Raw genomic sequence first — 55,332 nt, forward strand, 5'->3', positions numbered from 1 at the left:
AACCCCTTCCGCCTCCACGAGCGGGCCATAGCTCTCCAGCTCGGCGCGGTTCTTCACGATGAGGGAGCGTATCTTGTGACGGTCAGCCATCCCCAACCGGTCAGCAATCGTCAGGTCGAGCACCCGCGGCTCGCCGTCTTGGTCGTTCAACTGGTCCGGGGTCAGAGGCGGCAGTTCGGCGGGCTTGGTCGGCACCAGGGCACCAGCCAATTTCCGGCGGCCGGCGCCGGGCAAAGGTGTGGTATTGACGGAATCAGCCATGATCCGATCTCCACTCAGGTCGGGTTGTGGTCAGGCCGGGCGGGGAGCTTCCACCTTCCCCGTTCGGCCGCTTTTCGCTTGCTGTCAAATCGCATCATAGTTACGATTTTGGCGCAAGGAAAATCGCAACACGGTTCTGAAAATGCTTCCAGTCCAATGTAAGATGGCCCGTGTAGCGGTCGGTTGGGGGGTGCGTGATCTGGCACGCGAAGCTGGCGTTTCGACGGACACCATCGCTCGCTTGGAGCGGGGGGAGGAGTTGAAGGCCGCAACGATCGCCAGTATCCGGACAGCTTTCGAAACAGCCGGCGTCGAGTTCATCCCCGAAGGCCCTTACCAGGGCGACGGGGGAACAGGAGTCAGACTGAAGTAATGACTACCTTATCGACACTTCGAATCACCTAATCCCTGAAAACCTCACAGGAAACTCTGACCGGCATTTCCTGTCAATTAAAGGAGGAAAGTATCATGATTATAAGCCTTTCAGATGACTTAAATGCTGGATTATGCCCAGAAGCCCTACCAACGCTTAACTCAAACTTCGAGAAGGAAATTCACTATAAGAAGCATGGCTTCCGGCACCCATTCGCTAGATACTCTACTAGCATTGACAGTATTGTTCATCACCTGGGTTCAACAATTTCGTCATATGAAAAGGTTAAGCTCTCTCACACTCAAATAGACAAAGATGGAGAATGGGCTAATGAATTGATATCAAACCAAAAGCAACTTTTATACACCATCGCCGAACATTTCGACGCTATAGATGAAGTAATATTTTCTTTTTTTGAAAACAAACAAGATTACTTAAGAAACAAGCGAGTTAAGAGTTTTTTCAGTTTAATATCAAAATACAAAGATCGCGCACGCATTCCTGTAAACCGAATGAAACACAATGGAAGTAATATACGGGCTATTATATTTTACGGAAATGGCAACATAGTCCCCGGTTATTTCATAGAGGGAATAGTTGGCGAGGGTTTTATAGGACCTGACACCAACGTCCACAAAGACGGTAATTCAGCATACTCATTTGCGAGGGACTTAAGGCTGCATATATTTCATATTTATTACATATCGCGGCAGCTATCACATCTCATTGAACAGCTCAACAAGCCAGTGTCACCCAATAAGTTTAATGTTAAATGTTACTGGATTGAGGATTTCGCAAGAAGAATCAATAACATCCATGATGCATACTACTTTGATGAAGTGAAATTACCTAACCCATCAATAAAAATTGGCAAGTCTATTTCACGAACACGCATAGAGTTGACATACAGAAGCAGTCAGCCAAAGCCTGTTCATGTAGTAAGCATTATCGGTCAGCCGTGGAGATATAGAGTGCACTTTGGCGGTGATGGAGTAACAGATATATTCAAAGCACCATACAGTGGAAAAGAGTATAACACAGCGCGTATCGTCAATTTATTTAGTGAATAAGTCCACTTACTTGCTGAACGCCCCCACACCTCACAGGGGCGCGATCTATCGGGCATCCGCTGGCAGGGTGTCGGTTCAAGCGACACCCCCAGCGCAGAAGGAGGCGGAACACCGCCCCTCCCCGGCCGGCTGGAGAGCTGCGTCACCATCATCATGATGCAGGGGCAGCAGATCCAGGCCGGGCGGGGCGCCGGCCTTCCCTGCCCTGCGGGATGGGTGACCGACAGTGGCGCTGGGCGGCATCGGCCCAGAGTTGGTTGGGCGGAGCAGTGTGGTGGCGGACATGGCCGCTTGGCACGCGCACGCCATGCTGTATCATTGCACGCGTCACGGGTGTTCGAGGTGGACTTGTTCGGTAAACCTCCGTTATCGACCCCCATTTGTTTCCTTTAGTTTGGAGATAGAACAATGGATGATGAAAAAGTACGCAAGCACATAACCAAACTTGCGCACTCAATCGCTCTGCTCGGATTAGAAAAATCTAAGAGCGAAAGAGAATAATACATCAAAGAAATACACGAAATGCTTTTAAGAAATGCCAAAGGCAGTGGGATTCCTGACACTTCCGCTCAGAAATGGGCGGATCTTGTCACTGATATAGTTCGCTTCAATTGGAGCGGAACTAAGATATAGGAGTGAGGCGAGCTTTGGCGCAGCTGCTGCTCCTGCGCGGCGTTCATCGCCATGCAGGTGAGCAGCTCCAGGCCGGCGGGTGAGTGCCCCGATGGGATCGGGGTAGTCGGCGCTTGGTCGTCTGCCTCGTACAGGCTCTAGCCTTTGTCGACTACTCGGAATCGTCAGGGGCGGAACCGCAGCTCCGCCCCAGCCCGCCTGCCCAGCTCCTGCGCGCCTTCATTTTCGAGCAAGAGGACGGCCACCAAACTGACTCGGTCTTGACCGTCGGCAGCCAGCTATATCCTACTGTCGGCTATGCGCTATAAGCAGAAGTTCGCTGTGACGAAGACAAATGGCCGGTTTGGGCCCGTTGCACACCGACCGTACCTCCTCAAGTAAACGGATCGCTCAAAATCGAAAGGGTCGCGCATTCGGCTCTCATAACGGATCCAGATATCTCTTCGTTAACCGCCGGGGGCGACTGGACCCGAGAGTGATATCCAGGCGCGCCGATTGAGCCGGGGTCACCGAGCCTAGAGGTCGAGATCGGGGCCCTCGATGATGATCCGAAAGGCATCTCCATCGAACGGTGTTCGCGCCGTATGCTGCGCTACCCTTTCGTCGGTTAGCCCGGCGATCGCCCTGAACCGATGGTAGAAGTCGTGACGGCTGTCCGGCTCAAGCGTGGCAAGCGCCGCCCTGGCCTGCTTCGACAGGCGCTGCGGCAGCCATACGACGCTGCGCTCATTGACAACGAGGATCATCGAGCGGTGGGTGAAGCTGCTCGTGTCGCCAAGCTGCCCAGTCGACTTACCCTTATGGTGCTTTTGCAGCTTGAGCGCGAGAACAAGGCTTTTGCCCGACAAAGCAAGGCGATCAATTAACGCGTCGCGCCGGATCGACAGCCGGTAGCCGGTCTCTCCCCAGGAATGTTCGCCGACACCGCCTTCCGCACCCCAAGCTTCGGCACGATATGCCGGCACGCCGTCGCAAGACCAACTGCGCACGATGACATCGTCGGCCGCGATCGACTGCTCGGCACGCATCCATTCAGCGGGAAAAGGCCGATCAAGCGCCGTCGACGCGGCATAAGGGTCGTAGCGGTCGAGCTTGCGCTGGGTATTGGGTGTCTTGGACACCCATGCCTGAACGCTATGGTCCGCACGCCCGAAATGGCACGCGATCTCGTCCTCATCGTCGGGCAGCCAGCGGAAGAATGGCTCGTCCGACAGCAGGGTCATGACGGTCGACCGGGCATCGCCGGAATTGGCGATCACGCTGTGGATGGTCAGCGTCGTGTCGCGATCGAGCGACCACCGCGCCGATACCGGCAACCAGTCACTCGCCAGCGTGTCGCCGGCCAGCCCTAGCAGTGGCGAGAGCAGCGGCCGATCCTTGGCGAGTGATGCGGTCTCGCTGTCGGGCATCGCAAGCTCATGCGGCTTCGGAAGGTCGAGCGGGAACAGGTCGGTGAGATCGGCAAGCCAAAGCCCGTCGTCGCGGGAAACCAAATAGTCTTTGAGAAAGGCCATCCAGGCATCGCCATCCCAATGCTCGCCGACCACCGGTTGGGTGGCGATCAGGTCTCCGGCAACCAGCATCAGTGCGTGCCAGCCCAGATAACCGCCATATTGGTCGCTCTTGGGCATGTAGCCCGACGACCAGGAGCGATCGATACCATCACTACGCGCGTCCTCATACATTCCGCGGATGGTCGAATCCCATCCCCTCACTACCACGTTGATCCGGTCCTCGACCTGCCAGACCGGACAAGAGAAGACGTGACAGAGGCTTTCAACCTGATACTTGCGAAAATCATAGTCGAGTGAGAAGGCATGATCGGCGCGCGGCGACCCGTCGGGCCGCGGCAGATAACGGAACTCGGTATAGTCCGCCCGCGGCGCGTGAGGCCAGGGCGACCGGTTCACCGTCGCCAATCGCGCCGTCAGCGCGTCACGCCCGGCGGGGTCGAGGAGCGGCGCGATCGCGCGCAGCGCCATAAGCGCGAACTCGCGCATGACGACGTGCGGGAAGTTGGTCGAGAAGGCGACCCGCTCGAGATAGTCCCGGTGCCGGACCAGCGGCGACGCATCATCCTTGGCGATGCGGGCAAGCGCGATCAGCAACCAGAGCCGCGCGTGCAGGACATAGAATGGCAGCTTGGCATCGACGAACGGTAGCGCGCTGTCCGTTTCGGCCAGGATGACCAGATAGTCGATCACCTCGAACCGTCCCAACGCCGCGAAGCGCCGTACCGCATGGGCGGCGCGCCAGCGCATCGCGGCGCCCGAATGGCCAAGCCGCGACCAGATCAGCCCGGCGACCAATGCGTTTTCGTCGCTCGGCACAACGAACGACGGGGTCCACGGCCCGTCGCCAACTTCGGCCGGGAGCTTCGCGTCGGTCAGCGACAGGAAGCGCTCCAGTCCCTCCGCGATAGCGGCGGGGCTGGCGGCGCGCGCCAATTTGGCAGCGAGCGCAAGCCAGGCGTTCCCGCCCAGATTATCGGCATTGGCACGGAGCGCCGAGATCACCTGCTCGACGAGTAGCGCCAGGTCGGACCCGAAATATTTGACGAGGTCCCGCCAGCCCGCCAGCGCATCCCAACTCGAATTAGCAAGCTCGAGGGCATGCTTGGCGGCAAGGCGAAGGCCGAGCGCCGGCAGCGCGTCGCGCATGGCCGGGGACGCCGCAGCCCAGGCCAAGAGATGATCGTCGAGTGCGTGCAGCTTTTCAGCCAGCGTCGCTGCCGACGATCCGACAACCGCGCGAACAAAATCGAGCCGCGCCGCCGGGGTCGCAGGCTGCAATGCGAGTGTGCGCAGCGTCGATACGGCCCATCGCCGCCCCGCATGGTCGACCGCCTGTCCAAGAATCTCGCGATCGATCTGGTCGGGATCGGTCAGATCGACCGGATAGGGTGTGGGCGCGTCTGTGGCGGGCGCGGGCGGCAACGGGAGCGCGGCCGGCGGCCCCCGTCGTGCGAGCAAAGCCGCAATCCTCGTCCGCGAGGGTGACGCGATCGGCAGGTGCACTTCAGCGAGGCGATTGAGCCCCTCGATGGTCTGCTGCGGCGGCAACAGCTGATCGTTGCGATCGATTTCGACCAGAACAAGCTGGAAAAACCATTCAAGGCGTTCGGGCGCGAGCCGTTCAGCGATCGCAGCCGCCACGTCAGAGAAATGCCACGTCCAACTTTCAACTGGCGCCGACAACCCGCACAAGGCGGCGGCTGAATCGGACGACAGTTTCCCCGCCCTGACCAGTTCGGACAGCGCTGGGCCGAGCGAGAGACCGAGCTGGGCGGCACTCCGATCATCGAGCCGTCCCAGCGTGGCTAGCATCGCGCTACCAGCGATGGGGACCATCGCCTGGGCATATTCGATCCAGGGAAACCGATCGTCCTCGCCCTGGTTGAGTTCGAGGATGCGGGCCAGGCAGTGCGCGGCTTGGGGGCTCAGTTCGGGCCCAGGATAGTAGCCGGCGAGCTCGAGCAAATGGTTGGTGCGATCGAAATCGTCCGACCCGATTGCGTCAGCGAGATCGAGTGCGCGCCGGAAATAGACCGCGGCCTCATCGATGCCCACTCGCCACACCGCGCGGGCCAGATCGCCATAAGTCGAGACCCGGGTGCCAACATCGGTATCGAGCTGGATCTTGCGCTCGACCTGTGCGGCGAGCAGCAACGCGGCGTCGTGATGCGCGGGCACGCGCGACAGCCGCGCTACGACGTGGATGAGATCCGCCGTGTACAGGCCCGGCGCGGTCGCGACCCAATCCGCCATGCGGCGCGTCAACGCAGCATCGAGCGCGCCGAGGGCATCGGCGAGATAGAAGATCACTCTGAAACCGATCCGCGCAACGTACGCCTTGCCGTCGCGATAAGGATAGGTCGATGCTCGCTCAACGGTGGCAGTAAGCGCGTCGAACGCCGCCGCGACCGTATCGATTCGAGTCTGACCAGACGGCGGGCGAACGATGTCCGCCGACGCCTGTACAAAGGCGAGCAACGGGCGGATCCGCTCGCTCAGCGTCCGCGCATAGGCCGACCGCCTCGATTCATCGAGGCCGTCCCGTCGCTTCCGCCGAGGACGACCGCCCCCGGGGCTGGGTGGGGCAAGCTTCTGATTGAGAATACGCTCGAACGCGGCCGGGCCGCGCGCCTTGGCGCTTGCTGGCACGAGGGCCAGCAATTCAGTGGGGGCGATGTCGAGCAACGTTACCGGCTTACGGTTGAGCGCGGCCCGTACGCCCGCGCCGAGAACCGTGGCGTCGATCGTGCACTCGACCGAATAGTAACTCGAATAGTTGTGGATCGGCGCGGACGAATGCACCGCCACACCGATAATGGCGCCCGCGTCTCCTTCGAGACCGAGATCGATCGCTCGTGCGATCGCGAGGCTGGCCGCCATCGCCAGCGGTCCACTCTCCTCTTTCTCGGCTTCGTCGGCGCGCCCCAATTGCGCGATCAGCCGGCGCGCAACAGCGGGGTTGTCCCCCCAATAGCGGAGCGCTGCGGCATACAAAGCGCGTGAGGGCACGCGGCAATGTGCAAGGCGCCTTGAGAGGTCCATGGCCGGCGGATGCGGCGAGCGGCGATGACGCTCGAACAGGTCAAACAGGTCGTCAAACTTGCGAAACGCGAAGCCGCTGCCGCGCTGAGCGAGGAAATTGGCGACGCGGATGTCATTGCCAGATAGCATCTCTACATACGCGAAGCCGATATCGTCGTGGTCGCGTGACACCGCCCGGTCGTTGAACCGGTTGCCCGTCTTGGCTTTCAGCGCCCAGTTGTGCCAGTCGATCGATCGCCGCGCATGGCGGCGCGCCTCGTCGTGATCGCCGGCGAAGCTGCTTGCGATCCCTTGCGCCGCGTGTTTGCCGCCCGGCCAGCCAACCTGCGTGACCGCCAGGCGACGTTGCGCCTCGGCATCGCCGGCGACCGCGGCGAGATCGGGATATTCGTAGAGAAAGCGATCGGACCGCTCGTGCCCAGCTGCGACCAGCGACGCTTCCAGCAACAGCCGGAACAGATCGTCGCGCCGGCCGAGCTCGGCGCACAGCGAAATGGCGGCGGTGATCCGCGCGAGCCGGATATCGCGCGCGCTGACCAGCGACGAGCCATCGGGCACGCGTGAATCAAACGCCAAGCCGATCAGCTGATCGGCGTCGCGCAGCGAGGTGAGCAACGCGGGCAAGGCGCGTGCAGCGTAGCTCGAGCTCGATTGGCGTGCCTGGAGCCCGGCGATGATCCGACGCCGGTCGGCCGCGGCCCCTCCATAGGTCGACCGGATTAGCGTCTCGGTCGGCTCGTCGCGGAACATCAGGCCATGCGCCGTCCGTTCGAGGAGTGGCGCAAGATCGGAGGCGAAACTCTCGATCTGCGCTGCGTCGAGACCGTATGCGGCAGCAAGTTCATCGATCGGAACCGGCGGCACGAGCAACGCAATCCCGGTCAGGAGGAGGTCGATATCGGTGTTGGTTGCGCCGCGCGACCGCGCTTCCGCCCGCGCGCGCTCGAGGCGCTGGCGCAGCAGCGTATCGAGCAATGCTGCCGCTTCACCCGGCGTGTCGGGGAGGACGAGCGGATCGAACGGGCGTCCCGCAGCGATTAGATTGTCGAGGCAGCGCGGATTGCGGCCAGAACGCCCTATCAGCGCCGCTACCTCGACCGCCGTCGCGTCGGGCACGCGCCGGTGGATCAGGTCGCGCGCCTCGCCTTCGCTGAACTGCGGGATCGCGAAGGTCCGGCAAGAGGCATCGCCGGTCGCAATCGCGAGGCGCTCGGTCCGGCACGACGCAACCACCCGGACACCCTCGATCGGCTCAATCCCGATGCTGCGCAACAGCAGATGGGCAAAGGACGGCGCACCAGTTTCCTGTGCTGCAAGCCCAGCATGATCGACCGCATCGAGCACCAGCGAGACAAGCGCCCCGTCCTGCGTCTGCCGCGCGGTCGCCACGGCCTGGGCGAGCCGGCGACGAAAAGCCCTGAGCAGGCCCGTGACGTCGGTGACCGGCAAAAGGATGTCGCATAGCCCCTTCCCAGCCAGGAGATTGGCGAGATGAACGAGGGTGCGCTCGGGCAAGTGCCGTCCGTCGGACGGATTGCGCCACTGCCCGGCCCCGAACCCATCAAACAGAACGATCGGTCCCGCAGCGATCAGACGGTCAGCGAGGCCCTGCATCAGGACGGTCTTGCCCATGCCACCGGCCGCGTGCACGACTAGCGGGTCGCCAGGCAGCCGGGCAAGTTCGGCAACCTCTTCGAACACGGCGCGCGGTATCACATCGGCCACGTCCGGAAACGCATTGGGCGTCGGATACAACCGGTCTTCATGCTCGACATCAAGCTCGGCGAGCACCGCGACACGGTCGATGGTCTTGTCGGCGTCGCTCCCCGGGCCGGCCTTGATGCGGATGAGGTTCCGCAGCTTCAAGAGCCGCTTTTCGGCATCTGGATCGCTCGCCTCGCTCCACGCAGCGAGCGTGGCCGATACCGCGCGTTCGGCATCGACAAGGTTGCCTTGGCTGCCGACCAGATCGAACCGGCGGAGCAATCCGGCATGCGAATGGGAATAGTTTTTGAGAGCGGTGGCGAGTTGCGCGGCCTGACGTGCGACGTCGCCTTGCGTCTTCTCGCCCGATACGATCGCCGTTACCGCAGCCAGCAGGTTGACATGGATTGGCCGGTTGGTGGCGAACTCAAAGCGTACCACGCGGTCAACATGGTCATCGCCGTGCTTGGTCCGCAATTCTGCGTCCGTAACGGCAAACTTGGTGAGCGTTTTGGCCAAATCCGCAGCGCGTAACGCGCGGTCAGCGCTGGCAATCGAATATTTGAACTGGACAATTGCCACGTGCGAAGCGCGGGCGATGTCGCGCGCACCATGGTAGCGGACGAGATCGGCGATCTCCACCGCGCCGGTGCCGAGATCGCGCTCGTCAGCCTCATCGAAACCTTCGAGAGCGATCGCGACGAGGTCGGTGGCCGGATGCAGCAGCTCGAGCGCCGACCGCGCGGCCCAGGCCTCGTGATAAGCGTGCCCCGCTTTCGACGCGCGCACCTTGTCGATCGCGATCGAGGTTGTGTCGGTCTCGTTCTCGTCACTCATGGTCGCTCTAAACTCATGGTCGCTCTAATTCTTAGGCTCTTTCGGGCGGTGTTACACGTTAATTGCGTCGCTAGCCTCCCAATCAGATATGCCGTGCCTTCGGTGGCGGGAGAGGCGTACCGACCGCCACGTCTTGGTTGGCCCGCGAGTTAACGGGCGGAGGAACGGCAGCTTTCGGGACCGCCAATCGGCAGTCTGAGCGACTGTGATTAAGATGCAAAGCGGTCCTGAACGAAGATCGGCTTCAGGTCAGTCACGGACGATTAAGAGTGTCCTTAGAGCTCAAGCTGAACCAGTGGTGCTCTGCATCAAGGCGGTGACGCCCACCACCCTGCGGATCGCTTCACCCTTGACCCGTCCACAGCGCTGACTTGGACTTGCCCCGCACCATCCCCACGTCCTCACCCCCTCACGCCGCCACCAGACACCGCGTAGAGCAAGCTGGGACGGCCCGTGGATGCGATCTGATGGGGTGGGCGCTACATGGGTAGCCGGATGCCTTTCGGGACGCTGTACGGCACTCTAATGAGCTTTGGCATTCAGGGCGAGCGGCGCGCTCCTTCCTCCCGACCAGACCGTGCGGATCAGGGGTTAATCGGTCCCGTTCCCGGCTTGGCGTGCTGCGTCAGCCAGGACGGCGGCGCCGGGCAGCGCCGGGGCGGGTTGGTGCCCTCAATCGGGGCGGACTTTCGGCCTTTCATAGGAGAAAATCCCATTTTCCCTGCGAGTGCGCGCAAGAGAACCCACCCGGTGCAGACCCCTCTGCCGGAAATTCTGCACCCCCTACCCCCCCTCAGCCCTTGCCAGCACTCGACGAAGCGGCCGGCCACGCTCCCGCGGGTCTCCGCCCAGCTCGTCAGCATCGCGGGCCAGCTCCTGCACAAGCCGCGGAGGTTGCCCCCGGTCACCGCCCTCTCGGAAGGCTCCGGACACTGTTCCAATCTCTGGACATCCCTTCCGCGGCCCTCCGGTGACCGCTGGCGTGGCACTGCGCTGTGGTTCGCTCAGCTGGAGCCGCCAAGCTTCCGCTCACCGCCCAGCGACTGACGGGCGGCACCGACCACCCCAGGCAATCATCGACGATCCCCCGGCGCGAGCATGACACTCCGCACCTTCGAGCCCGGCCGCCTGTGCTTCGGACAACGACGGTTTATCGAATGCGCCCTCATCGCGGTCGTCACCGTGAACGGAGCGCCGCAACGAGCGCAGTGGGACTGCCAAATCACCAAGGTGGTTTCCATGCCGTCGAGGCGGATGTGCGGCCGGGTGCCAAGCACGGTGTACCGCTGGCCCGAAACGAAGGCGACAGATCCCACAGCGACAGGTTCGGTCAGGGCGATGACGTTTCGTTGGGTTATTCCAGCTTTCCGGAAGTTGGCAGGTAAGACACCGCCATGCGGAGGCGGTGTCTTACTCCTCCGTTAGGAGGAGAGGGGTGTGTAGGAACCTGTTTGAAGTGAACGAAATCAAAGACTTACGAACCCTGTCCGTAGTGTCCGTAGGGGTGTATGTGAACATAACGGAATCAAAGGCTTAGCTTACCTGTTCGTAGTGTCCGTAGGGGTGTCCGAACCCCCCTGCGCAGACTGTTCGAAGGTGTCCGTAGGGTCGGAGCCTGTGGCCCTTGCCCTGTCCGCATACCCCTTCGGAACGATACCCACGGCCTGACGCACCCCGTCAACGCGCCCCGGTGGACCGGCCCGGAGGTGGTCGAGCAGCTGGCGGCGGCTGGACCTGCCGCCCCTCACACGTCGGCTATCACCCCTGCGGTCTGAGGAGACCCCCATGCCTGACATCGAAGACATCTGGGACGACGACGAAGACCGCCGGGGCTACGTCCGGGAGGAGGCTCCCCAACGCCCCTCCATGACCACCAGCTACCGGTTCGGCGACCGCGTCGAGATGATCGCGGCATCCGACGCCAACCCGCAAAAGTTCGGTTTCTTCATCCGCCGCGGCACCTCCAAGGCCAAGTTCAACGGTGGCTCGTACATCGAGATGACCGATGGCAAGGGTGACGTCTGGCGCACCCCGCCGGACAATGTTCGCCCGGCTCCGCCGCTCGCCGTGGAGGCCGCCCCGGACAGCGACGCGCTGAAGCGTGAGCGCTACCTGTCCCGCGACCTGATGGACTTGCTCAAGTCCATGTTCGACGCCCCGACCATGGCCGCCGGCTACGCGATCCTCGCGGACTTCGCCCGCCAGTGGTGGCCGGAGGACCCGGTTGCGCTGAGGGCCGCCCCGGACCTGACCGAGCGCGCCGATATGTGGTGGGACGACAAGGACAACGAGACGCCATGGGACAGCCCGGAGGATTGGGCCAGGAACTCCGGCATGGTCGGCGGCGACGTCTCGACGATCACGTTCCAGCGCGCGGTGAGTCTGCCGAGCATCACCTGCACCATCGAATGCATTGATGATGACGAAACCGGCGAGCGTGAATACCGCGTCACGTACGATCGGGAGAATGGAGACGCCGCCCGCGTCTATGCACCCGCCGCAGCGCCGCAACCGCCGCTGCCGATCGGTTACATCCCCCTGCCGGTCGGCCTGCACCCCGACACCGCCGACTTGGTGACCGACTTCGCCGCCGCACTCGCGGAAAAGCTGCTGCTGGCCGAGGCCAAGTACAGGCTGCGCGATGAATGGAAGCGCGATGATTGGCGCGAGAAGCTGATCAGCGACGTGGTGGAACACGTCCACAAGGGCGACCCGCTCGACGTGGCTGCCTACTGCGCCTTCGCATGGTTCCACGGGTGGTCGATTGCGCCCGCCGCAGCGCCGGGAGGGGTGGAGGGGTGGCGGCCACCCAGCGAGGCCCCGACCGAAAAAGGTGCGCCGATCCTGCTGAAGTTCCGCATTTCCGGAGGCGACACGCACATCGGCGAAGGCCACGTCACCGAAACAGGCCACCTGTGGGTGCCGTACGTCTCCTTCCATCGCGACGACCCGAACGTCCTTGGTGTGATTGCGCTCTCCGCCTCTCCTGCCGCTCCGGCGGAACAGAGCGGGGAGGGGTGGAGGCCCATCACCGAAAAGCACATGACCGGGGACGAATGGCTGCTTTGGTGCCCGGCTGACGACCCGGAAATCTGCATCGGTCGCTATGAAAGCGGAGACGAAGAAGACGGCGTGCCGGCCATCGGCTGGGTGGAAAGCGCTTCCGGAGCTGATATCGACCCTTCTCACGCTCTGCCGCTCAGCGTTCTTCCGCCGGGGCCGACGCGCCGGGCCTCCGCTCCCGCCCCCAGGGAGGCGCGGCCGTGATCCAATACCTCTCCGGCGTCGTTCACCCGGCTATTTTTGGTGAGCGGAAGGACCTTCTTCCGGAACCGCGTCCCGATCTCGGGGTGATGCTGACGCCGGCAATGGGCAACCGCCCCGACCTGTCGTCCACGGCGTGGGCGGGGGACAACGCCTGCTTTTCTGACCCCGAAGGCTTCACCGTCGAAGGCTTCACGGAGTGGCTCCGCCGCATGGCGCCGTGGCGCGCGACATGCCTTTTCGCTGTAGCGCCAGACATTGTTGGCGATGCGGTTGCCACTTGGCAGCGGTCAGCGCCAGTCCTGCCGCTCATTCGCGCCCTGGGCTATCGAGCGGCCTACGTCGCACAGGACGGCCTGGAAAATCAGCTGGTGGAGTGGGATGCGTTCGACGTCCTTTTCATCGGCGGCCTCACCGACTGGAAGCTGTCGCACCACGCTCGGGAACTGACGGACGAGGCCCGCAGGCGGGGCAAGCCTGTGCACATGGGTCGCGTGAACAGCAAGAGGCGTCTGCGCACCGGGTCCATGTGGAACTGCACCAGCGTCGACGGCACCTTCCTCGCCCCTGCTCCCGACCACAACCTGCTACGCCTCATCGGCTGGCTGAACGAACTCAACCGCGAACCGTCGCTCCAACTCGGCGGCGCTCATCAGAATGGACGTGCCGCATGAACCGCGTCATTGGCTTTTCGGCGGCCGCCTATGCCGCCACCATCCCCGCCTCGAACTGGCTCATCCAGACCGTCGGCACCGTCTGCATGCCGCTGGGGCCGTGCCTGATCCCTGTTGCCCCCGGCATTCTCACCCCGAGCGACGTCTTGCTGATCGGCGCTGCTCTGGTCCTGCGGGATGTGGTGCAGCGCGCTCTTGGCCTCCGCTGGTCCCTGGCCGCCGTCCTGGTCGGGACGCTGCTGGCCGCGCTTATTGCTCCTCCGGCTCTGGTCACTGCGTCGGCGGCGGCATTCTTGTTCAGCGAGTTAGCTGACACCGCGGTCTATACCCCGCTCCAGCGCCGGGGGTTGGTTCTGGCTGTGGCCGCCTCCGGCGCAGTGGGCCTCCTGGTGGACAGCACCCTCTTCCTCTGGCTGGCCTTTGGCAGCTTGGCCCACCTCTCCGGCCAGATCATCGGCAAGGCCGAAATGATCCTGCTGAGCCTGCCGCTGATCGCCATGGCGCGCCGCAGCCACCTGATCGATTTCGCACCGGTCGAGACGAAGGAGCCTTCCCATGGCTGACCGCGCCTTCCCCATCCTCTACCCAAACCGCCGGCCGGCCGACGCCCCCCGGTCAATCCCCTGGAGCCTTGTCGCGCCCCATAGGGCACAGGCGCAAATCAACCACGGCCAGACCCTCGAACGGCTGGCAGAACGCGGCGGCCTCGCGCCCTGCGAGCTGCTGGCCGTGCTGGAGAACCGCCCCTTCCGCCGCATGTTCCCGGACGATGCCATTCGGCAGGTCCGGGCGCTGATCGAGGCGTTCGAGCTGGGTGCGGCGAGCGTCCGACCCGGCGCCGAGCGCATGGAGGTCGCCGATGCGTGACCAGCTCATCTTGCCGGCCAAGGCCCTCTCCATCCGGGCGCCCTGGTGGTGGGCGATCCTGCACATGGGCAAGGACATCGAGAACCGCGGCTGGCCGACCAGCTACCGCGGCCCCGTCCTGATCCACGCCTCGTCATGGTGGCGCCAGGAGGAGGCGATGGAGGACGCCGACGAGGCGGGCAGCATCATGCGCTCCACCGGCTTCCGCCCGCTCGACAGCGCGTTCCCCACGGACGACGCCGGCCAGCCAATCCGCCGCCTCACCCCCGCCATGCTGAAGGCGGCCAGCGGCTGCATCGTCGGCACGGTCGAGATCGCGGATTGCGTCAGCCAGTCGGACAGCCCCTGGTTCTTCGGACGCTTCGGCTTCGTGCTGCGCAACCCGGTGGCCTTCGCCCAGCCGATCCCGTGCAAGGGGGCGTTGAGCTTCTTCAGCCCATCGCCGGAGGTGATGTCCGCGGTCCGCCAGCAGGTGGAGGCGATCCATGCCTAACCTGGATCTGGCCATGGCCGTCATCCTCTCGCTGACCGGCGCGGCGATCTCCACCGCTGGCGCGATGCTGGCCGCTCGCACGCTCAAGCTGGTCGCCGCTGAGCGCAAGGCGGTGGCGAAGCTGATCGACGCCCATCTTGACTGGGTTGTGCGGGATGAGCTTCGGCAAGAACGGGAGCGTGACCGTGGCTGACACCCCGCAACGCATCCAGCGCCGTCGGTCGAAGGGCTGGCGGATGCCGGCGAACACCGTCTACGTCGGGCGGGGTAGCCGATGGGGGAACCCCTGTGCCGTCGGCGACATGGTGATGATGGGGTCCGATCATACCGCCGGGGAGCCGAAGATCGGACCGGCGACGGCGGAGGACGCGGTGCTCTACTTCCGCAAGCGCACCGTGCCTGCGCTCCTGAAGATCAACCGGGCTTGGCTGGAGCCGCTGCGCGGAAAGAACCTCGCCTGTTGGTGCAAGCCCGACCAGCCGTGCCACGCCGACGTTCTGCTGGAGCTGGCCAACCAGCCCATGCTCGAGTCGGACGCCGACAAGCTGGAGGCGCGGGAGGTGGCGATTGGCTAAACGTCAATCCCATCTCCGAGTCGCAGCCGATCCAGAGCAAGTCGATTCACTCTTCGGCCTGGAGCGATCAGTGCGCGTCAGCACGGCCGCGACCTTGCTCGACGCAGACGAGTGGCACATACGCAAGCTGCTGAAGGACGGAGAGTTGCAGGGGCACCGGCTGGGAAAGCGTGGGGTTCGCATCCTCGTTTCCTCCATCGAGGATTACCGCAACCGAGGGAAAATCGCCAATAGCGGCAAGAGGGTACCGCCAAAGCCGAAGCCCACCAAGGCGAGTGCGGCACACTTGGAAGCTCTCTCATACTTGCAACAGTTGGGGATTCTGCCGCAGCCTTCCAATGGTGCAGCGAAGCCAAGAGGACGGCAATGACCGTATATAAGAACAAGGAGCGCGGGCGATGGATGTTCAACTTCGTCCGCAATGGCCAGCGGCACGCCGGGTATTGCGTTGATCCCATTACCGGCGAGCCAGCCAAGACCAAGACTGACGCCAAGAGAATTGAGGAAGCCCTAAAAACGGAGGCGAATAAGGAAGAGCCTACAGCGCCCATCATCCCAAACACTTACACCATTGCACAAATGTTTGCCGCATACAGTTCTCGAAAGAGCGGCAACAAGGATTGGACAAACAAGGAAATTTACATCCGGGACTTGGCTATCTGGTTTGGAGCAGCCACTCCTGTATCCGATATCACTGAGCAGCGCATCTGGGATTATATCGCCTGGGCACGCTCTCAGCCCGTGATGATCTATCGCGGCGGACCGAAGGCCTGCACGCCGGAAGAGCGAGCCTCCAGCTACGCCCCTTCGAAGGACGGGCGGACCCGTGCCGATTCGACCATCAATCGGTACCTCGTGACGCTGCGCGAGGCCCTGGCCATCGCTCACAGCCAGAAGGACAGTGCCGGCCGCTCTCTCCTGCCCGATTCGCCGAAGGTGCCCAAGCTGGCTGAGGCCGAGCATCTGCCCCGGCCCGTCTCCGACCACGATCTCAACGCCCTGCGCTCCCGGACACCGCCCTATCTCGCTGACGGCATGCTGCTGGTCCGCCTGATGGGCTTCCGCAAGGCGGAGGTGTTCAGCCTGACCGTAGATCAAGTCGACCTGAACAACCGAGGCGTCTGGCTTGCGGCAGAGGACACAAAGGCGAAGCGTGCGGAGTTCGTTCCCGCCAATGAGGAGGCTATAGAACTTCTGCGTCGGCTGATCCGGCAGGCCAAGGAGAGGCAGGTGCCCTACCTGTTCGCATACCAACGTGGCAAGCCGAAGGACCCAACCAAGGCGCCATGGCTACCGCTCAAGAGCCCCATGAAAGCTTGGCAGAATGCCTGCAAGGCGCTGGGCATCAAGCACCGCTTCCACGACACCAAGGCAAGCTACGTCACAGCGGTTGCCCACGTCGCGCCGGCGGCTGTCACTCAGCAGCTCGCGCGTCACAAGAGCTATGACACGACGAAGCGGTACCTGCGCGTGGCGGACGAGGCGGCCCGGCGCGCTGTCGACGCCATTACCATGAAGGCGGCCGGCGATCCCGATCCTGTACCAACTCGCAAACAGATTTCGCAAACAGGCGAGACTGCCGGCTCGCAAACGCCCCTTGCGACAGGCAAAGAAAAGGCCTCTAAGCCATTGAGCTTAGAGGCCTTTTCACCGTCCGGAACATTGGTCGGAGCGACAGGATTTGAACCTGCGACCCCCAGACCCCCAGTCTGATGCGCTACCAGGCTGCGCTACGCTCCGTTCGACGGACCGCCCTTCGTTCCGGAAGGGAGCGGGACTATAGCCGGGACCTTGGTCCAACGCAAGCGCTACAGTTCACTTTTTTTCATACCCCTCGAATTTCCTTATCCTCCCCCACTGCGAGCAGAAGACGCGCCTCCCTCAACTCGTCGAGGGCCTGGGCGATGGCCTGCCGGATGGTGTCCGGCAGGCTGTCCAGCGCAACATCCGGAGCGGCCTCCTCCATGGCGGACAAGGCCACGGGTGCCTCCTCCGCAGCGGCCTCGACGGCATCCGGCTCGTCCGGCCCGACGTCCACCCTGCGGGATTCGGGCCTGCGGGATTCGGAATCGTCGTCGACCTTCCCGTCCTTCAGAAGACGCTGGACACCCTTGATCGTGTAGCCCTCGCCATACAGCAGGTTCTGAATCTGCCGCAGCAGGTCCACATCCTCCGGGCGGTAGTAACGCCGCCCCCCACCGCGCTTGAGCGGGCGGAGTTGCGGGAACTTGCCTTCCCAGAAACGCAGCACATGCTGAGGCACGTCCAGATCGGACGACACCTCGCTGATCGTGCGGAACGCCGTGGCGGACTTCGTGGTGCCGCGCGCCTTCATGTCCGGGAAACCTTTCCGGGAAACCTACGTTGTCGGCCGGTCCGTGCGGCGGCTCAGGAAGCCGCCTTCACGCGCTGCGCCTCGGCTTCCTCCGCCTCCACGACCTCGTTGATGCGGTTCTTCAGGACGTGGCTCGCCCGGAAGACCAGAACGCGCCTGGGCAGGATCGGAACCTCTTCGCCGGTCTTCGGGTTGCGGCCGACCCGCTGCCCCTTCTGCCGGATCTGGAAACTGCCGAAGGACGAGATCTTGACCATCTCGCCGCGGGCCAGAGCGTCGGAGATCTCCTCCAGGACGCTTTCGACCAGATCGGCGGACTCGTTGCGCGACAGGCCGACCTCTTGGTAGACCGCTTCGCTGAGCTGCGCGCGGGTGACGGTGTTCTGTGACATGGTTCGCTTCCCCCCCGAAACCATAGGGGAAAAACCGTAATCCGGGGAAAGAACCCGGTCAATTCAAAAGCTTGGATCGCGTCGTTGTGAGCGGCGCAGCAAACGCACCCGTGCCGGAAAGCGAAGTGGGTGCGCCGCTTACCAGCGCACCATCGCGGCACCCCAGGTCAGGCCACCGCCGATGGCCTCCATGAGGATCAGGTCGCCACGCTTCACACGGCCGTCGTGCACCGCCTCGCACAGCGCCAGCGGGATCGAGGCGGCGGAAGTGTTACCGTGGCGATCCACCGTCAACACAACCTTGTCGGAGGGCAGCTTGAGCTTGCGGGCGATGCCGTCGATGATCCGCTGGTTGGCCTGGTGCGGCACCAGCCAGTCCACCGCCGACGGCTCCAGGCCGTTGGCCGCCAGGGCCTCCTCGACGACCGAGGACAGCTTGCTGACGGCGTGGCGGAAAACATCCTGGCCGTTCATCCGCACATGCCCGGCCGTGCCGGTGGTCGACGGGCCGCCATCGACATAGAGCAGCCCGTACTGGGCGCCGTCCGAATGCAGGTGCGTGGATAGAACGCCGCGGTCCGCCGACGTCCCGGCGGCGTCGTAGCCGTCCATCACCACCGCCCCGGCGCCGTCGCCGAACAGGACGCAGGTGGTGCGGTCCTTCCAGTCGAGCAGGCGGGAGAAGGTCTCCGCGCCGATGACCAGGGCGCGGTTGGCCTGCCCGATGCGGATGAAGTTGTCGGCAATCGCCATAGCGTAGACGAATCCGGCGCACACCGCCTGGATGTCCAGCGCGAAACCCTTGGTCCCCAGAGCCGCCTGGACCTTCGTCGCGGTGGCCGGGAAGGTGTTGTCCGGAGTCGTCGTTGCCAGCACGATGCAGTCGATGCTGGCGGCGTCCACCCCGGCATGCTCCAGCGCACGGGTCGCCGCGGCGATGGCGAGGTCGGAGGTCAGTTCCCCGTCGGCGGCGATGTGGCGCGACTTGATGCCGGTGCGCTGGACGATCCACTCGTCCGAGGTGTCCACGCGGGCTTCAAGGTCGCGATTCGTGACGACGTTGGCCGGGAGGTAGGAACCGCAGCCGAGAACTCGGGAACGCTTGACCATGATGTTAGACCGCCGCCGCCTTCGTGTCGGGAAGAGGCTTGGCGTCGGCGAGACGCTGCATCTCTTCCTTGATTCGGTCGTTGAAACCGTTTGCCGCCAGATTGTAGGCCACACCGATGGCGTTGGCGAACCCGATGGCGTCGGTGCCCCCGTGGCTCTTCACGCAGACGCCGCGCAGGCCCAGGAACATGGCGCCGTTGTAGCGGCGCGGATCGGTGCGCTGCTTCAACCGCTTGAAGGCCCCGCGGGCCAGCAGGTAGCCGAGACGCGCCGTCCAGGAGGACTGGAACGTCCGGCGCAGGAACTCCGTGAAGAGCTTCGCCGTGCCTTCGGCGGTCTTCAGGGCGACGTTGCCGGTGAAGCCATCGGTGACGATCACGTCCACCGTGCCGGTGGCGATGTCGTTGCCCTCGACGAATCCGTGGAAACGCCCGGGCAGCGGCATTTCGCGCAGACGGGTCGCGGCGGCGCGCACCACCTCGTTCCCCTTCACCTCTTCCGAACCGATGTTCAGCACGCCGATGGTCGGCTCGGACAGGTTCAGCGCGGTGCGCGCGAAGACCGCGCCCATCACGGCGAACTGCACGAGGTTCTCGGGCTGGCATTCGGTGTTGGCGCCGAGGTCGAGCATGACGCTCTCCCCCCGCAGGGTCGGGAAGAAGGAAGCGATGGCCGGACGGTCGATTCCGGGAATCGTCTTCAGCACGAACTTGGCCATGGCCATGAGCGCGCCGGTGTTGCCGGCGGAGACCACACAGGCAGCTTGCCCGCCCGCCACCGAGTCGATGGCGAGACGCATGCTCGACTGGCGCCCGGCGCGCAGCGCGACCGACGGCTTGGCGTCGCCGGCCACGGCGTCCGGGGTGTGGCGCACCTCGGCCACCGCTCTCAAGGCGGGCCGCTGCGCGAGCAGCGGCTCGATGCGGGCGGTGTCCCCGAACAGCAGGTAATGCACCTGCGGGTGACGCTCGCGGGCGATATCCGCCCCGGCAATCACCATGTCGGGTCCTTTGTCACCGCCCATGGCATCAAGGGCAATGGTCAGGCGCTGGCTCACCGCGGACAGGCTCCCTGGCTAGGACGTAGGGCGGCCAACCAAACCGCCATCAGGCCGCCGGAGCGCTCTGAACCACTTCGCGCTGGTCGTAGTGACCGCAAGAGCCGCAGACATGGTGCGGGCGCTTCAGCTCGCCGCAGTTCGAGCACTCGGCGTAGGACGAGGTCGGGAGAGCGTGGTGCGAGCGACGCATGTTGCGGCGCGACTTGGAGGTCTTCTTCTTCGGAACAGCCATGGCCGTAAACTCTCTTCATTGTAAAAGGCGGCCCGAAGAGGGGCCGCCTGACGCGAGCGGCATTCAATACGGCAATTGCCCCCGAAGGGCAAGCCCGTTCCGCCCTCAATTCTGTCGTTTCAGACGTTCCAGCGCGGCGAACGGGTTCGGCTTCTCCGGGTCGGCGCCGGCATCATCATCGGCGGGGGCCGCAGCCTCCTCCTCCTCTTCGCCTTCGCTGTATCCGTCGAACGCCACGCCTTCTGCATGAGGATAGGGGTCGAGCGCCAGGGACAAATGCTGGGCGGCCAATTCGCCGATGTCGATGCGTCCGTTGGTCATCGCCTCCGGAATGTCCTCCTCGGCGACGTTCGGGTCGATCTCGATCTCGTCCTCCTCGCCGGGGACCATCGACTCCGGCGCGAACAGAGCGCCAAAGCGGTCGGAAACCTGGGCGGGCACCGGCTCCAGCGTGATGACGCAGGTCTGCACCACGTCGGCCTCCAGTTCCCCTTCGACGCGCACCATCTGTCCGCCGCGCACGGAGCGCAGGCGGACCCGGGCGATCAGTCGTCCGATTCCCTCCAGTTCGAACCGCTCGGCCAGCGCCTTGCGCTCGGCCTCCGTCGCCTCGATGGTTTCGACCAGATCGCTGTCGCGGTGGACGGCGTCGGCGCGGACGATGCGCGAGAATTCCGGAGCGGGGCCGGCGGAGAGCGGGGGCGTGTTGCGCATATCAGGCAGTTCCTTGTCACAGCGCCCGTTCTGGAGCGGGCGCCTTCGTCTCAGTGTCAGATGAATTCGGACGCCGGGAAAGGCAAGTCCAATTGGCGCGGCCTATAGTAAGGAGAGACCCGATGGGTGCGATCAGCCGGCGCCGGGAGGCGGACCGAAGCGGACCTCTCCGGCCATGAGCGACTCCAGCGGTTGCGTCTCCAGCCCGGCGGCCTCGCGCCGGACATAGGCCGCCAGGACGGCCAGCCGCTGCGGCGGGACCTCCGATGCGGTGCCATAGACGTTGTTGTCGAGCGCAACCTGCAACGCCGCGTCGCCTTCGTCACCGTCTTCGGCGGCGAGCGCACGGTCGTATACCTCGATCCGGCCGGCGATGCCGCGCGCCATGGTCTTGATGCGCCGCCCGACTCCGCTGTCGCCCACCCCCTGCTCCATCAACGACTTTTCGAAATGATCGATCATCGCCTCGAAGAGCAGGCGCGAGCGGTCCGCGGCAGCAGCCCCCTGCCCTTTCAGGCGGCGCATCACCAAGAAGACGTGAAGCACCACCATGTCAAAGCGCCCGTCCAGCGTGTCGGGAACCCCAAGGTCACGGTAGAAGGCCGGCAGGCGGGCCTGCGCTGCGATGGTGAGATAGAAATCGGCGACGGCGCGGGCTTCACGCCGACGCCGGAACAGGCGGTCAAGCACGGTTTCTCTCTCGCTCGGAGTTTCGTTGACAGGACAAACCGCGCGATGCGATTGTCCCGGCATTGCGGGCGGAGTCCGGCCTGCCGCAAGGGTCCGGCGGTCCTCCCGCGCCATCATAGCCTGAGCACCATGACGAGATCGATTCCTTCGGCGCTGTGCGCCTTCGCCTTTCTGGGTCTCGCCGTCTCCGCGTGCTCGCCCACCGTGGCGACCCGCGGCAACATGGCGGACCCCGACCGCATCGCCGAGATCAAGGCCGGCCAGTCGCGGCGGGAGGATGTGGCGGACATCCTCGGCACGCCGACCTCCGTGGGAACCTTCGACCAGAATGTCTGGTACTACATCGGCCAGAAGACGGAGAAGGTCGCCTTCTTCCAGCCGAGCGTGATGGAGCGCCGTGTCGTCGTCGTCCATTTCGACGACGCTGGCGTGGTGACCGAGATGAAGCAGCTCGACGCCACCGACGGGCAGCAGATCGACATCGTCGATCGCAGCACCCCCACCGCCGGCCGCGAGCTGAGCTTCCTCGAACAGATGCTCGGCAACGTCGGGCGCTTCTCCGCCAAGGATTCGCGCAACCGTGGCCCCGGCCGCTGACGTCAACCAGTCTGCAGAGACGCGAAAAGCCCCGCTTCCGCGGGGCTTTTCTTTTGGTGCCGATCCGGTAGGCGACCCGTCGATCCGCCTCAGCCGATCTGGGCGAGGATTGCCAGCAGCAGGATCGCCACGATGTTGGTGATCTTGATCATCGGGTTGACCGCCGGGCCGGCGGTGTCCTTGTACGGGTCGCCGACGGTGTCGCCGGTCACCGCCGCCTTGTGCGCGTCGGAGCCCTTGCCGCCGTGGTTCCCCTCCTCGATGTACTTCTTGGCGTTGTCCCAGGCGCCGCCGCCCGAGGTCATCGAGATGGCGACGAAGATCCCCGTCACGATGGTGCCCAGCAGCATGGCGCCCAAAGCGGCGAAAGCCTGCGCCTGACCGGCGATGGCCGCGATGACAATGTACAGGACCACCGGCGCCAGCACCGGCAGCAGCGACGGGATGATCATCTCCTTGATCGCGGCGCGGGTCAGCATGTCGACGGCACGGCCATAGTCGGGTTTGGCGGTACCCTCCATGATGCCGCTGATCTCACGGAACTGGCGGCGCACCTCGACCACCACCGATCCGGCGGCGCGCCCGACCGCGGTCATGCCCATCGCCCCGAACAGGTAGGGCAGCAGGCCGCCGATCAGCAGCCCGACGACCACATAGGGATCGTCCAGCCGGAACTCGACCGCCACGTTCGGGAAATAGTGCTTCAGATCCTGCACATAGGCGGCGAACAGCACCAGCGCGGCCAGACCGGCGGAACCGATGGCGTAGCCCTTGGTCACCGCCTTGGTGGTGTTGCCGACGGCGTCCAGCGCGTCGGTCGTCACGCGGATGTCCTTCGGCATGTCGGCCATTTCCGCGATGCCGCCGGCGTTGTCGGTCACCGGTCCGTAGGCGTCCAGGGCCACCACCATGCCGGCCAGAGCGAGCATCGTGGTCGCCGCGATGCCGATCCCGAAGATGCCGGCCTGCCCGTAGGCGATGATGATGCCGACGCAGATGACCAGGACAGGAAGCGCCGTCGCCTCCATCGACACGGCCAAGCCCTGGATCACGTTGGTGCCGTGCCCGGTCTCCGACGAGCGGGCGACGCTGCGCACCGGGCGGAAGGCGGTGGAGGTGTAGTATTCGGTGATCCACACCAGCAGGCCGGTCACGCCCAGCCCGACCAGGGACGAGACGAACAGGTTGCCGCCGGTCACATAGCCGCCGCCGTTAAGGGGAATCGGTCGGGTGAAGCCGAACATGATCGCGGTCACGATCAGGATGAGCACCAGCGAGATGCCCGCGGTAGCGGCCAAACCCTTGTAGAGGGCGGCCATGATGTTGTTGTTGCTGCCCAGTTTCACGAAGAAGGTACCGGCGACGGAGGCGGCGATGCAGACCGCGCCGATGACCAGCGGGTAGACGAGCAACAGGCGGATCACCTCGCCCGAAAAGAAAATCGCCGCCAGCAGCATGGTGGCGACGATGGTGACGGCGTAGGTTTCGAAGAGGTCGGCGGCCATGCCGGCGCAGTCGCCGACATTGTCGCCCACATTGTCCGCGATCACCGCGGGGTTTCGGGGATCGTCCTCCGGGATGCCGGCCTCGACCTTGCCCACCAGATCGGCGCCGACGTCGGCTCCCTTGGTGAAGATGCCGCCGCCCAGCCGCGCGAAGATGGAGATCAGCGAGGCGCCGAAGCTGAGGGCGACCAGGGCCTCCAGCACGGAGCGGACCTCGATCGGGTCGGTCACGAGGTAGATCATGGTCAGGATGCCGTAATAGACACCCACCCCCAACAGACCCAGCCCGACCACCAGCATGCCGGTGATCGCCCCCGCCTTGAAGGCGATGTCCAGCGCCGGGGCCAAGCCATGGGTCGCCGCTTGGGCCGTGCGCACGTTCGCCCGCACCGACACGTTCATCCCGATATAGCCGGCTGCCCCCGACAGGACCGAACCGATCAGGAAGCCGATCGCCACATGCAGGCCGAGGAAGGCGCCGAGGATGATGAGAAGAACCACGCCGGCGATGGCGATGGTGGTGTACTGGCGATTCAGATAGGCTCGGGCGCCCTCCTGCACGGCCGCAGCGATCTCCTGCATGCGGTCGGAACCGGCGGAGGCCGCCATGACTTGCTTGCCCGCGTAGTACCCATACGCCAGGGCCAACAGGCCGCTGGCGATGATGATGACGAACGCTGCTGCCATCGGTTCCCCCAAATTCTTATGGTTTCGGGCCCGATTACCGCCTTGTCGTGAGAACGACCCGTACAAACGAAGGTGGATGACGGGCGAGTTGTTCCGAAAAAGGATGCCGAAGAGAATGGCACAATGCAACAGCCGCCACGCCCGAATAGGCGCGGCGATTTGGCCGAGGCGCTCCTGACTTTCGGATAGGCTTTTTTCAGAACGGTTACAAATTGCGCTGTGTAACCACCTGAACAAGAACATTTTGCACCACACCCTCTCCCACGACTTTCGCAGCGGCAGCGGCAAGTTTTTCTTTTACGGCAATGATGTTGACCAAGTTGCCCGTCATCACCGACCGGTCGTCCACGGCGGCGTAGAGGGTCGACAGGCAGCGGTCGTAGACGAGCGGCTGGCGGGCCTGGACATAGGGAATCTTGTCGAGAACGACCTCCAGCGTGACGACCACGGTCACGAACTGCTCGACCTTCTGCGTGCCGATGGCCGGAACGACAAAGGGAGCCATGCGGACAAAGCCGGTGGGCGGCTTGGGCGGCGGCTCCTCCTTTTTGGGGGCCGACTCCTCACGCTCGACGAAATACTTGTTGTAGATCATCCAGCCGCCGAAGCCCGCGCCACCCAGCAGCAGCAGGCCCAAAACCAGCAATATGACGGCCTTGATCACACCCATCCCTTCCCGGATACGGAACGGATGGAGCCTAGCGCCGCCCTGCTTTCGATTGCGTTAAGCGGAGTCGCGCCACCGGGAGGCTGTCAGAAATGGTCCCAGCCGCGAGTCGGCAGGTCGAGAACCCGCCCCTGCGCATCGGTCACTGTGACGTCTCCCGCCGCCCCCTCCACGAGATGGCCGATGGCCGTCACCGGAACGCCGGTCTCCGCCGACAGGGCGGCGAGCGCCGGCGCGGCGTCCTCCGCGGCGGTGAAGAGCAGTTCGTAATCGTCGCCGCCGGTCAGAGCCATGGCGAAGCGCACCGGATCATCGCCGATCACCGTCCTTGCGGCGTCCGAGAGAGGCACGCGACCCGACTCCAGAACGGCGGCGCAGCCCGATTCCTCACAGAGATGGCCGAGATCCGCGACCAGACCGTCGGAGACGTCCAGGCAGCCGGTCGCCAGCCCGACCAGACGCGGCCCCAGCGTGGTCCGCGGATCGGGCCGCCGCAGACGCCCCAGCAGCACGGCGCGCGCCGAGTCGTCGGTCACCTCCAGCGTTCCGTAGGCGATCCGCAGGCCGAGCGCCGCGTCGCCGATGCTGCCGGTGACGTAGACTCGGTCGCCGGGGCGCCCGCCCCAACGCGGCACCGCCCCGCCCTTCGGCACCAGACCGAAGGCGGTCACCGACAGGGTGATGGGTCCGGAGGTCGAGACCGAGTCGCCGCCCGCCAGCGCGATTCCGAACCGGGCCTGATCCTCGCCAAGACCGGCGGCGAAGCCGGCCAGCCAGTCCTCCCCCACCGTCTTCGGCAGGGCGGTGACCAGGGTGTAGGCGTATGGAGCCGCCCCCATGGCGGCGAGGTCCGACAGGTTGGTGCGCAGCAGCTTTGCGGCGATGTCGCCGGGCGCGTCGTCGGGAAAGAAATGGACGCCCGCCACCATGGCGTCCGTGGTGACGACCAGTTCCTGGTCCGGTGGAACGCCGAACACGGCGGCGTCGTCGGCAAGCCCGCGGGCGCCCGGAAAACCGGACGCCAGCGGCCTGAAGTAACGGTCGATCCGCCCGAACTCGCCGAGCGGCTTGCCGGTCTGTGCCCTAGCGGTCTTTGGGCTGGTCACGGCTGGGGTCCGGCTGGGCCAGTTCATCCGGCCGCAGCGCGCGGGCCACATGGTCGAGCACGCCGTTCACCATGCCCGGCTCTCGCCCCGCGAAGAAGGCGTGCGCCACGTCCACATACTCGCTGATGAGGATGCGCGGGTGCGTGTCGTTGTGGACGAACAGCTCATAGGCGCCGGCCCGCAGGATGGCGCGCATCAGCAATTCCAGGCGGTCCAGCGCGTAGCGCGGCTCCAGGGCCGAGGCCAGCATGCCGTCGACCTCCGCCCGGCGGTGCGCGACACCACGGACGATGTCGGCGAACAGCTGCGGATCGGCGGCGACGAACTTCGCCCCGTCGATCTCCTCACCCAGCCGGTGATTGACGAATTCGCCGATCACGGATTCCACGGCGATGCCGGTCGGTTCGATCTGGTTCAGGTCGATCTGGTACAGGGCCTGGACGGTGGCAAGGCGCGCGGCCTTGCGCCGGGCCTTGGCCGATCCGCCACCCGTCCGGTTCCGGGAGCCGCGCTTCTGTTTCGCGCGGCCAGCCGCGTCGTCGTTGCTCATGATGCTCTTACTGTCAGGAATTGCACCGCGGGGTTACCGCGGATAGAGGCGGAATTGGCGCTTGAGTTCGATCATGTCAAGGCAGGCGCGCGCCGCGAAACCGCCCTTGTTCTTGGCCGTCACGGAAGCCCGCGCCCAGGCCTGCTCACGGTTCTCCACCGTCAGCACGCCGTTGCCGATGGCCAGTGCGTAGCGCAGCGCGAGGTCCTGGAGACCGCGGGCGCTCTCGTTGCACACGATGTCGTAATGGGTGGTCTCGCCACGGATCACGCAGCCCAGCCCGACATAGCCGTCGAAGCGCTTGCGCGCCGTGAAGAAGTCCATGGAACGCAGGGCGTACAGGATCGCCGCCGGGATCTCCAGGCATCCCGGGACCGAGACGCGCTGGTAGGTGGCGCCCTCCTTCTCGATCTCGGCGATGGCGCCTTTCACCAGCTCGTCGGCGATGTCCTCGTAGAAGCGGGCTTCCACGATCATCAGATGGGGCTTTTCGGTCATCTCGGGTCGCTCGGCTGGCGGTTACTGGTCTTGCAGGGGGATCGGGCGGTGGCCGAGCACGGTCAGGCCGTACCCCTCCAGCCCGATGATGGACTTCTTGCGGTTCGACAGCAGAACCATGTCGCGTACGCCCAGGTCCAGCAGGATCTGCGCGCCGACGCCATAATCCCGCAGGGCGGGAGTCGGGTTCTCGTGGCCTTCCAGCCGCGCTTTGACCGATTCCGTGAGGCTGTTCGCCATCGGCTCGCGCAGCAGGACGATCACGCCGCGGCCCTCGCGCGCGATCATTTCCATGGAGGCCTGAAGCTCGCCGTCACGCGCGGCGCTCCGGTCGCCCAGCACGTCGTCCAGCACCGACAGGGCGTGCATGCGCACCAGCACCGGCTCGTCGCCGGAGATGTCGCCGCGCACCAGCGCGATGTGCTCCGCGTAGGCCACCTTGTTGACGTAGACGTACATCTGGAAACGCCCGCCGAAGCGGCTGTCCAGCGTCGCCGCGAGCTTCTGCTCGACGATCGTCTCGGTGCGGCGCCGGTAGGCGATCAGGTCGGCGATGGTGCCCACCTTCAGCCCGTGGAACTGCGCGAACTTCACCAGATCCGGCAGGCGGGCCATGGTGCCGTCGTCGTTCATGATCTCGCAGATCACGCCCGCCGCGGTCATCCCGGCCATGCGGGCGATGTCCACCGAGGCTTCGGTGTGGCCAGCGCGGACCAGCACGCCGCCGTCGCGGGCGAGCAGCGGGAAGACATGGCCCGGCGTCACGATGGCGTCCGGTCCGGCGGTCGGGTCGATGGCGACCTGGATGGTGCGGGCGCGGTCGGCGGCGGAGATGCCGGTGGTGACACCCTCGCGCGCCTCGATGGAGACGGTGAAGGCCGTCTGGTGGCGGGTGCCGTTCTGCTGCGCCATCAGCGGCAGGCGCAGCCGCTCGATGTGGTTCTGGTCCATGGCGAGGCAGATCAGGCCACGCCCGTACTTGGCCATGAAGTTCACGGCCTCGGGAGTCGCGCACTGGGCCGGGATGACCAGATCGCCTTCGTTCTCGCGGTCCTCGTCGTCGACGAGGATGAACATCTTGCCCTGGCGCGCCTCCTCGAGGATCTCCTCGGGGCGCGACAGATATTCGTGAAACTCGGACGTCATTCCTGCCCTGCCAGCCGCGCCACATACCGCGCGAGCATATCGATTTCCAGGTTCACCCGATCCCCGGCCTTCAGCGCGCCGAAGGTGGTCGCATCCTGGGTGTGCGGGATGATGTTCACGCCGAAGCGCGCACCATCGACCTCGTTCACCGTCAGCGACACGCCGTCCAGCGCCACCGAGCCCTTGGAGGCGATGTATTTCGCCAGGGTGGCCGGCGCCTCAAAGGTGAAGCGCTTCGACTCGCCGTCGGCGCGGACCTCCACGACCGTGGCGACGCCGTCGACATGGCCGGACACGATGTGCCCGCCCAGCTCGTCGCCGACCTTGAGCGCCCGCTCCAGATTGATGCGCGTGCCTTCGGCCCAGCCGCCCAGCGTCGTCTTCGACAGGGTCTCGGCGGAGGCCTGCACGGCGAACCAGCCCGGGCCCTTCTCGACCACGGTCAGGCAGACGCCGTTGTTGGCGATGGACGCGCCGATGGGAACCGTCTCCATAGCGAAGACGGTTTCGACGGTGAACCGGGTGTCGCCCTGCCGTTCCACGGCCCGAACGCGCCCAACATCGGTGATGATTCCGGTGAACATGGGCCGGCAATTTAGCAGGTTTTCAATCGTGTGAAAGATTCATCCGCACGGCGCGGCACGCAACGGACTGTTGCGCCCGGCACGGTGCCGGACGCCGCACATCCCCGACCGCTCAACCGCGCCGGACGTAGCTTTCCACGAGGTCGTCCCCGGCCTGCCGCAGGTCGGTCCGGCGGAACAGCGCCATGCTCTCCAACCCGTCCACCCCGAAGGCATGGACCGCCGGCAGCCCGTCGCCCCCCATGACGGAGGCGGCGCGGAACCACTCCAGCCGGTCGACCAGATTGGCGCGCAGCAGCGAAGCCGCCAGAGTAGCCCCACCTTCCACCAGCACGCGGGTCAGACCGCGGCGGGCCAGTATGGCGCTCGCCTCGACCAGATCCGGCAGGCCCGCGGAGTCGGCGGGCACGCGGATCACCTCGAGTCCGCAGTCCTGGAAGACGGCCAGACGGCTCGGGTCCGCGTCCTCGCGGGTGACCACCCAGGTCGGCACGGACCGCGCGCCCACGGCCAGTTTCCCGGTTAGCGGCAGACGCAGCCGGCTGTCCACCACGATGCGCACGGGCGAACGGTGGACCAGCCCCGGCAGACGGCAGGTGAGTTCCGGGTCGTCGGCCAGGGCGGTGCGGATGCCGACCATGATCGCGTCGTGGGTGGCGCGCAGCCGGTGCCCCCACGCCCGCGCCGTCGGACCGGTGATCCATTGCGACTGGCCGCTGTGGGTGGCGATGCGCCCGTCGAGCGTCGTCGCCGCCTTGAGTGTATAGAGTGGCCGTTCGTCCTGGATGCGCCGGAAGAAGCCCTCATTGAGCGTCCAGGCCGCGTCCTCGCAGACGCCGGTGTCCACCGCGATCCCGGCGGAGCGCAGGCGCTCCAACCCGCCACCCGCAACCCGCGGGTCGGGATCGCCGCAGGCCACCACCACCCGCGCCACCCCGGCCTTCACCAGCGCCAAAGCGCAGGGCGGTGTTTTCCCGTAATGGTTGCAGGGCTCCAGAGTCACATAGGCGGTCGCACCGTGCGCAGTCCCACCGGCGCGGGCCAGCGCTTCCGTCTCGGCGTGGGGCCGCCCGCCCGGCTGGGTCCAGCCGCGCCCGACCACCACACCGTCGCGCACGATGACGCAGCCCACCGCCGGGTTCGGCCATGTGTTGCCGAGCCCGCGCGCCGCCAGGGCCAGGGCAGCCCGCATGTGGCGGACATCGTCGGGATGGATGGCCTGCTTCGCCATGGGCGCCGCCCGCCCCCTCACCCGTTCTGGGCTTCGGGGGCGAGCTGCTCGACGAACTCATTGAAGTCCGACGCCTCGCGGAAGTCCTTATAGACCGAGGCGTAGCGGATGTAGGCGACCTGATCGAGCGTCTGGAGCGCCACCATGATCATCTCGCCGATCTGCTTCGACGGGATTTCGCTCTCGCCGGAGGATTCGAGCTGGCGCACCAAGCTGTTCACCACCCGGTCGATGCGGTCGGCGTCGATCGGGCGCTTGCGCAGGGCGATGCGCATGGAGCGCAGGAGCTTTTCGCGGTCGAAAGGCTCCCGCTGGCCGGTGCTCTTCACCACCGTCAGCTCACGGAGCTGAACGCGCTCGAAGGTGGTGAAGCGTGCACTGCAACTGGGGCAGAACCGCCGCCTGCGGATCGCCGAGTTGTCCTCGGTCGGTCGCGAGTCCTTGACCTGGGTGTCCTCGTGTCCGCAGAACGGGCAGCGCATGTCCGGCCTTTCCCCTTTAGTCGGTCTTGATGATTACAGGGTCGGGTAGATGGGGAAGCGGCGGCACAGCTCGCGCACCTCCTCCCGCACCTTCGCCTCGACCGCCGCGTTGTCGCCGGAGTTGCTGGCGGCCAGACCGTCCAGCGTCTCGACGATCAGGCGGCCGACCTGCTCGAACTCGGCCACGCCGAAGCCGCGGGTGGTGGCCGCTGGGCTGCCCAGACGGACGCCGGAGGTGACCATCGGCTTCTGCGGGTCGAACGGGACGCCGTTCTTGTTGCAGGTCATGCCGGCGTGCTCCAGGCTCGCCTCGGCGGCCTTGCCGGTCAGGTTCTTCGGACGCAGGTCGACCAGCACGATGTGGCTGTCGGTGCCGCCCGACACGATGTCCAGGCCGCCCTCGATCAGCACCTTCGACAGGGCGCGGGCGTTGTCCAGCACGCTCTTGGCGTAGGTCTTGAACTCCGGACGCAGCGCCTCGGCGAACGACACCGCCTTGGCGGCGATGACGTGCATCAGCGGGCCGCCCTGTAGGCCGGGGAAGACCGCCGAATTGATCTTCTTGGCGATCTCCTCGCTGTTGGTCAGCACCATGCCGCCGCGCGGGCCGCGCAGCGTCTTGTGGGTGGTGGTGGTGACCACGTCGGCGTAGGGGAACGGGTTCGGGTAGACGCCGCCGGCGATCAGGCCGGCATAGTGGGCGATGTCCACCATGAAGTAGGCGCCGACCTCGTCCGCGATGGCGCGGAAGCGCTGGTAGTCGAGGACGCGCGGATAGGCGGAGCCGCCGGCAATGATCAGCTTCGGCTTGTGCTCGCGGGCCAGACGCTCGACCTCGTCGAAGTCGATCAGGTGGTCGTCACGGCGCACGCCGTACTGCACGGCCTTGAACCACTTGCCCGACAGGTTCGGAGCGGCGCCGTGGGTCAGGTGGCCGCCGGCCGCCAGCGACATGCCGAGGATGGTGTCGCCCGGCTGGAGTAGGGCGAGGTTGACCGCCTGGTTGGCCTGAGACCCGGAGTTTGGCTGGACGTTGGCGAAGCCGCAGCCGAACAGCTTGCAGGCGCGCTCGATCGCCAGCGTCTCGGCCACGTCCACATACTCGCAACCGCCGTAGTAGCGCCGGCCCGGATAGCCTTCGGCGTACTTGTTGGTCATGACCGAGCCCTGGGCCTCCAGCACCGCCTGGGAGACGATGTTCTCGGACGCGATCAGCTCGATCTGCTCCTGCTGGCGGACCAGCTCGTCGCGCACCGCGCGGGCCAGTTCGGGATCGGTCTCGGCGAGCGAGGCAGCGAAGAAGCGGCCGATCTCGGCGCGGGGGTCGGCGTTGGTCACGGTCATGGCAGGGCAGGTCCTTGGTTCAGAAAGCAGTCACGGGCCGGGTGAAGGGCCGTCTCATCCCATCTTGGCGATTCGCCGGCTGTGCCGCTCACCGCCTTCGAAATCGGTCGTCAGGAAGGCGTCCACGCAATCCTTCGCGATCTCCGCGCCGATGATGCGGGCGCCCAGAGCCACCACGTTCGCGTCGTTGTGCTGGCGCGCGAGGCGGGCGGTGGTCACGTCGTGCACCAGGGCGGCACGGATGCCCGGATGGCGGTTCGCCGCGATGCTGATACCGATGCCGCTGCCGCAGATCAAGACGCCGCGCGCCGCGCGCTTGCCGTTGATGGCACCGGCCAGCGCCGTAGCGAAATCCGGATAGTCCACCGATTCCGGACCGTTGCAGCCGAGGTCCAGCACCTCGTAGCCGGCGCCGGCCAGCCAGGAGGCGATCTGGGCCTTCATCTCGTACCCCGCGTGATCGGACGCGATCGCGATGGTGGTCATGAAAGAAAAACTCCGTGCACGAATACGAATGGCGCCGGCCCGTGGGAGCACCCGGCGGGAACGGCGGCACAGCGCGCAAGCTACCAGATATCGCCCCAAACCGCCAGAAGGACACAACGCACAGGGGCTTTGCGCCGGGCACAGAACCGCAAAAGGGGAGCGCCGGGCGTCGACACGGCGAAGGGAAGCCCATCCACGATGCATGCCGAGAACAAATGTTTCTCTATTTCCCGCCACCGTTGACGTTAACGGCCAGTAAGCAGATCGACCGATTCGGTCTCGCATCACGAATCGGTCAGTTGCGGTGCCCGATTCTCATGGTCTTGCCTAGCTTCTCCGCACTAGACGATGCCTAAACGTGGGGCAGTGCAGCCGCAGCCCGGCCATTTCCTGGGACATCTGATTTGCCACGCCTTGTAACTTCATGCAGTTTGCAAATAACTTAATTCGCTGCTCTCGAAATTATATTGACACCCAAATCACGCTGTGCAACTTGGTTGCTAGGGACAAAATGAAAAATCAGGACTAATGGCAATGAGTGACCAGCTTCGCGCCGATGTGCCCGATAACGAGCTTCTGCGGATGACCGCGGACATCGTCTCCGCATATGTCAGCAAGAACGTTCTGCCGGCGCAGCAGATTCCCGAGGTGATCAACACGGTCTACTCGTCGCTGACCGGGCTGAACACGCAGCCCCGAGAAATTCCTTCAGAGCCTCTGAAGCCGGCCGTGCCGATCCGCAAGTCGGTGACGCCCGAATACATCGTGTGTCTGGAGGACGGCAAAAAGCTGAAGATGCTGAAGCGCCATCTTCGCTCCACCTACAACATGTCGCCGGACGAATACCGGGCGCGCTGGAGCCTGCCGCCGGATTATCCGATGGTCGCGCCGAACTACGCGGCGCAGCGCTCCGAGTTCGCGAAGCGGATCGGCCTCGGCCGCAGTTCCGGCCGCCAGACCCGCCGCAAGGCCGGCTGAGCGCCAGCACCGTCCTGAACGAACAGGGCCGGCCTCCCCGATGGGAGGCCGGCCCTGTATTGTTTCGCCGTCATCTCGTTTTGGCCCGGGATCAATCCGAGCGTTGCGCGGGTGGGTTTTGCCGAACCCGCCCGCGCTGCTCATCATCCACAGTTGCGACCCGACAGACGACAGTTGAATCGTTCTACATTGCGGGTCAGTTCCTGCCCTGTGCTGGTGTTTTCCTCGTTCAGGCAGCGCAGATAATCCATCGTCTTGTCCACGTATTCCTTCACCTCGAACTGACAGGCGCCCATCTTGTCCGCGCTGACGAAGGTGGTGGTGTCGCTCATGCAGAGCGGAACGCCGGGCTTCGTGCAGATGATGGTGGTTTCCGACCACGCCGCCGGGCTTTGCAGCGCCACGGCCAGCACCAGCAGCGTGGCCGCCGGCTTCAGGGTCTCTCTCAACAGCACGGGCAATCTCCGCAAGACCGTCACGCAACGCATTGCGATCGTCTCCCTCCGCATTCGGTCAGGACCGCCGCGCCAGGAAAACACTGTCTGGAAAGCACGGCGGTCCGTTCGTTCGTGGAACGGTTTCTACAGGCGTTACATCCGATGCACCAGTGCCCACGGCGCGGCATAGGTCTAGAGTCGGAGTTGAGCAGTTCACCCCCGGACCGGTTCCGCAGGTCCGGCACCGGGATGTCAGTGCTCACCATCAGCAGAAGCCAAGACTAGCCGCGCCCCCCGCCCCGCCGGGAGGGCGCGCTTCTTGGCGTCTGTATTCGCTGATAAGACTCAGCGTTTGGCTGCATCGCGCTTCATGACAAACTGGAGCTTGCTGATCGCGGTCCGTTTCAGCAGTTCCAGACTGCCGGTGGCCGGCCCGACGACCGATACCTCCGTCGCGGTGACCGGATCAATGGCCATCACCTTCAGATAGCTGCCAACCCGCTGGAACTCGAACAGCACCTCGCCCAGACCGCTTCCTGCGCCGTTTCCAGCCGGCTGGCCTTTCCCGGGCGCCCGATTGCCCACCATCGCATTCTCTCCATCGCCGGCCTTCGCCGGTTTCGATACCACCTTAGCACAGCGCAACCGTCCCGGAACCCCGTCTGCCACGTCCTGTTGTTGGCGGACGACGCACACAGCAAGGGAGTACCGGCACCATGGCTGCCAAGACCATGCAGGATCTGCTGATCGAAGAACTCCGCGACATCTACCACGCCGAGAAGCAGCTCACCAAGGCCCTGCCGAAGCTGGCCAAGGCGGCGCATTCCGAAAAGCTCCGCACGGCCTTCGAGTCCCATCTGGAAGAGACCCGCGGCCAGATCGAACGGCTGGAGCAGGTCTTCGAGGAGTTGGACACCCGCACCCGCGGCAAGCATTGCGACGCGATGGAAGGGCTGATCAGCGAAGCCCGCGAGATCATGGAAATGGGCCTCGCCCCCGAAGTGCAGGACGCCGCCCTGATCGCCGCCGCCCAGAAGGTGGAACATTACGAAATCGCCAGCTACGGCACCGTCCACGCCTACGCGACCGCCTGCGGCCTCACCAAGGTGGCGGAACTGTTGGAGCAGACTCTGAACGAAGAGAAGGAGACCGACAAGAAGCTGAACATTCTGGCAATCAACGATGTGAACAAAAAGGCGATCCAGGCCAGCGGGCAGAAGGCGGCCTGACAGCGGCACGCCACGTCATAAGCCGAATCTCTTGTTACAGCGGGCGCCATTGAAGACGGGCGGGTGAAGCCCTACTATCGGGGCCATCCAATCGATTTTTCCGGTGCCCGCCAATGCGCAGGGTCGCATCCATTCTCGTTGCCTTTCTGATCGCCGCCACCGCTGCCGGTTCGGGCATGGTGGCCCAGGCGGCGGAGGGGCCGGCGGCCCTGCCGCCCTCCGTCCGCATCAAGCCGGTGATGGTTCCCATCGTCACCCGCGGGCAGGTGGAGCGCTACACCCAGATCGAGGTGATGCTGGAGGTGGCGAACGCCACCCGCCTGGGTGAAGTTCAGGTCGCCATCCCGCGGCTGCACGACGCCACGTTGCGCGCGGTCTATCTGGGTATTGAGGAGGGATGGATCGTCCGCGGCAACATCGCCAACATGCCCGCTCTGCGCCGCAAGATCGACGAGGAAAGCGTCAAGTTGTTCGGCAAGGACGTCGTCAGCCGCATCCTCATCACCCCGCTGTCCCGGCAATCCTCCTTTCCCTGACAGACTCCTCCTTCCGGTTGCCTCGTCAGCCACTTCGCGGCAGCATGGCTGCCTGACCGGTAGGGAAACGCGAAAATGGCCGTGGTTTATGTGGCGCGCAGCGCCGCGCTGACGAAATGGGCGTCCGACGTCGGACAGGGAAAACACATCTTCAAGCTGGGCGTGGCCGCCGACAATAACGAGGCCAAGGTCGCCATCGAGGCCGGCTGGGCTGGCGAATCCGACTGGCGCCTGATCCACAGCCAGGAGGTGCCGGACCTTGAGGAGGAGGCGGTGATCGAACGCCTGATGCGCAAGGAGAAGGTCATCGATCCGACCTACTATCCGAAGCTGAAGGGCGCCACCGGCGTCTTCCGTATCACCCTGACCAACGTGCAGAACGGCCTTCTCGTCGCGAAGGCAATGTCCGCCGACGAGCCGCTGACCGACGTCAAGGTGAAGCCCAAGGACATCGGCGAATACATGATCCGCAACGCCCTGCCCTCACCGTCATGAGCAGCAGCCCGACGCTCTACACCATTGGTTACGAAGGCGCCTCGTTCGACTCCGTATTGCGCGCATTGAAGGCGCGAGGGGTCGCGGTTCTGCTGGACGTGCGCGAATTGCCCTTGTCCCGCCGCGCCGGCTTCTCCAAGAGGCCGCTGTCCGCCGGGCTGGAGGAGGCCGGAATCGGTTACGTCCATCTGAAGGGGCTGGGCACGCCCAAGGAGGGCCGCGTCGCCGCCCACCAGGGCGATCTGGACCGCTTCTGGTCGATCGTCGAAGCGAAAATGCAGACTCCGGAAGCCGAGCACGACCTGAGTCGCGCCGCCGCCCTGGCGCGGGAACGCCCGGCCTGCCTGCTCTGCTTCGAGGCCTCGCCGCACCTCTGCCACCGGCTTCGCGTCGGCGAGCGTCTTCACAGCCGTTTCGGCTTCACGGTGGAGCATCTGGCTCCGGCCGAACCTTCCTTTTAAGGGCTGACATGCACTCCCGTTGGTACCGCTTCGCCGATCTGTCCGCCGGCACCTTCCACGACATGCTCCACCTCCGCCAGAGCGTTCTGGTGGTGGAACAGGCCTCGCCCTTCCCCGATCTCGATGGGCGAGACCCGGTGGCGCAGCATCTGGCGCTTTATGAGGGCGACGCGCCGGCTCCCGTCGGCTACGCCCGCATCTTCGGCCCGGATGCCGAAACCGGTGCCACCTCCTTCGGGCGTCTGGCGGTCGCTCCGGCGTGGCGCGGCAAGGCGTTGGGCCGCCGGCTGGTCGCGGAATGCCTGGAGCGGCTGGCCCAAGAATGGCCGGAGCACGACGTGCAGATCAGCGCGCAGCTTTACTTGGAGAGCTTTTACGGCGGCTTCGGCTTCCGGCGCGTCAGCGACGTCTACGACGATGTCGGCATCGACCACATCGACATGCGGCTGGGCCGATAGGGTGGAAGATCCTGTTTATTTCCTGGCCTCGGCCAGGATGTCGCCGGCTTCCTTGCGGATGACGTTCAGGTTCTTCAGCAGGATCGCCAGCGCCTGATCGTAGTTGAACGCCTCCTCCGACTCATCCGGGATGTCGGTGTCGTCGGCGGCGACGGAGATCTTGGCCTTCTTCTTCACGGTCGCAAAATACTCGCTGCCGGTCTTCTCGAACCCCTTGATCGCCTTCTGCAGGGCATCGACGTCGTTGGCCCGCGTCGCGGCGTCCAGCGCTTTCGTCGCCTTTTCCAGACCGCTCGACGCCCGGAAGGCGAGCAGGAAGCCCTCGGCCGGCTTCTTCTTGCCGGTCAGCGCCTCGAACATCTTCTTGGCGGCGGTCCAATCGGCGAAGAAGGTGGTGGCGGGCATCTCCTTGGCGCCGCCCGCCTTCTCCAGCTTCTTCAGAGCGGACAGGGTTTCCAGCTGGGCCATCTGCTCGACGTTCATGGCGCCGCCCAGCATGTCGGCCGCCACTTCGACGGCGCCCTCGTTCTTCGCCTTCTGCGCCTTGACGATGACCGCGCTGAGCTTCGCCCGGAAGATCTTGGTCGCCTGGAGCAGATCGGCCAGCGCGGCGCGCAGCGCCTTGGCGTCCCCGGCCTTGTAGGCCTTGTCCCAGGCCGCGGCGGCCTTCTCCACATCACCGGACTTTTTCACCACCGCCAGGGCGTCGCCCGAATTGGGGATCTTCTTCGCCTCGACCTCGCACTTCGCCTTGTGCTTCTTGAACTCGGGAGCGGCGGCGAACGGCATGGTCAGGTCTCCGGCTTGATGTCTTCCCGCTCGACCGCAGCGAACGGTTGCAGAAGACTACGCGCCATCCCGTCGGCGTCAACGCGGACCCGGTTCAAAATGGAAGAAGCGCCGCTATAGCCGCCCAGCCTAGCCGACGACCATAGCCTGAAGCGTTTCCAGCCGGTCGGCCTCTGCCGCCGGCTTGTCCCAGCGGATGCGGTGGACGCGCGGGAAACGCATCGCCAGACCGCTCTTGTGGCGGTTTGACGGGTGAACGCTGTCAAAGGCGACCTCCAGAACCAGCCCCGGCTCTACCTCGCGCACCGGGCCGTAGCGGCGGGTGGTGCGGTTGCGCACCCAGCGGTCGAGTTCCACCAGCTCGGCGTCGGTGAAGCCGAAATAGGCCTTGCCCACCGGCACCAGTTCCTCGCCGCGCCAGACGCCGAAGGTGAAGTCCGAATAATAGCTGGACCGCTTGCCATGCCCGCGCTGGGCGTACATCAGCACGGTGTCGAGCGTCAGCGCCCCACGCTTCCATTTGAACCAGGGTCCCTTGGGACGCCCGGCGACGTAGACGCTGTCCTTGCGCTTCAGCATCAGCCCTTCGATGCTGTTCTCCCGGCTGCCCTCGCGCAGGCCCTTCAGCGCCTCCCACCCCTCGAACGGCACCAGCGGCGACAGGTCCATCCGCCGTGGCCGCACCGCGTCGTGCCAGCGCTCCAGCCGGGCGCGCCGCTCGGTGAAGGGCAGGCTGCGCAGATCCTCCTCGCCGTCGAACAGGATGTCGTAGAGCCGCACCCAGGCGGGAAACTCCTTGAGCATCGCGGCGGTCACCGTCTTGCGGTTCAGCCGCTGCTGAAGGTCATTGAAGGGCGCGATCGCGCCCTCGTCGCGGGCGACCAGCAGCTCGCCGTCCAGCACGGCGTCGAAGGTCATGTGGTCGGCGATGTCCGGAAAGGCGCCGGACACGTCGTCGCCGGTGCGGCTGTAGACGCGCCGCTCGCCGCCGCGGGCCGCCAACTGCACGCGGATGCCGTCCCATTTCCATTCCGCGGCGTAGTCGGTCGGATCGAGCCCGGCCATGTCCTCCTCCTCCAGCGGGTGGGAAAGCATCAGCGGGCGGAAGCCCGCCCCCTTCCCCGCCGCCGGCCGGTCGGACTTCCCCTCCAGCCAGCCGAATAGGTCCGCGTAGGGCGGGGTCAGCCCATGCCAGCACTCCTCAAGATCGCCGAGATCGACCTTGCCCCACTCCGCCAATGCCGTCTTGGCCAGCCGCGCCGACACGCCCACCCGCAGGCTGCCGGTGATGAGCTTGAGCAGCGCGAAGCGGCCGGAGGAGTCCAGCGTGTCGAGCCAGCCCTCGACCAGCCCCATCACCTGCCCGCGCTTGGCCGCGCGCAACGTCTCCACCACCTCGGTCATGGAGGGAGGCAGGCTGTTCGCCCGCTCCGGACGCTCCGGCCAGATCAGCGCCACCGTCTCGGCGAGATCGCCCACATAGTCGTAGGACAGGGCGAACAGGTCCGGGTCGACTCGGGTGGCGACCAGCTGCCGGATGGCCGCCGGCTTGGCCTCGTGGAAGACCAGCGATTCCGTCAGGGCCGCCAGCGCCCAGCCGCGGTCGGGGTCCGGCGTGGTGGCGAAGAAGTCGGCGAGCAGGCGGATCTTGCCGTTGCGCGCCGGCATGAAGACCAGCCCGTCGATCAGCGCGGAGAAGTTCTTCACGCCCCCTCCTCCTCGAAGCCGACCATGGCCAGGGCGCGGGCGCGGATGCCGCGCTGGGTCGCGTGGTGGACCAGCGCCTCCTCCCGACCATGGGTCACCCAGACCTCGGGTGCCGCGACCTCGTTGAGCGTCTGGGTCAGCTCGTCCCAATCGGCGTGGTCGGAGATGACCAGCGGCAGTTCGACGCCGCGCTGGCGCGCCCGCTGGCGGACACGCATCCAGCCGGAGGCCATCGCCACCACCGGGTCGGTCAGCCGACGCGCCCAGCGGTCGGCCACCGCGCCGGGCGGGGCCAGCACCAGGGCGCCCTTCAGTTCCTCCTTGGCCGCGACGGTGGCCGGGCGAAGCTCGCCCAGAGGCACGCCGAAGCCCTCATAGAGTTTGCAAATCGGCTCCAGGGCGCCGTGCAGATAGATCGGCCGGTCGTAGCCGGCGGCGCGCAGCAGAGAGATCACCCGCTGGCATTTGCCCAGCGCGTAGGCCCCGACGACATGGCTGCGCTCTGGAAAGATCGACAGCGAGTGCAGCAGCTTGTCAATCTCCCCCAGGTCCGGCGGATGGCGGAAGACCGGCAGGCCGAAGGTCGCCTCGGTGATGAAGACGTCGCAGGGCACCGGCTCGAACGGGGCGCAGGTTCGGTCGAAGCGCCGCTTGTAGTCGCCGGACACCACCACCCGCGTTCCGGCATGCTCCAGCACCACCTGCGCGCTGCCCAGCACATGGCCGGCGGGGACCAGACGCACCGTCACATCGCCGATGCGGATCGCCTCGCCATAGTCGAGCGTCTGGGTCGCCGCCCCCGCCCCCTCGCCCAGCCGTTGCCGCATGATGGCGAGCGTCCCGGCGGTGGCGAGCACATGGGCGTGACCGGGCCTTGCGTGGTCGGAATGGCCGTGGGTGACGACCGCACGCTCCACCGGGCGCAACGGGTCCACGTAGAAGCCGCCGGGCTCGACGTAGAGTCCCTCGGGGCAGACCTTCATCCAGCGTTCGGCGGGGGGACGGGAGGGGCTTTGTGCAGGCATGCCCTGCAATATAGGCCGTCCTCGCGAAAGGACAAAATTCCGATTCCCCCGGTTGCGCCGGCGCGAACCACAGCGCAGGATGCGGGAGAACGAGGGAGACTCCGACCATGCACGACCGCCTGTCCCCGACGCCCGAGGTCGCCGCCGCCCTGGCCGAGGGCCGCCCCGTGGTGGCTCTGGAATCCACCGTCATCTCCCACGGCATGCCTTACCCGAAGAACCTGGAAACGGCGACGGCGCTGGAGGACGCGGTGCGGGCCGAGGGGGCGGTTCCCGCGACCATCGCCGTTCTCGACGGGCGCATCCGCGTCGGGCTGGACAGTGAGGCTCTGGAGCGGCTCGCCAAGGGCGGTACTGGCGTCATGAAGCTGAGCCGCCGCGACCTGCCCGTCGCTCTGGCGAACGGAGCGCTGGGCGCCACCACGGTGGCCGCCACCATGATCGCTGCGCGACTGGCCGGGATCCCTGTCTTCGCCACTGGCGGCCTGGGCGGGGTGCACCGCGGCGCCGAAACCAGTTTCGACATGTCGGCGGATCTCGACGAGCTGGCACGCACCAGCGTCTGCGTCGTCTGCGCGGGTGCGAAGTCGATTCTCGACCTGCCGAAGACGCTGGAGGTGCTGGAGACCCGCGGCGTCCCCGTCCTGGGGCTGGGCACCGACGAATTTCCGGCCTTCTACAGTCGCAACTCTGGTCTGCCCGTATCTCATCGCTGTGACAACGTGCACGAGGTCGCGGCCATCCTGCGGACCAAATGGGAACTTGGGCTGGAGGGTGGCGTGGTCCTCGCCAACCCCATCCCGGAGGCTGACGCGCTCGATGGCGAGGCCATGGAACGAGCCATCGCACAGGCGCTAAAGGATGCGGAACATCATGGAATTACGGGAAAATCCGTCACGCCGTTTCTCCTCGCCGCGCTGGAGCGGATCACCGGCGGGCGCAGCCTGACCGCCAACATGGCGCTGATCCGAAACAACGCCGTCACCGCGGCGCGGCTGGCAGCGGCTTACGCGGCGCTGACGTCATGACTGGTCATAGGCCGTTACGCATAAGAGGTAAGCCATCCGTGACGTCCGGATTTAAGTCCCCGTTAACCGAAGCCGGGTGAATCTGCGCTCGTTCTTCACGGAGGTCTCTATGCGTGCGCCCAGCCCGTCGAACCTGGTTTCCCGGATGATCGCCATGGCCGCCCAGCCCGACGAGGGCATCGGCGAAGCCGACAATCGCCCGGCTGCGCGGGTCAAGAAGATCGTCTGGGCCTCCCAGGCGGCGAAACTGCGGGGGTCCCTCTCCTCGCGCCTCGTCCATGAGATCGAATGCGCGGTGTCCGCCGACCTCGACAGCATGGAGCTGCCGGAGGTGTTCTTCACGTCCGTCGAGTTCGCCGGCCGCGTCATCACCTGCGACCTGGACGCCTCGGGCACCGCCTCGATCTTCGGCCTGATCGAGATCAGCGATTATGACGAGCTGGTGGAAGAAGCCGGCGACGACGCACTGTTCGGCGTCGATTGGGACGGCGTCTACGTCACCCCGGCGCGCACCCGCCACTGAAGCTATCCGCCCGATCCCTTTCCAAGCGATCCAAGGAAAAAGCCGCGGGACCCGGACGCACGCCGGGTCCCGCGGCTTTTTGCGTTGGCGTCCTCAACCCAGCGCGCGGGCGAGGATGACGTCGAGATTCTTCAGCATCTCCGGGTCGCGCTTGTCCGGCGCGGTCATGATCGCGTGGTCGAGCGCGGTGTGGCAGCCCTGGGCGCACAGCCGGTCGCGCACCTGCAGCTTCGGCGCGAGCGTCTTGACCAGCGACCGCGCCTTGCCGGCGTTGGCGACCACCACGCGGATGACGGCGTCCACGGTGACGTGGTCATGGTCGGGATGCCAGCAGTCGAAGTCGGTGACCATGGCGACGGTCGCGTAGCACATCTCCGCCTCGCGGGCGAGCTTGGCCTCCGGCATGTTGGTCATGCCGATGACGTCGCAGCCCCAGCTCCGGTACAATTCGGACTCGGCCTTGGTCGAGAATTGCGGGCCTTCCATGACCATGTAGGTGCCGCGGCGCTGGTGTGGCACCTTCAGCTCCACCAGCGCCTCCTCGATCAGGTCGCCCAGCCGCCCGCAGACCGGATGGCCCAGCGCCACATGCGCCACCAGACCGGTGCCGAAGAAGCTTTTGTTGCGGGCGAAGGTGCGGTCGATGAACTGGTCGATTACCACGAAGGTGCCCGGCGGCAGATGCTCCTTCAGCGAACCGACGGCGGAGACCGACAGGATCTCGGTCACGCCAAGCGCCTTCAACGCGTGGATGTTGGCGCGGAAGTTCAGCTCAGACGGCGGGATGCGGTGACCGCGGCCATGGCGCGGCAGGAAAACCAGCTTCTGTCCATCCAGCTCGCCCGTCAGCAGCTCGTCCGACGGGTCTCCGAAAGGCGTTTCCACCTTCACCCAGCGCTGGTTCTCCAGCCCGTCGATGTCATAGACGCCGCTGCCGCCGATCACGCCGAGCACCGGCGCGGACCCGGTATCCGCCATAGTCACATGCCTCCGTCAATGGGAGGGCGCAGTATTCCGCCCCGGCCCGGCAAAGGCAACGGTCACGGCAGGGACGGTCACAGGGTGCGCAGCAGAACCACGACCAGCGTCAGATAGACAGCGGCCTTCGCCGCGGTGCTGAGGCGCGCCACGCTCCACAGCGCCACGCCGGGACGGCGGAACAGGGCGACCAGCGCCATCCCCGCGCCGAACCCACCGAGATGGGCGGCCCAGGCCACGTCGCCCAGGCTGGAGTCCGGGGACGGCGGCATCAGCGTCATCGCCACGTTGATCGCCAGGAAGCTGCCCACCACGAAGGAGGCCGGAACGCGCGGCCCCGGCGTCACGCCGAGCGTGGCCTGCGGGTGCAGCAGCAGGAAGGCCCCCATCACCCCGCAGATCGCCCCGCTCGCTCCGACCAGCGGTGCCATGGGATCGACGGCCAAGGCCCCCTCCACCATAGCCCCCGCTGCGGCGCAGAGCAGAAAGAACAGCAGGTAGCGCAGGCTGCCCATCGCCAGTTCGACCGCGCCGCCGAAAGCCCACAGCGCCAGCATGTTGCTGACCAGATGCACAATGTCGCTGTGGATCAGGACATGGCCGAACAGGCCGCGCCACACCGCCCAGCTCGGCAGCGGCCCGGCCGTCTCCACCGTTCCGAAGAAATAGGCGGGAACGAAGGCGAGGGATTCCGGCGGCACGCCCAGCACGAAGGCCAGCGTGCAGGCCATGACGATGCCCTGGTTGACGTAGGGAATCCTTCTGGCAGCGCGCACCGCTCCCCCTTCGCCGATGACCGGAGCCTTGGCGGCCCGGCCTTCATCCTTGCTCGATATGGGGGCTCTTGCGCCGATGACCAGCGCCCGAAAGCGGCTCGCAAACAGGTTAGAAGGCCGGACCCGTCAGTAATTCCACTCCCACTTGACGCCGACTCGGGTGTCGGAATCGGCGCCGACGTCCGCCTGGGCCTTGATGTTCTTGGTGATGTCGACCTCGACCGTGGCGCGGCTCTGGTTCGCGCCGATGCCCTGCTCCACCCCGACATAGACGCGGTCGCTGACGTAGCGCCCGGCCTCCACCGCGCCACCCTTGCCATCGGCCCCGCCGGTGAATTCCAGCCGGTCGATGCCGAGGCCGCGGCGCAGGTTGCCAATCAGGCCGGGGCCGCCACCGCCGAATCCGGCCAGGGTCGCCGCGGACTGGGCGAGCTGGACCGCCTCCACCGCGTTCAGACTGCCGACCGACTTCCCGAACAGCACCGCGGACAACACCTCGTCCTGCGGCAAACCCTGCGGGGAGGTCAGCTCCAGCTTCGGCTGTCCGGCGGTGCCGGTGACCAGAACCTGCGCGGTCACGTCGTTGGCGGTGGCCTCCGCCAGGAAATCCAGCCGCGGGTCGATGGTGGGACCGCCGTCGAACTCGATGATGCCGCGCTTGAAGACGAAGGTCTTGGCGAGAAGGTCCAATTCGCCCTTCAGCATGTTCAGCCGCCCGCTGACCAGCGGCTGGCTGGAGGTGCCGGTGACGGCGAGTTGCCCGGCGAACTCCGCCTCAAGCCCACGACCCCGGACGAAGATCTGGTTCTGCGCGCTGATCGTCAGATCGAGGATCATCGCGAAGGCCGGCTCGGGAGGCGTGGCCTGCCCGTTCTTCAGGCTGACCGGCTGCGCCTTGCGGCCCCTGCCGACCTCGACGACCTTCAGGTCCACCACGTTGGGCGGGGTCTGGTTGGGGATCTGGATCTCCGCCCGCTCGATCCGCACGGGACCGGCCAGCCGCGGATTCAGGAAGCTGCCGCTCAGCGTCAGGTTGGTGCCGATGGTGACCGCTGCCAGATCGTTCTGCACCAGCCGCGCCCGGTCGGCCTGGATGGCGAGGTCGAGCTGCTGTTGCGGGTCCGCGGCGGCGGGACGGATCACGCCGCGAGCGCTGATCTCGCCGCCGTTGGCGGTTCGCCCGCGAAAGGTCTGGATGGTGAAGACATCGCCGTCGCCGACGATGCGGGCGTCGATGTTGCTGATAATGGCGCCGCTCGCCCGGTTCTCGTAGCGCCCGTTGGCCAGGGTCACCGTGCCGCCCAAGCGGGGCGCCGCCACGGTGCCGTCGACGCTGACGTCCAGCCGCAGCGTGCCGCGCGCCCGGTCGCCGCTCGCCGCCAGCAGGTCGTTGGCGAGCGAGGCGTCGATGGCTCCGCGGAGCGCCGCCTCCAGCCGGCCGCGCTCCGGCACCGAGAAGGCCAGCGTGTCCGGATTCATCGCCAGCGGCGCGGCGGCGGTCAGCGTCACCCGGCCGGCGTTGTTGCTGGTGGCGACGTCGCCGTCCACCGACAGGCGGGCCTCCCGCCAGCGGGCGTTGACAGTGGCGTTCAGGCCCGGCACGCCGGCCTGGGTGGTCTGCTGCGCCTTCAGGTTCGCGACACGCACCGTGGCATCGGCCTGCGGGCGGCGGACGGTGCCGCCGAGAGTCGCCTGCGCGTTCAGCGTGCCGTCCAGCCGGAGGGCCGGGTTCGCCAGCCGGGCCAGCGCCATCGGCACGCGGTCCAGCCGCAGCTCGCCCGACAGCCGTTCCCCATTCAGGCCGAGATCGGCGGCGAGTTGGGCGTTGCCGCTGACCAGCCGCAGGCCGGACACCTCGTAGCGCCGCTCGCCCAGGGCGATGGCAGCGGGCTGGGTCAGCCGGAAGGACTCGCCGCTGTAGCGCCCTTGGAGCCGGTCCAGCCGGATGCGGTTCAGCGCTCCGCTCTGAGTGAATTCCCCGGCCAGATCGAGCCCCAGCGGGTCGCGCCCGGCTCCCGCGGCCTCCGCCCGGAAGGCCGCCTTGGCGAGCGAGCCATCCACGCTGGCCGTCACACGGGACAGGTCGTTGCCGGCGGCAGCCCCGTCCTGAAGCTCCACACGCGCCTTGCCGCTGGCACTGCCCAGCGCATCGGCGACGTCGGCGTTGGCGGTCAGGCGGCGCGCGGCAAACAGCGGCCCGCCCTCCCCCTCGACGCGGAGATTGGTAGCGTTGGCGGTCAGGTTGGCCGCCTGCTTGCCGTTCGGTGCGTCGAGCGCGATCGTGAAGCCCGCTGCCCCGGTCAGCGGCACGCCAGCCAGCTCCGACAGGGTCTGAAGCTGCGGCAGGGTGCCATCGAGCTTGCCGGTCGCGGTCATGGCGTCCAGCGCGACGCGCACCGCACCGGTGATCCGGTTCGGCCCGTTCGCCAGCGCGAGGTCGCTGATGCGCAGCGCCTGCCCCTCCAGCGCGTAGGCGGCGTCCGCCGTCAGCCCGGCGCCGGCCAGTTCGGTGCGGGCCGACACACGCCCTTCCGGGGCGGCCGGCAGGTTCTGCGCGGTGGCGTTCAACCGCGTGTCGCCGAAGCGGCGCCCCTGCACGACGAGGTTCCGCGCGTGCAGCGCCGCCTCGGCCACCAGCTTGTCCAGCGGGCCTTTCGCCGTCGCGTCGAGCGTCAGGCCGCCGGCCATCTCTGTCCCGGCGGCGGTGCCCACCGGGGCGAGATCGGCGATCTCCAGCCGGGTCTTCGCGTCCACGTCCCCGTCCACCAGAGCCGCAGCACCCGTCAGCCGCCCGTTGCGGCCATCCACCGTCAGATCGGTGAGACGCATGGCGCCGCCCGGCTCCATCACCGCCTGCGCCCCCAGGCTGACGTCGCGGCCGAGCACGCCGTCGGCGGGCGTTCCGGTTTCCAGACCGCGCAGTGCGCCGCTAAGGTCCGCCGTCAGCGTGCCGTCCTCCTGCCGGCGCACCGGCCCGGCCACGGCCAGCGACCCGGCCAGCGGTTGCCCGGCGAGCGCGGAGAGGCGGGACAGGTCGTCGGCGTTCAGCGACACCATCACATCGGCGGTCTGGCCCCAGCCGGTCACGCTGCCCTGCGCCCCGGCGCTGGCCGCCGCGGTGGTCAGGGTCACCCCCTCGATTCCCACCGCTCCGGTGTCGGCGTTGATCCGCGCCCGCCCGTCCAGCCGCACCTCCGGCCCGGCGACCGAGGCCAGGGCGGGATCGTCGGCGGCGAGGTCGCGGATCAGCCCCTCCACCGCCACGGTCAGCGCGTCCAGCGTGCCCTGGGCGGTGCCCGACACGGTGCCCTCCCGCCAGGCGATGCCGGGGGCGAAGCCGTGCAGGGCAGAGTCCGGCCCGGCCTGAATCTCGTAGTGCAGATCGAGGCTGCGGCGGTCGGCGCCGATGCGCCCCGAGAGATTGGCCGTGGCGGCGGCGGTCTCGACGGCCACCGGCTGCAGGGTCAGGGCACCGTCCGGAGCGACCACCACGGTGCCTTTCAGCGCCGGCTGCGGCCCGGCCAGCGGCGCAATGTCGGGGCCGAGCAGGGAGGCCACGTCGCCGGTCGCCGCGATGGTGACGGCGTGCCCTTCCGGCACCGCCTTGATCGTGGCGTCGGCGGCCAGCCGGGCGGCGTTCTCCGCCGCCGCGGTAAAGGTGCCCTTCCAGTCGTCCAGCGAGCCCTGCCCGTCCAGCGAGGCGCTGACCGGCGGCGCGCCGGGGATGTTCAGCGCGGTGGCGATCAGCCCGCCCGCCGGCTCCGACGCCTTCAGATTCAGGTCGAGCCGCTTGTCGTCGGGGTTGAAGGCGACGTCGAGCGCCACGGTGCCCGGCTGTTCGCCCAGACGGTCCACATTCAGATGCGCTTCCAGCGACGACCCGCCCGACGCCAGGTCGAGCGCCCCGTCGATCTTCAGCCGCGCCTCCTGCCCGATCAGCGGCTCCGCCAGGACCAGCTCAGCGATGGCCAGCTTGTCCACGGCGACGCCCACCGGCAGGCTGGGCAGCAGGGAGGTCGGCCCCTGGTCGGGCGGCGGCTCCGGCCCCTCAGCGGGCAGCGGCGCGCGCTCCACAATCACGCGCTGCGCCTCAATGGCGTTGGCCTTGGCCCGTCCGGTCAGCAGCGCGGTCGGGGCGAGGTTGACGCGGAGATCCTCCAGCCGCAGCCACACGCCCTCGCGGTCGGCGACGGTGACGTCCGAAATGGTGAAGTTGACGGGGACCGCGCCGCCGATGGTGCCGATCCGGACCTGGAGGTCGGGGCCGTTCACCGCCTTCTCGATGGTCTGGGCGATCCAGCGCCGGACGGCGTTGGCCGGTCCCCAGCCGCCCCCTTCGGAGTCGGCCGCGCGGGCGGCCTCCGTCAGGACCGCCCCGGTCAGGACAGCGATGGCCAGAAGAAGGACGATCAGACGACGCAGACCCGACACCACGCACCCCGTTGCGGCATTCCCCGAATGGTATAACGGGAAAGAGCATGGGCGATCCCGATCCAAGTGGCAAAAATGCGACCCGACCCGGCATCACCGGTTGAAAGGACGAATCAGAAGGCCTGACCCAGACTGAGATAGAGCTGCCACTTCGCATCGCCGGAGTCGGCGTTCAGCGGGAAGGCGACGTCGGCGCGCAGCGGCCCGAAATCGGTGTAGTAACGGGCGCCGATGCCCGCGCCGACCTTCAGCGGCTCCTTGAAGTCCGGGAAGGCGCTGTCGAAGACGGTGCCGGCGTCGACGAACGGCACGATACCGACGGTCTCCGTCACCTTGACGCGCAGTTCCAGCCCGGCTTCGAACAGCGACCGCCCACCGGTCGGGTCGCCGTAGATGTCGCGCGGTCCGGCCTTCTGGAAGCCGTAGCCGCGCACCGACCCGCCGCCGCCCGCATAGAAGCGGTGATCCGGCGGGACTTGATCCAGCGACGCACCCACCGTGCTGCCGACGCCGATGCGCGCCGCAGCGACGTAACGCCCGTCGTCGGACAGATCGCGGTAGGCGGACGCGTTGATCTGGAAGCTGGTGAAGATCGAGTCCGTATCCCCGGCGTAGGGGAACCAGGGGGTGGCGAGCAGCGAGGCGCGGTAGCCCTTGGACGGGTTCAGCAGGTTGTCCGACCCGTCCCGGGCGATGCCCAGCGGCACGCCGATGAATCCCGTCTGATACTCCCGCAGGTTGGAGCGCACCCGTCCGCGCTCCCCCGACACGCCGTAGGAGATCTTGAGCTGGTCGGTCACCTGCCGCTCCAGCGAGGCCGAGCCGATGGTGGCGACGCGGTCGTAGGCCGGCGGCTGCTCCGACGCGACCTGGAAATCCAGGATCAGCGACTGGCGCGGCGCCAGGAAATCGGGCTTGCGGAAGTTGGCGGACAGCCGGATGTCCGGCAGATCCAGGGTGCCGCGTGGCCCCTGCGCGGCGCCGTTGTCGCCGCCGATCCGCCCGACCTCCACGCCCAACCGCAGCCGCTCCGCCCCGCCGAACAGGTTGCGGTGGCCCCAATAGGCCGAGCCCCCCACGCCATCCTCCGACGAGTAGAAGGCGCTGGCCCCGATGAAGCGGTGCAGCTTCTCGGCCAGGGTCACGTCCACCGGCGTGACGCCGCCCGGCCCCGGCTCCTCGGCCAGCCGCACCCGCACCGTGTCGAACACGTCGAGCTGGGCGATCTGCTGGCGCGCCCGGTCGACCTTGGCCGGGCTGTAGATGTCGCCCTGCTTCCAGGGAAGACGCCCGCGGATCAGCCCCTCGTCCACGCTGGCCAGCCCGTCGATCTTGGTGTCGCCGAACATCACCAGCGGGCCGGGATTGACCGAGTAAGTGACGTCCATGCTGTGGTCGTCGTGATCCACCACCACCCGCCGTTCGGCGACGGTGGCGAAGGGGTGGCCGCGGTGGGTCATCCGGCGCAGCAGCGCGGACTGGGCGTCCACCACCTGCGGCGCCCGCGCCCGCTCCCCCACCGGCAGGCCGATGTCGGCCGGCGTCACCTCGCCGCCCGGCAGCGGCGCGCCGTCGGTGGAGGCGATGGTGATGGTCTTGAAGCGGTAGGGGGTGCCGGGCGTCACCGCGACGGTCACCTTGGCCGGGGTCCGGGCCGCGTCCACCCGGATGTCGAGAACCGCGTCGTAGAAGCCGGCGGAGCGCAGCGCCGTCTGCAGGCGATCCCGGTCGCTGTCGGCGCGCCGTTCCAGCCCCAGCACCGACGGCGGCGGGTCGTTCTTCAGGCTGACCAGCGAGGAGCTGTCGCGCAGCAGGTCGCGCAGCTCGTCGTCCTCCATCCCGGTGAACTCCACCTCGTAGGGGATCTGCGGGCTGGGTGCGTTGGGCGTGGGGTCATCCTGCCCGGAACCGTCCTGCGCCGCGGGCGGCGGGGCCGCCTCCTGAACCGGGTCCGGCGCGGGGTCCTGCGCGCGCAACGGGTCGCCCGGCACGGCGGCGAGCGCGCTGGACAGGAGAATGACGGCGAGGCGGGAAGCGGAAACGCGGCTGGTCATCACCGGACCATGTGGGATTCCGCGACGCAGACGCCAATGATTCGGTCGCCGCGGCGCAAGGAAATTCCGCATAGGCGCTTTGGGCGAGTTTCCCCCACTACGCCGCTTGCGTTATGAAGCCGGATCATTATATTGCGTCGCAACAGTTTCCCCGGCAGAGCCCCCCGATCGATCTCGGAGGGTTTTTTTGTTGTGCGCGGCCGACGTGCCGCGGTGTCGGGGCGGCATTGCGCAACGGAAGCCCCAGAGCGGATTTAAGAGTCCCCGACACATGAATCTTCGTAACGTCGCCATCATCGCGCACGTCGACCACGGCAAGACGACCCTGGTCGATCAGCTCCTCAAGCAGGCCGGTTCGTTCCGCGAGAACCAGCAGGTCGCCGAACGCGCCATGGACTCCAACGACCTGGAGCGCGAGCGCGGCATCACCATCCTGGCCAAGTGCACGTCGGTCCTGTGGAACGACCTGCGCATCAACATCGTGGACACCCCCGGCCACGCCGATTTCGGCGGTGAGGTCGAGCGCATCCTCTCCATGGTGGACGGCGTGGTCCTGCTCTGCGACGCCGCCGAAGGGCCTCTGCCGCAGACCAAGTTCGTGCTGGGCAAGGCGCTGAAGCTGGGCCTGCGCCCGATCGTCGTCATCAACAAGGTGGACCGCCCCGACGGCCGTCCGCACGAGGTGCATGACGAGGTGTTCGACCTGTTCGCCTCGCTCGACGCCTCGAACGAGCAGCTCGATTTCCCGACCCTGTTCGCCTCGGGCCGCAACGGCTGGGCGACCACGGACCTGGAGAACGGCGCCCGCGAGACGCTGACCCCGCTGTTCGAGCTGATCCGCGACCACGTCCCGCCGCCCAAGGTGGAAGAGGACCTGCCCTTCGCCATGCTGGCGACCACGCTGGAGGCGAACCCGTATCTGGGCCGCATCCTGACCGGCCGCATCCAGACCGGCAGCGTCAAGGTCAACATGGCCATTAAGTCGCTGAGCCGCGACGGCAAGCTGATCGAGAACGCCCGCATCAGCAAGGTGCTGGCCTTCCGCGGCCTTGAGCGCGTTCCGGTGGACGAGGCGCACGCCGGCGACATCGTCGCCCTGGCCGGCCTGACCACCACCACCGTGGCCGACACCATCTGCGCGCCGGAAGTGGCCGAGCCGCTGGCCGCCCAGCCGATCGACCCGCCCACCCTGGCGATGACCTTCTCGGTCAACGACAGCCCGCTGGCCGGCCGCGAAGGCGACAAGGTCACCAGCCGCATGATCCGCGACCGCCTGATGCGCGAGGCCGAAGGCAACGTCGCCCTGCGCGTCAGCGACACCGAGGGCGGCGATGCCTTCGAGGTGGCCGGCCGCGGCGAACTGCAGCTCGGCATCCTGATCGAGACGATGCGCCGCGAGGGATACGAGCTGGCCATCAGCCGTCCGCGCGTGCTGTTCAAGACCGACCCGCTGAACGGCCAGCGCCTGGAGCCGATCGAGGAAGTCGTCGTCGACGTGGACGAGGAGTTCTCCGGCACCGTCGTGCAGAAGATGGCGGAGCGCAAGGCCGACCTCATTGAGATGCGTCCGTCGGGCGGCAACAAGACCCGCATCGTCTTCCACGCCCCGTCGCGCGGCCTGATCGGCTATCAGGGCGAGTTCCTGACCGACACCCGCGGCACCGGCATCATGAACCGGCTGTTCCACGGCTACGCCCCCTACAAGGGCACGATCGCCGGCCGGCGCACCGGCGTGCTGATCTCCAACGCCGACGGCACCGCGGTCGCCTACGCGCTGTGGAACCTGGAGGATCGCGGCCCGATGCTGATCGATCCGGGCGTTCCGGTCTATCAGGGCATGATCATCGGTGAGCACACCCGCGGCAACGACCTCGAGGTCAACGTCATCAAGGGCAAGCAGCTCACCAATATCCGCACCACCAGCAAGGACGAGGCGGTCCGCCTGACCCCGCCGATCCAGATGACGCTGGAGCGCGCCCTGTCCTACATCGGCGACGACGAGCTGGTGGAGGTGACGCCGAAGTCCATCCGCCTGCGCAAGCGCTACCTCGACCCGAACGAGCGCAAGCGCCACGCCCGCGCGGCGGAAGCCAGCTGAGGCTGACGGGCAAGGCAGCGTTGAGATCGCGGGAGGGCTTCGGCTCTCCCGCTTTTTTTATGGCCCGTTTTCTTTTCAGCGGCGGTGGCCGCGGTTACCCTCCCGGAAACACATCCGGAGGGACCAATGTCAGGGCGCGAACACCGGTACGAAACGACGCTCACCTGGACGGGCAATCAGGGAACCGGGACCTCAGGCTACAAGGCGTACAGCCGCGACCTTGAGATCGTGGCTCCCGGCAAGCCGCCGATCCCCGGCTCGTCCGATCCGGCCTTCCGCGGCGATCCTGGGCGCTACAATCCCGAAGACATGCTCGTGGCCTCGCTCTCGGCCTGCCACATGCTGTGGTACCTGCATCTGTGCGCCGTGAACGGCGTCAGCGTGATTGCCTACACGGACGAGGCCGCCGGAACGATGGCTGAGGATACCAATGGCGGGGGCCGCTTCACCGATGTCGTCCTGCGCCCCCAGGTCACTCTCGCCGCCGGAAGCGACTCCGCCAAGGCCGTGGCCCTGCACCACGAAGCCCACGAGAAATGCTTCATCGCCAACTCAGTGAATTTCCCGGTTCGGGTCGAGGCGCGGATCGCCGTTGAATGACAAAGAAAACCCCCTTCCGGATGGAAGGGGGCGATTCCTAGTCCCGCAAACTCTTCTTCTTGATGTCGGGCTTCTCGCCCAACTCGTCGAACTTCTCCTGAACGGGCTTGTCCGGGTCGCCCGAGGCTTGCCCGGTTTCCTTGATGAGCTTGTCCTCGATCCGCTGGGCGGCGTCGGACGGGGCGTCGTCCTTGCGATGCCCCCGCTCCTCCGCGCCCATCACTTGTCGCCTTTGAGGATGTCCTTCACCTTGCCGACGACCTTGTCCAGCTTGCCCTCGGCCTTGTCGGCGCGGCCCTCGTCTTTCAGATCCCGGTTGCCGGTCAGGTCGCCGGCCTGCTTCTTGACTTCGCCCTTCAGCTCCTTGCCGGCACCGGTGATGCGATCGGTGTTCATGGTGCCTTCTCCTTCGATTGGTGATTGTTTCAGCGACCGTAAACAGGGCCGCAAAAGAAACGTCACGCCTTCGCTTGTTCGCAAAGGGAGAGGGGTCCGTCGCGTTCAGCTTGGCCGGGCCTCACTTTTGGCCCAACCCCTCCCCGATCTTTCGGATAAGGCTGTCCCGCTCCTCCGGGCTGTAGCGCTCCGCGAAGCCCGACCCCCACACCGGCCCCGGCCATGCCGGGTCCGCCTTGGAGCGGGCGATGACATGGATGTGAAGTTGCGGGACCAGATTGCCCAAGGCCCCAACGTTGATCTTGTCAGGGCCGAACAAGGTTTCCAGCGTGTGCGAGGCCAGGGCGATCTCGTCCACCAGCCGGTGCCGGTCCTCACGGGGCAGTTGGTGGATCTCCGTCAGGCCATGCCGGGCGGGAACCAGGATCAGCCACGGCCACACTCGGTTGTCCATCAGCAGGACGCGGCAGAGCGGCCATTCGGCGATCGGGGCGGTATCGGCCTGCAAACGGTCGTGGAGATGGAACATCGTCATGGGGTCCCGTGTCTTCCCTGTGCTGACTTCCCTTCGGCCCGTAAGGATTTCCTTGCGGTGTCCGGGGAAGAAAACGCCCATCCGGCACGTTCGTCCAGTGGGGATTGCCGCCGCTGCAGGTCTGGGCATCGGCGCGTCGGAGTGGGACTGGTTGCGGGACTAGGAAAAATGTATAAACTGCCGCACGATCTTTATTCGGTCCGGTGATGTTCCGGTCGGAGGCGTTCGGACTTCCGGCTTATACGGATCGCGCGGCGGATTGAGACGTGTCCTGCAACCAGGGTGGTGGGTACGGGTGTTCGGTCCGAAGGCGGTGTCGGGGCGGCGAGTCCCCCTGCGTGCCGATCCGGTTGAACCCCTTCGCTGAATTGAAAGATGCCCGGCCGGGGCGGACAAAGCCAGGACGGCCGGCAGACGTTTGGGACAAAGAAAGACGGTCATGCGCAAGTCGGCGATCGCGGCTCTTCTTCTCGTGATCCTGGGCAACATCGGAGTCTGGGCGCTGTGGAACCGCCCGGTCGCCGAACGGTCCTGGGGCGGCGCCATCAGCGGCGTCGGCTACACGCCCTTCCACCCGGACAAGAGCCCGTCCAAGGGCGACAAGGCCTCGGCGGAGGACATCGAGAAGGACATGAAGGCCCTGGAGGGGTCGGTCAAGGGCGTGCGCATCTACTCCACCACCGACGGGTCGGAGCAGACGGCGCCCATCGCCCGCAAGTACGGGATTCCGATCACCGCGGGCGCCTGGATCGCCGGCAAGCCGGAGATTGACGAGCCGGAGATCAACGGCCTGATCAAGCTGGCGCGCGACAACAACAACGTCCGCCGCGTCCTGGTCGGCAACGAGGCGATCCTGCGCGCCGACGTCACCGTCCCGCAGGCCATCGAGTACATCAAGCGTGTGAAGAAGAAGGTCAACGTCCCGGTCTCCACCGCGGAGCCGTGGCACGTCTGGCTGGAGCATCCGGAACTGGCCGACGCCGTGGACTTCCTGGCCGTCCACCTGCTGCCCTACTGGGAAGGCGTGCCCGCCGACCAGTCGGTCGATTACGCCATGTTCCGCTACAACGAGCTG

General features: G+C 66.2%; 55 protein-coding genes and 1 tRNA gene (2 of these 56 running past the window's edge). 23 read left to right on the top strand and 33 right to left on the bottom strand.

Annotated features, from left to right (window positions below):
* Positions 1–261, bottom strand: the 5' portion of a protein-coding gene (locus tag ACWPXE_RS14910) for a hypothetical protein (protein ID WP_454018455.1). The gene continues 549 nt to the left of window position 1, outside the view; only the first 261 of its 810 coding nucleotides appear in the window; its start codon is at positions 259–261; the stop codon falls past the left edge of the window.
* Between the two features lie 163 nt (positions 262–424).
* Here ACWPXE_RS14910 and ACWPXE_RS14915 point away from each other — a divergent pair, with 163 nt between their 5' ends.
* Together ACWPXE_RS14915 and ACWPXE_RS14920 are read left to right on the top strand one after the other, a co-directional pair.
* Positions 425–634, top strand: a complete 210-nt coding sequence (locus tag ACWPXE_RS14915) for a helix-turn-helix domain-containing protein (RefSeq protein ID WP_454018456.1) — start codon at positions 425–427, stop codon at positions 632–634.
* Between the two features lie 95 nt (positions 635–729).
* The gene (locus ACWPXE_RS14920) at positions 730–1,704 is read left to right on the top strand and encodes a hypothetical protein (RefSeq protein ID WP_454018457.1); all 975 of its coding nucleotides are present in this window, start codon (positions 730–732) and stop codon (positions 1,702–1,704) included.
* 1,148 nt (positions 1,705–2,852) lie between these two features.
* On the opposite strand, the gene ACWPXE_RS14925 is transcribed toward ACWPXE_RS14920, so the two are convergent.
* Positions 2,853–9,434: a hypothetical protein gene (locus ACWPXE_RS14925; protein WP_454018458.1), complete on the bottom strand. Its 6,582-nt coding sequence runs from the start codon at positions 9,432–9,434 to the stop codon at positions 2,853–2,855.
* Positions 9,435–11,300: 1,866 nt separating this feature from the next.
* On the opposite strand from ACWPXE_RS14925, the gene ACWPXE_RS14930 reads away from it, so the two are divergent.
* The 9 genes from ACWPXE_RS14930 to ACWPXE_RS14970 all read left to right on the top strand — a co-directional run bounded on the left by ACWPXE_RS14930 (position 11,301) and on the right by ACWPXE_RS14970 (position 17,020).
* Complete coding sequence (locus ACWPXE_RS14930; RefSeq protein ID WP_454018459.1) at positions 11,301–12,701, top strand: hypothetical protein; 1,401 nt, start codon at positions 11,301–11,303, stop codon at positions 12,699–12,701.
* Complete coding sequence (locus tag ACWPXE_RS14935) at positions 12,698–13,372, top strand: hypothetical protein (RefSeq protein WP_454018460.1); 675 nt, start codon at positions 12,698–12,700, stop codon at positions 13,370–13,372. Before ACWPXE_RS14930 ends, ACWPXE_RS14935 begins: the two co-directional genes overlap by 4 nt.
* Entirely contained in the window at positions 13,369–13,935 is a 567-nt protein-coding gene (locus ACWPXE_RS14940; RefSeq protein ID WP_454018461.1) for a VUT family protein, read from the top strand. Before ACWPXE_RS14935 ends, ACWPXE_RS14940 begins: the two co-directional genes overlap by 4 nt.
* Positions 13,928–14,239 (top strand): hypothetical protein, encoded by a 312-nt coding sequence (locus ACWPXE_RS14945; protein ID WP_454018462.1) that lies wholly within the window; start codon positions 13,928–13,930, stop codon positions 14,237–14,239. The genes ACWPXE_RS14940 and ACWPXE_RS14945 overlap by 8 nt, the downstream gene beginning before the upstream one ends.
* Positions 14,232–14,732 (top strand): ASCH domain-containing protein, encoded by a 501-nt coding sequence (locus ACWPXE_RS14950; protein ID WP_454018463.1) that lies wholly within the window; start codon positions 14,232–14,234, stop codon positions 14,730–14,732. The genes ACWPXE_RS14945 and ACWPXE_RS14950 overlap by 8 nt, the downstream gene beginning before the upstream one ends.
* Positions 14,725–14,925 carry a hypothetical protein gene (locus ACWPXE_RS14955; protein ID WP_454018464.1) on the top strand — a complete coding sequence of 67 codons (201 nt, stop codon included), beginning with the start codon at positions 14,725–14,727 and terminating at the stop codon, positions 14,923–14,925. Before ACWPXE_RS14950 ends, ACWPXE_RS14955 begins: the two co-directional genes overlap by 8 nt.
* A complete protein-coding gene (locus ACWPXE_RS14960) occupies positions 14,918–15,307 on the top strand; it encodes a DUF4326 domain-containing protein (RefSeq protein ID WP_454018465.1) in 390 nt (129 codons plus the stop codon). The genes ACWPXE_RS14955 and ACWPXE_RS14960 overlap by 8 nt, the downstream gene beginning before the upstream one ends.
* Positions 15,300–15,677: a hypothetical protein gene (locus tag ACWPXE_RS14965; protein WP_454018466.1), complete on the top strand. Its 378-nt coding sequence runs from the start codon at positions 15,300–15,302 to the stop codon at positions 15,675–15,677. Before ACWPXE_RS14960 ends, ACWPXE_RS14965 begins: the two co-directional genes overlap by 8 nt.
* A gap of 665 nt (positions 15,678–16,342) precedes the next feature.
* On the top strand, positions 16,343–17,020 hold the full coding sequence (locus tag ACWPXE_RS14970; protein ID WP_454018781.1) for a tyrosine-type recombinase/integrase: 678 nt from the start codon (positions 16,343–16,345) through the stop codon (positions 17,018–17,020).
* Here ACWPXE_RS14970 and ACWPXE_RS14975 read toward each other — a convergent pair.
* The 8 genes from ACWPXE_RS14975 to ACWPXE_RS15010 form a co-directional block, all read right to left on the bottom strand.
* A tRNA-Pro gene (locus ACWPXE_RS14975) sits at positions 16,971–17,047 on the bottom strand. The genes ACWPXE_RS14970 and ACWPXE_RS14975 overlap by 50 nt on opposite strands.
* An 85-nt stretch (positions 17,048–17,132) precedes the next feature.
* On the bottom strand, positions 17,133–17,642 hold the full coding sequence (locus ACWPXE_RS14980) for a MerR family transcriptional regulator (RefSeq protein WP_454018467.1): 510 nt from the start codon (positions 17,640–17,642) through the stop codon (positions 17,133–17,135).
* A 53-nt stretch (positions 17,643–17,695) separates the two neighbouring features.
* On the bottom strand, positions 17,696–18,034 hold the full coding sequence (locus ACWPXE_RS14985; RefSeq protein ID WP_174439151.1) for an integration host factor subunit alpha: 339 nt from the start codon (positions 18,032–18,034) through the stop codon (positions 17,696–17,698).
* 138 nt (positions 18,035–18,172) lie between these two features.
* Positions 18,173–19,144 carry a beta-ketoacyl-ACP synthase III gene (locus ACWPXE_RS14990; protein WP_454018468.1) on the bottom strand — a complete coding sequence of 324 codons (972 nt, stop codon included), beginning with the start codon at positions 19,142–19,144 and terminating at the stop codon, positions 18,173–18,175.
* Positions 19,145–19,148: 4 nt separating this feature from the next.
* Positions 19,149–20,201 (bottom strand): phosphate acyltransferase PlsX, encoded by a 1,053-nt coding sequence (plsX, locus tag ACWPXE_RS14995; protein ID WP_014240745.1) that lies wholly within the window; start codon positions 20,199–20,201, stop codon positions 19,149–19,151.
* A gap of 49 nt (positions 20,202–20,250) precedes the next feature.
* Positions 20,251–20,436, bottom strand: a complete 186-nt coding sequence (gene rpmF / locus ACWPXE_RS15000; protein WP_014240744.1) for a 50S ribosomal protein L32 — start codon at positions 20,434–20,436, stop codon at positions 20,251–20,253.
* A gap of 105 nt (positions 20,437–20,541) precedes the next feature.
* Positions 20,542–21,150, bottom strand: a complete 609-nt coding sequence (locus ACWPXE_RS15005; RefSeq protein WP_454018469.1) for a YceD family protein — start codon at positions 21,148–21,150, stop codon at positions 20,542–20,544.
* A gap of 132 nt (positions 21,151–21,282) precedes the next feature.
* On the bottom strand, positions 21,283–21,840 hold the full coding sequence (locus tag ACWPXE_RS15010) for a ubiquinol-cytochrome C chaperone family protein (protein WP_454018470.1): 558 nt from the start codon (positions 21,838–21,840) through the stop codon (positions 21,283–21,285).
* Between the two features lie 129 nt (positions 21,841–21,969).
* Between ACWPXE_RS15010 and ACWPXE_RS15015 the strand changes: the two genes are divergently transcribed.
* Complete coding sequence (locus ACWPXE_RS15015; RefSeq protein WP_014240740.1) at positions 21,970–22,437, top strand: outer membrane protein assembly factor BamE; 468 nt, start codon at positions 21,970–21,972, stop codon at positions 22,435–22,437.
* 89 nt (positions 22,438–22,526) lie between these two features.
* Here the strand turns inward: ACWPXE_RS15015 and ACWPXE_RS15020 are convergent, their stop codons facing one another.
* The 11 genes from ACWPXE_RS15020 to rpiB all read right to left on the bottom strand — a co-directional run bounded on the left by ACWPXE_RS15020 (position 22,527) and on the right by rpiB (position 32,723).
* Positions 22,527–24,629 (bottom strand): sodium-translocating pyrophosphatase, encoded by a 2,103-nt coding sequence (locus tag ACWPXE_RS15020; RefSeq protein ID WP_454018471.1) that lies wholly within the window; start codon positions 24,627–24,629, stop codon positions 22,527–22,529.
* 205 nt (positions 24,630–24,834) lie between these two features.
* The gene (locus tag ACWPXE_RS15025; RefSeq protein ID WP_454018472.1) at positions 24,835–25,299 is read right to left on the bottom strand and encodes a hypothetical protein; all 465 of its coding nucleotides are present in this window, start codon (positions 25,297–25,299) and stop codon (positions 24,835–24,837) included.
* Positions 25,300–25,382: 83 nt separating this feature from the next.
* Entirely contained in the window at positions 25,383–26,402 is a 1,020-nt protein-coding gene (gene thiL / locus ACWPXE_RS15030; RefSeq protein WP_454018473.1) for a thiamine-phosphate kinase, read from the bottom strand.
* On the bottom strand, positions 26,380–26,952 hold the full coding sequence (gene nusB / locus ACWPXE_RS15035; RefSeq protein ID WP_454018474.1) for a transcription antitermination factor NusB: 573 nt from the start codon (positions 26,950–26,952) through the stop codon (positions 26,380–26,382). The genes thiL and nusB overlap by 23 nt, the downstream gene beginning before the upstream one ends.
* A 33-nt stretch (positions 26,953–26,985) precedes the next feature.
* Entirely contained in the window at positions 26,986–27,450 is a 465-nt protein-coding gene (locus ACWPXE_RS15040) for a 6,7-dimethyl-8-ribityllumazine synthase (RefSeq protein WP_014240735.1), read from the bottom strand.
* Between the two features lie 21 nt (positions 27,451–27,471).
* Positions 27,472–28,596 (bottom strand): 3,4-dihydroxy-2-butanone-4-phosphate synthase, encoded by a 1,125-nt coding sequence (ribB, locus tag ACWPXE_RS15045; protein WP_454018475.1) that lies wholly within the window; start codon positions 28,594–28,596, stop codon positions 27,472–27,474.
* Entirely contained in the window at positions 28,593–29,180 is a 588-nt protein-coding gene (locus tag ACWPXE_RS15050) for a riboflavin synthase (RefSeq protein WP_014240733.1), read from the bottom strand. The genes ribB and ACWPXE_RS15050 overlap by 4 nt, the downstream gene beginning before the upstream one ends.
* A gap of 112 nt (positions 29,181–29,292) precedes the next feature.
* A complete protein-coding gene (ribD, locus tag ACWPXE_RS15055) occupies positions 29,293–30,411 on the bottom strand; it encodes a bifunctional diaminohydroxyphosphoribosylaminopyrimidine deaminase/5-amino-6-(5-phosphoribosylamino)uracil reductase RibD (RefSeq protein ID WP_454018476.1) in 1,119 nt (372 codons plus the stop codon).
* Between the two features lie 17 nt (positions 30,412–30,428).
* Positions 30,429–30,893, bottom strand: a complete 465-nt coding sequence (gene nrdR, locus ACWPXE_RS15060; RefSeq protein WP_014240731.1) for a transcriptional regulator NrdR — start codon at positions 30,891–30,893, stop codon at positions 30,429–30,431.
* Positions 30,894–30,926: 33 nt separating this feature from the next.
* A complete protein-coding gene (gene glyA / locus ACWPXE_RS15065; protein ID WP_454018477.1) occupies positions 30,927–32,237 on the bottom strand; it encodes a serine hydroxymethyltransferase in 1,311 nt (436 codons plus the stop codon).
* Between the two features lie 54 nt (positions 32,238–32,291).
* A complete protein-coding gene (rpiB, locus tag ACWPXE_RS15070; protein WP_237903481.1) occupies positions 32,292–32,723 on the bottom strand; it encodes a ribose 5-phosphate isomerase B in 432 nt (143 codons plus the stop codon).
* Positions 32,724–33,257: 534 nt separating this feature from the next.
* Here rpiB and ACWPXE_RS15075 point away from each other — a divergent pair.
* Positions 33,258–33,701 carry a MucR family transcriptional regulator gene (locus tag ACWPXE_RS15075; RefSeq protein ID WP_014240726.1) on the top strand — a complete coding sequence of 148 codons (444 nt, stop codon included), beginning with the start codon at positions 33,258–33,260 and terminating at the stop codon, positions 33,699–33,701.
* 143 nt (positions 33,702–33,844) lie between these two features.
* On the opposite strand, the gene ACWPXE_RS15080 is transcribed toward ACWPXE_RS15075, so the two are convergent.
* Positions 33,845–34,156: a hypothetical protein gene (locus ACWPXE_RS15080; RefSeq protein ID WP_237903480.1), complete on the bottom strand. Its 312-nt coding sequence runs from the start codon at positions 34,154–34,156 to the stop codon at positions 33,845–33,847.
* 327 nt (positions 34,157–34,483) lie between these two features.
* The gene (locus tag ACWPXE_RS15085; RefSeq protein WP_454018478.1) at positions 34,484–34,726 is read right to left on the bottom strand and encodes a DUF6898 family protein; all 243 of its coding nucleotides are present in this window, start codon (positions 34,724–34,726) and stop codon (positions 34,484–34,486) included.
* A gap of 128 nt (positions 34,727–34,854) precedes the next feature.
* On the opposite strand from ACWPXE_RS15085, the gene ACWPXE_RS15090 reads away from it, so the two are divergent.
* From ACWPXE_RS15090 to ACWPXE_RS15110, 5 genes are all read left to right on the top strand, one after another.
* Positions 34,855–35,367, top strand: coding sequence for a YciE/YciF ferroxidase family protein (locus ACWPXE_RS15090; protein WP_237903478.1), 513 nt, complete (start codon positions 34,855–34,857; stop codon positions 35,365–35,367).
* Between the two features lie 113 nt (positions 35,368–35,480).
* On the top strand, positions 35,481–35,903 hold the full coding sequence (locus ACWPXE_RS15095) for a hypothetical protein (protein WP_237903477.1): 423 nt from the start codon (positions 35,481–35,483) through the stop codon (positions 35,901–35,903).
* 75 nt (positions 35,904–35,978) lie between these two features.
* A complete protein-coding gene (locus ACWPXE_RS15100; RefSeq protein WP_454018479.1) occupies positions 35,979–36,398 on the top strand; it encodes a hypothetical protein in 420 nt (139 codons plus the stop codon).
* Positions 36,395–36,859 (top strand): DUF488 domain-containing protein, encoded by a 465-nt coding sequence (locus tag ACWPXE_RS15105; RefSeq protein ID WP_454018480.1) that lies wholly within the window; start codon positions 36,395–36,397, stop codon positions 36,857–36,859. The genes ACWPXE_RS15100 and ACWPXE_RS15105 overlap by 4 nt, the downstream gene beginning before the upstream one ends.
* Positions 36,860–36,867: 8 nt before the next feature.
* Positions 36,868–37,317, top strand: coding sequence for a GNAT family N-acetyltransferase (locus ACWPXE_RS15110; protein ID WP_454018481.1), 450 nt, complete (start codon positions 36,868–36,870; stop codon positions 37,315–37,317).
* A 15-nt stretch (positions 37,318–37,332) separates the two neighbouring features.
* Here the strand turns inward: ACWPXE_RS15110 and ACWPXE_RS15115 are convergent, their stop codons facing one another.
* The 3 genes from ACWPXE_RS15115 to ACWPXE_RS15125 all read right to left on the bottom strand — a co-directional run bounded on the left by ACWPXE_RS15115 (position 37,333) and on the right by ACWPXE_RS15125 (position 40,796).
* Positions 37,333–38,106, bottom strand: a complete 774-nt coding sequence (locus tag ACWPXE_RS15115; protein WP_454018482.1) for a hypothetical protein — start codon at positions 38,104–38,106, stop codon at positions 37,333–37,335.
* A gap of 129 nt (positions 38,107–38,235) precedes the next feature.
* On the bottom strand, positions 38,236–39,813 hold the full coding sequence (locus ACWPXE_RS15120) for a cisplatin damage response ATP-dependent DNA ligase (protein ID WP_454018483.1): 1,578 nt from the start codon (positions 39,811–39,813) through the stop codon (positions 38,236–38,238).
* Complete coding sequence (locus ACWPXE_RS15125; protein WP_454018484.1) at positions 39,810–40,796, bottom strand: ligase-associated DNA damage response exonuclease; 987 nt, start codon at positions 40,794–40,796, stop codon at positions 39,810–39,812. Before ACWPXE_RS15125 ends, ACWPXE_RS15120 begins: the two co-directional genes overlap by 4 nt.
* 149 nt (positions 40,797–40,945) lie before the next feature.
* Between ACWPXE_RS15125 and ACWPXE_RS15130 the strand changes: the two genes are divergently transcribed.
* Positions 40,946–41,866 (top strand): pseudouridine-5'-phosphate glycosidase, encoded by a 921-nt coding sequence (locus ACWPXE_RS15130; RefSeq protein WP_454018485.1) that lies wholly within the window; start codon positions 40,946–40,948, stop codon positions 41,864–41,866.
* A gap of 109 nt (positions 41,867–41,975) precedes the next feature.
* Positions 41,976–42,389, top strand: a complete 414-nt coding sequence (locus ACWPXE_RS15135; RefSeq protein WP_145676656.1) for a hypothetical protein — start codon at positions 41,976–41,978, stop codon at positions 42,387–42,389.
* 93 nt (positions 42,390–42,482) lie between these two features.
* On the opposite strand, the gene ACWPXE_RS15140 is transcribed toward ACWPXE_RS15135, so the two are convergent.
* The 4 genes from ACWPXE_RS15140 to ACWPXE_RS15155 form a co-directional block, all read right to left on the bottom strand.
* Positions 42,483–43,367 (bottom strand): S-methyl-5'-thioadenosine phosphorylase, encoded by an 885-nt coding sequence (locus ACWPXE_RS15140; RefSeq protein WP_454018486.1) that lies wholly within the window; start codon positions 43,365–43,367, stop codon positions 42,483–42,485.
* 77 nt (positions 43,368–43,444) lie between these two features.
* The gene (locus ACWPXE_RS15145) at positions 43,445–44,143 is read right to left on the bottom strand and encodes a rhomboid family intramembrane serine protease (protein WP_454018487.1); all 699 of its coding nucleotides are present in this window, start codon (positions 44,141–44,143) and stop codon (positions 43,445–43,447) included.
* 126 nt (positions 44,144–44,269) lie between these two features.
* Positions 44,270–48,574 carry a translocation/assembly module TamB domain-containing protein gene (locus ACWPXE_RS15150; RefSeq protein ID WP_454018488.1) on the bottom strand — a complete coding sequence of 1,435 codons (4,305 nt, stop codon included), beginning with the start codon at positions 48,572–48,574 and terminating at the stop codon, positions 44,270–44,272.
* A 113-nt stretch (positions 48,575–48,687) separates the two neighbouring features.
* A complete protein-coding gene (locus tag ACWPXE_RS15155) occupies positions 48,688–50,628 on the bottom strand; it encodes an autotransporter assembly complex protein TamA (RefSeq protein ID WP_454018489.1) in 1,941 nt (646 codons plus the stop codon).
* A 271-nt stretch (positions 50,629–50,899) separates the two neighbouring features.
* Between ACWPXE_RS15155 and typA the strand changes: the two genes are divergently transcribed.
* Positions 50,900–52,726 carry a translational GTPase TypA gene (gene typA, locus ACWPXE_RS15160; RefSeq protein ID WP_014240708.1) on the top strand — a complete coding sequence of 609 codons (1,827 nt, stop codon included), beginning with the start codon at positions 50,900–50,902 and terminating at the stop codon, positions 52,724–52,726.
* A gap of 126 nt (positions 52,727–52,852) precedes the next feature.
* Positions 52,853–53,326 carry an OsmC family protein gene (locus ACWPXE_RS15165; RefSeq protein WP_454018490.1) on the top strand — a complete coding sequence of 158 codons (474 nt, stop codon included), beginning with the start codon at positions 52,853–52,855 and terminating at the stop codon, positions 53,324–53,326.
* A gap of 37 nt (positions 53,327–53,363) precedes the next feature.
* Here the strand turns inward: ACWPXE_RS15165 and ACWPXE_RS15170 are convergent, their stop codons facing one another.
* The 3 genes from ACWPXE_RS15170 to ACWPXE_RS15180 all read right to left on the bottom strand — a co-directional run bounded on the left by ACWPXE_RS15170 (position 53,364) and on the right by ACWPXE_RS15180 (position 54,257).
* A complete protein-coding gene (locus ACWPXE_RS15170; protein WP_188259348.1) occupies positions 53,364–53,546 on the bottom strand; it encodes a hypothetical protein in 183 nt (60 codons plus the stop codon).
* The gene (locus ACWPXE_RS15175) at positions 53,546–53,722 is read right to left on the bottom strand and encodes a CsbD family protein (RefSeq protein WP_014240705.1); all 177 of its coding nucleotides are present in this window, start codon (positions 53,720–53,722) and stop codon (positions 53,546–53,548) included. The genes ACWPXE_RS15170 and ACWPXE_RS15175 overlap by 1 nt, the downstream gene beginning before the upstream one ends.
* 121 nt (positions 53,723–53,843) lie before the next feature.
* Complete coding sequence (locus tag ACWPXE_RS15180) at positions 53,844–54,257, bottom strand: HIT family protein (RefSeq protein ID WP_454018491.1); 414 nt, start codon at positions 54,255–54,257, stop codon at positions 53,844–53,846.
* A 439-nt stretch (positions 54,258–54,696) separates the two neighbouring features.
* Between ACWPXE_RS15180 and ACWPXE_RS15185 the strand changes: the two genes are divergently transcribed.
* A protein-coding gene (locus ACWPXE_RS15185; RefSeq protein ID WP_454018492.1) for a glycosyltransferase family 2 protein crosses the window boundary here: on the top strand, positions 54,697–55,332 show its 5' portion. The gene runs 1,974 nt beyond the window's last position; only the first 636 of its 2,610 coding nucleotides appear in the window; its start codon is at positions 54,697–54,699; its stop codon lies beyond the right edge, outside the window.

The organism is Azospirillum sp. Marseille-Q6669, assembly GCF_965111635.1.

What these genes read in the sequence shown, in the direction of transcription:
- ACWPXE_RS14915 (WP_454018456.1), top strand. Translation starts at nt 425, where the DNA reads ATGGCCCGTGTAGCGGTCGGTTGGGGGGTGCGTGATCTGGCACGCGAA.
- ACWPXE_RS14920 (WP_454018457.1), top strand. Translation starts at nt 730, where the DNA reads ATGATTATAAGCCTTTCAGATGACTTAAATGCTGGATTATGCCCAGAA.
- ACWPXE_RS14925 (WP_454018458.1), bottom strand. Translation starts at nt 9,434, where the DNA reads ATGAGTGACGAGAACGAGACCGACACAACCTCGATCGCGATCGACAAG.
- ACWPXE_RS14930 (WP_454018459.1), top strand. Translation starts at nt 11,301, where the DNA reads ATGACCACCAGCTACCGGTTCGGCGACCGCGTCGAGATGATCGCGGCA.
- ACWPXE_RS14940 (WP_454018461.1), top strand. Translation starts at nt 13,369, where the DNA reads ATGAACCGCGTCATTGGCTTTTCGGCGGCCGCCTATGCCGCCACCATC.
- ACWPXE_RS14945 (WP_454018462.1), top strand. Translation starts at nt 13,928, where the DNA reads ATGGCTGACCGCGCCTTCCCCATCCTCTACCCAAACCGCCGGCCGGCC.
- ACWPXE_RS14950 (WP_454018463.1), top strand. Translation starts at nt 14,232, where the DNA reads ATGCGTGACCAGCTCATCTTGCCGGCCAAGGCCCTCTCCATCCGGGCG.
- ACWPXE_RS14955 (WP_454018464.1), top strand. Translation starts at nt 14,725, where the DNA reads ATGCCTAACCTGGATCTGGCCATGGCCGTCATCCTCTCGCTGACCGGC.
- ACWPXE_RS14970 (WP_454018781.1), top strand. Translation starts at nt 16,343, where the DNA reads ATGCTGCTGGTCCGCCTGATGGGCTTCCGCAAGGCGGAGGTGTTCAGC.
- ACWPXE_RS14980 (WP_454018467.1), bottom strand. Translation starts at nt 17,642, where the DNA reads ATGAAGGCGCGCGGCACCACGAAGTCCGCCACGGCGTTCCGCACGATC.
- ACWPXE_RS14985 (WP_174439151.1), bottom strand. Translation starts at nt 18,034, where the DNA reads ATGTCACAGAACACCGTCACCCGCGCGCAGCTCAGCGAAGCGGTCTAC.
- ACWPXE_RS14990 (WP_454018468.1), bottom strand. Translation starts at nt 19,144, where the DNA reads ATGGTCAAGCGTTCCCGAGTTCTCGGCTGCGGTTCCTACCTCCCGGCC.
- rpmF (WP_014240744.1), bottom strand. Translation starts at nt 20,436, where the DNA reads ATGGCTGTTCCGAAGAAGAAGACCTCCAAGTCGCGCCGCAACATGCGT.
- ACWPXE_RS15005 (WP_454018469.1), bottom strand. Translation starts at nt 21,150, where the DNA reads ATGCGCAACACGCCCCCGCTCTCCGCCGGCCCCGCTCCGGAATTCTCG.
- ACWPXE_RS15015 (WP_014240740.1), top strand. Translation starts at nt 21,970, where the DNA reads ATGACGAGATCGATTCCTTCGGCGCTGTGCGCCTTCGCCTTTCTGGGT.
- ACWPXE_RS15020 (WP_454018471.1), bottom strand. Translation starts at nt 24,629, where the DNA reads ATGGCAGCAGCGTTCGTCATCATCATCGCCAGCGGCCTGTTGGCCCTG.
- ACWPXE_RS15025 (WP_454018472.1), bottom strand. Translation starts at nt 25,299, where the DNA reads ATGGGTGTGATCAAGGCCGTCATATTGCTGGTTTTGGGCCTGCTGCTG.
- nusB (WP_454018474.1), bottom strand. Translation starts at nt 26,952, where the DNA reads ATGAGCAACGACGACGCGGCTGGCCGCGCGAAACAGAAGCGCGGCTCC.
- ACWPXE_RS15040 (WP_014240735.1), bottom strand. Translation starts at nt 27,450, where the DNA reads ATGACCGAAAAGCCCCATCTGATGATCGTGGAAGCCCGCTTCTACGAG.
- ribB (WP_454018475.1), bottom strand. Translation starts at nt 28,596, where the DNA reads ATGACGTCCGAGTTTCACGAATATCTGTCGCGCCCCGAGGAGATCCTC.
- ACWPXE_RS15050 (WP_014240733.1), bottom strand. Translation starts at nt 29,180, where the DNA reads ATGTTCACCGGAATCATCACCGATGTTGGGCGCGTTCGGGCCGTGGAA.
- ribD (WP_454018476.1), bottom strand. Translation starts at nt 30,411, where the DNA reads ATGGCGAAGCAGGCCATCCATCCCGACGATGTCCGCCACATGCGGGCT.
- nrdR (WP_014240731.1), bottom strand. Translation starts at nt 30,893, where the DNA reads ATGCGCTGCCCGTTCTGCGGACACGAGGACACCCAGGTCAAGGACTCG.
- glyA (WP_454018477.1), bottom strand. Translation starts at nt 32,237, where the DNA reads ATGACCGTGACCAACGCCGACCCCCGCGCCGAGATCGGCCGCTTCTTC.
- rpiB (WP_237903481.1), bottom strand. Translation starts at nt 32,723, where the DNA reads ATGACCACCATCGCGATCGCGTCCGATCACGCGGGGTACGAGATGAAG.
- ACWPXE_RS15075 (WP_014240726.1), top strand. Translation starts at nt 33,258, where the DNA reads ATGAGTGACCAGCTTCGCGCCGATGTGCCCGATAACGAGCTTCTGCGG.
- ACWPXE_RS15085 (WP_454018478.1), bottom strand. Translation starts at nt 34,726, where the DNA reads ATGGTGGGCAATCGGGCGCCCGGGAAAGGCCAGCCGGCTGGAAACGGC.
- ACWPXE_RS15090 (WP_237903478.1), top strand. Translation starts at nt 34,855, where the DNA reads ATGGCTGCCAAGACCATGCAGGATCTGCTGATCGAAGAACTCCGCGAC.
- ACWPXE_RS15095 (WP_237903477.1), top strand. Translation starts at nt 35,481, where the DNA reads ATGCGCAGGGTCGCATCCATTCTCGTTGCCTTTCTGATCGCCGCCACC.
- ACWPXE_RS15100 (WP_454018479.1), top strand. Translation starts at nt 35,979, where the DNA reads ATGGCCGTGGTTTATGTGGCGCGCAGCGCCGCGCTGACGAAATGGGCG.
- ACWPXE_RS15105 (WP_454018480.1), top strand. Translation starts at nt 36,395, where the DNA reads ATGAGCAGCAGCCCGACGCTCTACACCATTGGTTACGAAGGCGCCTCG.
- ACWPXE_RS15110 (WP_454018481.1), top strand. Translation starts at nt 36,868, where the DNA reads ATGCACTCCCGTTGGTACCGCTTCGCCGATCTGTCCGCCGGCACCTTC.
- ACWPXE_RS15115 (WP_454018482.1), bottom strand. Translation starts at nt 38,106, where the DNA reads ATGCCGTTCGCCGCCGCTCCCGAGTTCAAGAAGCACAAGGCGAAGTGC.
- ACWPXE_RS15125 (WP_454018484.1), bottom strand. Translation starts at nt 40,796, where the DNA reads ATGAAGGTCTGCCCCGAGGGACTCTACGTCGAGCCCGGCGGCTTCTAC.
- ACWPXE_RS15130 (WP_454018485.1), top strand. Translation starts at nt 40,946, where the DNA reads ATGCACGACCGCCTGTCCCCGACGCCCGAGGTCGCCGCCGCCCTGGCC.
- ACWPXE_RS15135 (WP_145676656.1), top strand. Translation starts at nt 41,976, where the DNA reads ATGCGTGCGCCCAGCCCGTCGAACCTGGTTTCCCGGATGATCGCCATG.
- ACWPXE_RS15140 (WP_454018486.1), bottom strand. Translation starts at nt 43,367, where the DNA reads ATGGCGGATACCGGGTCCGCGCCGGTGCTCGGCGTGATCGGCGGCAGC.
- ACWPXE_RS15155 (WP_454018489.1), bottom strand. Translation starts at nt 50,628, where the DNA reads ATGACCAGCCGCGTTTCCGCTTCCCGCCTCGCCGTCATTCTCCTGTCC.
- typA (WP_014240708.1), top strand. Translation starts at nt 50,900, where the DNA reads ATGAATCTTCGTAACGTCGCCATCATCGCGCACGTCGACCACGGCAAG.
- ACWPXE_RS15165 (WP_454018490.1), top strand. Translation starts at nt 52,853, where the DNA reads ATGTCAGGGCGCGAACACCGGTACGAAACGACGCTCACCTGGACGGGC.
- ACWPXE_RS15170 (WP_188259348.1), bottom strand. Translation starts at nt 53,546, where the DNA reads ATGGGCGCGGAGGAGCGGGGGCATCGCAAGGACGACGCCCCGTCCGAC.
- ACWPXE_RS15175 (WP_014240705.1), bottom strand. Translation starts at nt 53,722, where the DNA reads ATGAACACCGATCGCATCACCGGTGCCGGCAAGGAGCTGAAGGGCGAA.
- ACWPXE_RS15180 (WP_454018491.1), bottom strand. Translation starts at nt 54,257, where the DNA reads ATGACGATGTTCCATCTCCACGACCGTTTGCAGGCCGATACCGCCCCG.